We start from the raw sequence: 57671 nt of genomic DNA, 5'->3' as shown, positions 1-57671 counted from the left end.
TCGTCGCCCGACCAGTACCCGCGGTCTCCCACCACCACGAGCCGCTGGCGGGTGCGGGTGAGCACCGACGACCACAGGTGGCCCATCCGGCGGACCCGCCGCTCGGCGATGGCGGGCGCCCCGGAGGCGAGCGTCGGCGTCAGGACGGTGACGTCCGCCGGGTCGTGGTCGTCCGCCAACAGGTCCGGTCCGCCCACCCGTACCTCGTGGCGCAGGACGCGTTTGCGCAGCAGGCGGCGCACCAGGGCCGCCTGGGGGTGGGTCGGCGCGACCACCGCGACCACCCGGCCCCGGGGCAGGTGCTCGTCGAGCTCGTCCACCACCACCGCCACCCGGTAGGCCTCGTCCCGGTTGACGTAGGACGCTCCGGGCGCGGCCTCACAGGCCCCGGCCACGTCGCGCCACTCGAACGCGGGGCCGCCGGAGGGGTCGGGAACGGTGCGCACCGCGAGCCTGCCCCCGTAACAGTGCCGCGACGCGACCCCGGCGAGCTGGGGCGGCGCCCCCTCGTGCTCGTCCAGCCACCGCATGGGCGGCGCAGCCCGGTACAGGGCACGCATCGCCGAACCGCCGCCGTAGCGCAGACCCCGGTCGTCCAACTGGTCGGCGGCCAGGCCCGCCGTGGCCAGCGCACGGCGCTCCTCCTCCGGCTCCAGCGCGCTCACCGGCCCCGGGTGCGCCGGGTCGCCGAACACCACGGCGCGGTTGGCGCGGTAGAGCACCGGCAGCAGTTCGGCCAGCCGGGTGCGCTCGGCACCGACCACGACGACCAGGTCGAACAGGCCCGCCTGCGGTTGCAGCGCCCGGACCTGGTCGGTGCGGCACACCCACGCGGGCAGGGTGTCGAGCAGGGTGCCCAGGCCGGGCCAGCCGCGGCCGCGGTGCCAGTTGAGGCTCTCCAACCGGTTCTCGATGGCGGCGCGGCCCCGCCGCAGCCGGGGCTCGCCGACCGCGCGCAGGCAGGCGGAGCTGGACCTGCGGTGCCGGTCGAGGGCGTCGGCCAGGTCGGCGGTGAGCGCGTTCAGCGGCGCGCAACGGGTCCGCCGAACCACGGCCGAGCGCCACTCGCCCTCCAGGCGGGCGACCGCGCACAGGCGGGCGAGGCTGTCGGGGTCGGTGTCCACACCCAGTTCTCGGCGGACGGCGCCGCGGTGCGCCAGCCCGGCGAGGCCTCCGGCGCCCGCGCGCTCGGCCCGGTGCAGCCAGTACTCGGGGCCGCCCCGCTCCGGCGTGAAGAGGGCGTCGGGGTCCCACCCCTGGGCGACGACCCGGCCGCGCTCCTCCGCCAGGCGGGCGAGCGCGTGGCCGCCGGAGGCCATGGTGTCCATGGCCCGCCACGCCTCGCGGACCGCCGCCCAGTCCGCGGCCAGGTTCGCCCAGTGGACGGTGGGGTCCTCCCCGCCGGGGCCGGAGGGGGCTGCGGGCAGGCTCCGGGAGTGCTCGGCGAGGAGCCGGGTGAGCAGCACGGCCTCGGCCGTGCGCTGGCCGTCCCCGCCGACGCGCACGACGGGGTGTCCGGGGGAGGTGTCCGCGCGCAGGCGCACCGCGGCGACGTCGGCCTCGGTGCGCCCGCACACCAGGACGCGCTGGCCGTTGCTGACGGCGGTGCGCACGAGGGCGTCGACCAGGTCGTGCACACCGCTTCCGGGCGGGGCGGCGGCCACGGTGAGCTGCTCGCGCATGGCCGCGCACAGGACCGCGTACTGGGACTGGCCGAGGGCGGTCGCCGAGATCGGGACGGGAGGCTCGGTGGTGTCCCCGGCCGGGGCGGCGGGACCGTGGCGGGTCCCGGCGCGGGAACCGCGGAAGAGCCGTCCGGACGCCGCGGGGCCGGGGGCCGCGGCCGCCCGTGCGCTCTGCCCGAGCAGGGTCTCCAGCGCGGTCCCGCTGACGTCCTCGGGGACGAGGCCGTCGCGGCCGGAGGGGTCGAGGTCGGCCAGGACGCCCTCGACGCCGACGGGCTCGCACTCGGCGGCCCCGTGGCCTCCCCCGGGCCCGGCACGGAAGAGCACGGCGACGTTGTGGGCGCCGTCGACCCCGGTGCGCGGGACGCCCCGGGTGCCCAGGGGCGCGATGTCGTCCACCCGCTCGATCTCCAGGCCGGAGAGCAGGACGCGGATCCTGGCGGCGAGGTCGGCGACGGCCGCGGGGCGCCGCGGGGGGTCGGGCGCCCCGGAGCGCAGCCGGGTCCGCAGTTCGAACAGGTCCTCGGAATCGGTGAGGCCGAGGCGTTCCAGGAGCGCGGGGTTGACGTCGGGCGGGCCGACCGCGCGGACCAGCGTGTCCCCGGAGCCGGTGCGGGCGTCCGCGGTCTCGTCCGCGACCCGCACGTCGACGGTGAGCAGGGGCAGGGCCACCCGGTCGTCGCCCTCCCCCAGGATCACGAGCGGATAGCCGTAACGCGGGGCCTGACCGAGGTCCTGGGCCGCGCGCAGGACGCGGACGGACTCCGGGTGCAGCGGAAGCGTCTCCCTGACCCCGCTGAACAGCACCTCGGGGCCCGGCGGCAGGCAGGCGCAGCTGTCGGAGCCGAGGTCGCCGACCGGGATGGCGTGGGTGTGCACGGCCTCACGGCGCAGGCAGGCGCGCAGGTAGGCCAGCAGCGAACGCACCTCGGAGCGGTCGATCGGGGGCTTCCAGCGCAGCGAGGCCGTGCCGACGCCCGACCGGTCGCCGAGCGCCGGGGGGAGGGGACCGGCGGTTCCCTGCGGCCCTGCCGGAAGCGCTCCCGGCACGCCCGTGCGCCCGATCTCGTGCTCGTCGTCCCGCAGTGACCTCAACGTCTCCCCCACCCGGATGCGTCATCGGCTGACTACCCGCCGACAGCAAGTCATTGTGGTGGATGGACCGGCCCCGGGCCCGGCGAACACCGGAACCCGTCGCCACTTTCACTCCGGGTGACGGCGTGCGGGAATCGGGAGGAGTACACGGCCCGGCTCCGTTCTCCGTGATCTTGTACCTATAGCGAGGTTCGAGCGCCGACTTCGGCTATAAGTACAAGATCATCGCGGGTCAGAGCCCCGTGCGTCGCACCGGTAACACTTCCGGCCAGACCCCGGCCATGCCCGAACGTGCGCGACACGCGGACATCCGTCCGTCAGGCTCCCGGGGCCCCGGCGGTCCCGTGGACGCGCAGGGCGATCCACAGCTCGGTCCGGTAGTCGGGGTCGTCCAGGTCGCCGGGCAGCAGGTCGCGGATGCGCCGCATGCGGTAGCGGAGCGTGTGCCGGTGGACCCCCAGGGCCTCCGACGCCGTGTCCCACCTCCCCGAGGCCGCGAGATAGGCGCGCAGCGAGGCGAGCAGTTCGGCCGAGGTGCGCTGGCGCAGCAGCGGGGTGAGCAGGTCCCCGGCCATGCGCGCCCCGGCGGGGGTGTCGGCCAGCCCGAGCAGCCCGCCGGGCAGGTCGCCGACGCGGAGCAGGCCCTCCCCCGCGTCGCGTGCGGCGGCCAACGCGCGCCCGGCCTGGGACAGCGCCGCTGACAGTTCCGCGTAGGGGGACGGGTCGCTCACCCCGACCGGCCCCTCCAGGACCTCGCCGAGCACCCCCGCGCCGGTGTCCGCGGGGGCCAGCAGCAGGGCGCGGCCGCCGTGCTCGGTGACCAGGACGCCCTCGGGCGGCTGTGCGGGCCCCACCCCGTCGGCGGCCGCCACGACGACGGGTTCGGCGGGAAGGACCCCGCGCAGCCGCTCCGCCCCCGGGTGGAGCGGGTCCAGAGCCCCGGTGAGCAGTGCCGCGAGCACCCCCTCGCGCACCCGTGCCGTGGCGTTGTGCGCGGTGCGCTCCAGTTCGAGGGAGAGCAGAGACACCGCCGCGTTGACCAGCGTGCGCTCGTCCGGGCCCAGGCGCCCGCCGGTGCCCACGGCGAGGAACCCGCGAACCCGGCGGCTGGTGGCCAGGGGCTGCACGGAGACGTGCTCGCCGCCCGAGGTCAGGGAGACGCTGGCGCGCACGCCCGCCTCGCGCAGCCGGTCCAGCTCCTCGGCGAGCCCGGCGGCGCGGGGGGCAGCCCCGGCGGGGGCGGCGTGCCGGACGGCGCCGTCGGCGGACAGCAGCAGCACCCAGGCGCCGAGTTCGCGGGCAAGCCGGTCCACGATCGCCGACTCCCCGGTGAGGGCGGCGCGGGTGAGGTCGCGCTGGGCGGCGAAGGCCCGGCTCAGCCCCTCGTACTCCTCCTTGGCCAGGAGACGGGACACCTCCTTGCCGATCGCGATGAAGGGGGTCTCCCGGGCCACCTCCAGCAGTGTGAGGCCGAACTCCGCGGCGGCCTCGCGGAGCGGCTCGGGGGTGCGTTCCAGGACCACGCCGACCGCGAAGCCCAGCGCGGTGACGCGGCGCTCGGCCAGGCGGCGCGTGTAGTCGCGCAGGTCGGGGACGCCGGTTGCCCAGCGCACGCCGGTGGTGAGCAGCAGTTCGCCGCCCGCCAGGTAGGGCGTGGGGTCCTCCAGTTCGCTGACCGCGACCCACTCCACCCGCCGGTCCAGGTTCTCCTGGCCGGTGAGCAGGTTCATGCGCAGGCGGGGCGTGCGCATCAGGGCCCCCAGGGTCGGTGGCATCGGCGTCCCCTCCACTTCGCCCGCCGGTCGAGGCGGTCCGGTGCTGTCGGCGGGACCGGACGCGGGCGGGCCGTCCCCTCCCCCCGCTCCAGCGGAACCGCTTCGCGCGAACCCTGACGCGTTGGCGCAAGGATCAGTCCTGATTATCCACGCTGTCCATGGGGGAGAGGTCCCGCGCACCCTAGTGTCATCCCAGGTCGGGGAGCCCACCCCCGGCCCCTCTCCGCTCCCGTCCACCGCAGAAGGAGGCAGCCGCATGGCAGCGACCGAGGTCGCCCAGTCCCGCCGGATCGTCACCGAGATCCCCGGCCCCAAGTCCCGCGCGATCCAGGAGCGCCGCCGTTCGGCCGTCGCCCAGGGCGTGGGCAGCGTCCTGCCCGTCTACGTCGAGCGCGCGGGCGGCGGCATCGTGGAGGACGTCGACGGCAACGCGCTGATCGACTTCGGCTCCGGCATCGCCGTGACCAACGTCGGCAACGCCGACCCGCGCGTGGTGGAGCGCGCCGCCGAACAGCTCGGCCGGTTCACGCACACCTGCTTCATGGTCAACCCGTACGAGGCGTACGTGGACGTGTGCGAGGCGCTGAACAGGATCACGCCGGGCGACCACGAGAAGCGTTCGATCCTGCTCAACTCGGGCGCCGAGGCGGTCGAGAACGCGGTGAAGATCGCCCGCAGCGCGACCGGCCGCCAGGCGGTGGTGGTCTTCGACCACGCCTACCACGGCCGCACCAACCTCACCATGGGGCTGACAGCGAAGAACATGCCCTACAAGCAGGGCTTCGGGCCGTTCGCCGGTGAGATCCACCGGATGCCGATGGCCTACCCCTACCGCTGGCCGACGGGTCCGGACAACTGCGGCCCCGAGGCGGCGGCCATGGTGATCGAGCAGATCAGCAAGCAGATCGGCGCCCAGAACGTGGCGGCCGTGGTGATCGAGCCGATCCAGGGCGAGGGCGGCTTCATCGAGCCCGCCCCCGGCTTCCTGCCCGCGGTGGTGGAGTTCTGCCGCGCCAACGGCATCGTGTTCGTCGCCGACGAGGTGCAGACCGGTTTCGCCCGTACCGGCCACATGTTCGCCAGTGAGCACGAGGGCGTGGTCCCGGACCTGATCACGACCGCCAAGGGCATCGCGGGCGGCCTGCCTCTGGCCGCGGTGACCGGCCGCGCCGAGCTCATGGACGCCGTGCACGGCGGCGGCCTGGGCGGCACCTACGGCGGCAACCCGGCGGCGTGCGCCGCGGCGCTGGCCGCCCTGTCCGCGATCGAGTCCGACGGCCTGGTCGAGCGGGCCCGCGCGATCGGTGAGCTGATGCTGGGCCGCCTGCGCGAGCTGGCCGCCAAGTACGAGATCATCGGTGACGTGCGCGGACGCGGCGCGATGATCGCGATCGAACTGGTCCAGGACACCGACCGCACGCCCGCCCCGGAGGCGCTGGCCAAGGTGCTGTCCTTCTGCCACTCCCGCGGCCTGATCCTGCTGAGCGCGGGCACCTACGGCAACGTGATCCGCATGCTGCCGCCGCTGGTGATCGGCGACGAGCTGCTGCACGAGGGTCTGGACATCCTGGAGGAGGCCTTCGCCCAGCTGTAGTCCCCGTGCGGCGGGCGGCGCGGACGCGCCGCCCGCCGTCAGTGCGTCCAGGCCACGTCCCGCGGCAGCGGGTGGTCCTCGGCGCGCATCTCCTCCAGCAGCGCGAGGAACCCCGCCGCGACCGGCCCCGGTCTGCGGCCCCGGCGCGTGAGCACGCTCAGCCCGCGGTCGACGACCGGGTCGGTCAGGGGCACGCGCACGTGGTCGGCGAAGCTCATCAGCACCCCGACCAGGGCCGGGAGCGCGGTGACGCCGATCCCCGCGTAGATCAGGCCGCCGATGGTCGAGACGTTGCCCGCACGCACGATCCGCTCGGGCACCGCGCCCGCGCGCTCGAAGGCGGCGTCCGCGCCCGCGCGCACGCTGGAGTCGCCGCCGGTGGCCAGGAAGGTCTCCCCCGCCAGGTCGGCCCAGGTCAGCGCGGACCGCTCCGCGAAGGGGTGTCCCACCGGCACGACCGCGAAGTAGCGGTCCCGCAGGAGCGGCCGGGACACCAGTTCCCCGGGCACCCGGCCCTCGGCCACCAGGGCCAGGTCGCACTCCCCCGCCTGGAGCCGCTCCACGGCCGCGCCCGACATCCCGTCGAGGATGTGGACGTCGGCCTCGGGCGTGCGCGACCTCAGCCGGGAGATCACCGAGGGCAGCAGCGCGGCCGCCACCGAGGGCAGCGTCGCGACCGCGACGGTGCCGCGCTCGCCGCGCAGGAAGCGCTCCAGCCCGTTCATCTCCGAGCGGTGCGCCTCCAGAAGGCGTTCGGCCACGGCCAGCAGTTCGGCCCCCTCCGGGGTGCACTCCACCCGGCGCGTGGTCCGCTCCAGGAGGCGGACCCCCAGGGTGCGCTCCAGCCCGAGCACCGTCCTGCTCAACGAGGGCTGCGCGACGCGCAGTTCACGGGAGGCGCGCGTGAAACTCCCGTACCTGGCCACCGCGGCGTAGGCGGACAGCTGCCTCAGGCTCAGATCCATGCCTCCAGAGCATAGATCCAGAGGGAACTGATGTTGGACACGGGGACAGCCCCGCGAAACCATGTCGGCATGTGTCCCCCGTCACTTCCCCCCGTGAGGGTGTCCGAGGAGCGTGCCAGATGCTGACCGCCATGGGTTTCGCCACGATCGCCGTGGTGCTCCTGCTGCTGTTGTCCAACCGGGTGGGCGCGGTGGTCGCGCTCGTCGGCGTCCCCGTGGCGGCCGCCTTCGCACTGGGCTTCGGCCCCGGCGAGGTGGCCTCCTTCGTCGGCGAGGGCATCGGCGGAGTGGCCTCCACCACCGCGATGTTCGTGTTCGCCATCCTCTACTTCGGGGTGATGCGCGACGCGGGGCTGTTCGCGCCGATCATCCGCCGCGTGCTCGGGTTCGCCGGGAACACCCCGGTGACCGTGGCGGTCGCGACGGTGGTGCTCGCGATGGTCGCCCACCTGGACGGCGCGGGCGCCACCACCTTCCTCATCACCATCCCGGCGATGCTCCCGCTCTACGACGCCCTGGGCATGCGCAGGCTGGTCCTGGCCGCGCTGGTCGGGCTCGGCTCGGGGATCATGAACATGGTCCCGTGGGGCGGACCCACCGCCCGGGCCGCCAGCGTCCTCGGCACCCCGGCCAACGAGCTGTGGGCCCCGCTGATCCCGGCCCAGCTGGCGGGCATGGCCGCCTGCGTCGCCGTCGCCTGGTACCTGGGCCACCGCGAGCGCGTACGGCTGGCGGCGGCCGACCCCCGGCCCTCCCCGGTTCCCGCCGGGAGCGGCCGCCCGGGCGGGTCCGCGGGTGAGGGCGGAACCGACCCGCTTCCCGGGGTCGGGGAGGAGCCGGACGCCGACCTGCTGCGCCCGCGCCTGTACTGGGTGAACGCCGCCCTGACCGTCGCCACCGTCCTCGCCCTGGTCCTCGGGCTGCTCTCCCCCGAACTCGTCTTCATGCTGGCCCTGGTCGTGGCGCTCGTCGTCAACTACCCGGGGATGAAGGCCCAGACCGACCGCGTCAACGCCCACGCCTCCGGGGCGATCCTCATGGCCAGCACCCTGCTCGCGGCGGGCGTGTTCCTGGGGGTCATGGAGAACAGCGGCATGATCGAGGCGATGGGGCAGGCCATGACCGGCGCCATGCCCGGCTTCCTCGGTCCCGGCATGGCCGCGATCGTCGGCGTCCTGGGCGTGCCCATGAGCCTGCTCTTCGGCCCCGACGCCTACTACTTCGCCGTCATGCCGGTGCTGACCGCCGTGGGCGAGGGCTTCGGCGTCGCCGCCGCCGACATCGCGCAGGCCTCGATCATCGGCCAGGAGACCGTCGGCTTCCCGATCAGTCCCCTGACCGGTTCCTTCTACCTCCTGGTCGGCCTGGCCGGGGTGCCCATCGGCTCGCACATCCGCTTCCTGCTGCCGTGGGCCTGGCTGGTCAGCCTCGTCGTCCTCGCGGTCGCCCTCGTCAGCGGGGCCGTCCCGCTCTGGGTCGGCTGACCGCACGTCCACACCATCCGAAGGAGTCAGTGTGCCCAGCAGAGCCCGGATCGGGTGCGGCGCCGGTTTCGCCGGCGACCGCCTCCAACCCGCCGTCGACCTCGTGGAGGGAGGGAACCTGGACACCCTGGTGCTGGAGTGCCTGGGAGAGCGCACCGTGTCCCTGGCCTCGCTCCGGGAGGCCAGCGGGTCGGGCCCCGGCTACGACCCGACCCTGCGGCGCCGCCTGGAACTCCTGCTCGAACCGCTGCACCGGCACGGCACCCGGCTGGTCACCAACGCCGGGGCGGCCGCCCCCGTGGCGGCGGCGCGCATGGCCCGTGCCACGGCCCGGGAGCTGGGGCTGCCGACCGTGGTCGCCGCGGTCTCCGGTGACGACGTGCTGGACCTGCTGGACCCGTCGGCGCCCTGCTGGGAGGACGGCCTGCCGCTGGAGGCGCACGGCGAGATCGTCTCCGCCAACGCCTACGTCGGCGCCGACGCCCTGGCGCCCGCGTTGGAGGGCGGGGCCGACGTGGTGATCGCGGGCCGGGCGGCCGACCCCTCGCTGTTCCTCGCGCCCCTGGCCCACCTCCTGGGATGGGACCCCGGCGACGCGGACGCGATGGCCGCCGGGACCCTGGTGGGCCACCTGCTGGAGTGCGCGGGCCAGGTGAGCGGCGGCTACTTCGCCGACCCGGGCCGCAAGGAGGTCCCCGATCTGGCCCGCCTCGGCTACCCCCTGGCCGAGGTGGAGCGGGACGGTTCGGCCGTGGTCACCAAGCTGCCGGGGACCGGCGGCCGGGTGGACCGGCTCACCGTCACCGAGCAGCTCACCTACGAGGTCACCGACCCCCGGGCCTACGTCACGCCGGACTCGGTGCTCGACATGACCGGGGTGCGGCTGGCCGAGAGCGGCCCGGACCGGGTACTGGTCACGGGGGCCCGGGGGCTGCCCCGGCCCGGGCGGCTGAAGGTCAGCGTCGGGTACCGGGCGGGGTTCCGGGGCGAGGGTGAGATCTCCTACGCGGGCCCCGGCGCGCTGGCGCGGGCCCGGCTGGCGGGCGAGGTGGTGCGCGAGCGCCTCGGTGGGAAGGTCTCCCGGTTGCGCGCGGACGTCGTGGGCGTGGACGCGCTGCACGGCTCCGGCGGGGGCGGCGGTGACGAACCCTTCGAGTGCCGGCTGCGGGTGGCCGCCCTCGCCCCCGGCCGCGCGGACGCGGAGGCGGTCGCCGAGGAGGTGGGCGCCCTCTACACGTCGGGGCCCTCCGGAGGGGGCGGGGTCAGGACCTCCGTCCACGAGGTCGTGGGCGTGCTGTCGACCACCGTCGACCGGGAGGCCGTGCGCACCCGGGTCGACTTCTTCGGAGAGGGGGAGCGGTGAGCACCGTGCTCCGCGACGTCGCCCACGCCCGGGCCGGGGACAAGGGCAACCTCAACACGATCGCCGTCATCGCCTACGCACCGGAGTGGTACCCGGTGCTGTGCGCCGAACTGACCCCCGACCGGGTCGCCCTCGCACTGGGCGGGCGCGTGTCGGGACCGGTCACCGTGCACCGGATGGACAACGTGTGCGCGCTGGTCCTGGTGTGCCCGCGCGCGGGCGAGGACACGGTGACCACGTCGCTGTACCTGGACGCCCACGGCAAGAGCCTGGCGTCGGTCCTGCTGGGGATGGAGCTGGAGGGGGTGCCCGAGGCGGACTGACCGGAGACGTCGCCGCTGTGCCGCACGGTTTCTGACCTGTGACGGCGGAGGGGGCGGGGTCTGGTCAGCGCTCGTCGCGGACCGAGTCCAGCGACAGCAGCGCCACGTGCAGGGACAGGCAGGTCTCCACCGAGTCCAGGTCCGCGTCCAGGACGTGGGCGACGCGCCGCAGCCGGTCGTAGAACGCCGGGCGGGACAGGTGCGCCCGCCCGGCCGCGAGCGCCTTGTTGCGGCCCGCGCCCAGGTAGTGGCGGAGCATGTCGGTCAGGTCGCCGCCGTGCCGCGCGTCGTGGTCCAGCAGCGGCCCCAGCTCGCGTTCGACGTAGGTCTGGAGCCGCTCGTCGTCGCGGAACAGGTGGAGTAGGCCGCGCAGGTGCAGGTCGGGCAGACGGTAGAAGGGGCGCTGGTCGCTCTGGCGGATGGCCACGTCACCGACCTGGCGCGCCTCCAGGAAGGAGCGCCGCACCTCACGGACGCCGTCGGCGGAGGAGCCCACGGCCAGCACCGCGGAGGATCCCACGGCGGTGCGGATGCGGTCGGCGAGCATGTGCAGGGTCGGGTCCAGGCGCTGGCGGCCCGGCAGCGCGAGCAGGATGCCCACGCGCAGGTCGTCGAGCGAACCCACCAGTGCGGGCAGGCGCAGCTCCCGGCAGGCGCGCGCGGCGCCCTCGGCGGTGTCGGACAGGCGTGCCTGGGCGGCCAGCCCGGTCCCGCTCTCGCGCAGGCGCAGCACGAGCCCCACCAGTTCGCGGCCGTTGAGCGGCACGCCCACGGCGCGGGCCCGCACCAGGGCCTCCTCCGGGTCGGAGTAGGCCCGGTCGATGATGCCCGCGATGATCGTGCGGTGCGTCTGCCGCTCCAGGCTCTCCTGGTGGCGCTCCAGCAGCCTGCCCAGCGCCAGGGTGGTGGCGGCGCGTTCGATGAGCATGCTCTGGCGCGGTGTGGGGTTGGCCCCGACGACGAGGATCAGCCGCCCCCAGTCCTGGCCGCGCGCCCCGACAGTGGTGACCAGCCAGCCGTTGGCGGGCGTGTGGACGGTGCGCGTCCCCGAACGCGCCGCGCGCGAGCGGCTCTCCCAGGAGGTGAGCAGGGTTCCGGGCTCCTCGCCGTTGAGGTCGCAGGCCAGCACCTGGTGGGTGAGGTTCTCCAGGACCACGGGGCAGCCGGAGAGCTGGGCGACCTCGTGCAGGATGCGCCCGGTGTCGGCGCCCTCCACCGAGAGCTGGGTGAAGACCGAGTGCAGCTTCTCCGACTCGCGCAGCTCCTCCAGCTGTTCGTTGACCACCCGGATGTGCACGGCCTCGGTGATCTCCACGAAGCGGGCCTCGCGGTCGAGCAGGACCACCGGCACGCCCGCCTCGCGCGCGGCGTCGAGGAAGGCGGGCGGGAGCTCGGCGTGGTACTTGCGGCCCAGCTCGACCGCGATCCCGCTGACCCCGGCCGCGGCGAGGTCGTCGATGTAGCGGCGCAGCGCCTCGGGGTCGTCGGGCATGGCGATGCCGGTGCTGAGCACCAGCTCGCCGCCGCGGAGCAGGTGGGCGAGGTCGGTGACCTCGGCGATGTGCACCCAGCGCACGGCCACGTCCAACCGGTCCGGGCACGCCACGACCCGGGGACGGGCCCGCTGGAGGGCGGGCAGCTGGAGGACCTCGGCGAGGGTGGGAAGCACGGCCTCCATCCTAGGAGGCGCGCACGGTACGCAGTGTCAGACGCCCGGCCCCCGGGTTTACACGGTGTACCGCACCACCCTGGCCTGACCTGAGGGGAGGGCACGTGCCGAAGGCCTTACACGTCGTAAGCCCGGCCGCCATGTTGTCAACATGCTGATCCTGGCCAAGTCCGGGGGCCGGGGCGAGACTGGGGGCATGTCGGAACTTCTCTCGCGCCACCGCGCGGTCATGCCCTCCTGGCTCCCCCTGTACTACGAGACCCCGCTGGAGATCACCGGCGGCAAGGGCGCCCGTGTCACGGACGCCGAAGGCAACACCTACCTGGACTTCTTCACCGGCATCGTGACCAACATGCTCGGCTACGACGTGGCCGAGGTGCGCGAGGCCGTCGAGCGCCAGATCGCCAGGGGGGTCGTGCACACCTCCACCCTCTACCTCATCCGCGGCCAGGTCGAACTGGCGGAGAAGATCGCCGGCCTGTCGGGCATCCCGGACGCGAAGGTGTTCTTCACCAACTCCGGCACCGAGGCCAACGAGACCGCCCTGCTGCTGGCCACGTACGCGCGCGGCAGCGACGAGGTGCTGGCGATGCGCGGCAGCTACCACGGGCGCTCGTTCGGCACGGTGGCCGTGACCGGCAACCGGGCGTGGAAGAACTCCTCCCTGTCGCCGCTGAACGTGCACTACCTGCACGGCACCGACCACGCGGCCCCGGCCTTCCGGGGGATGACCGACCGGGAGTACGTCGAGGCGTGCGTGGCCGACCTGCGCGACGTGCTGGACACCACGGCGCCGAACGTGGCGTGCCTGATCGCCGAGCCGGTGCAGGGCGTGGGCGGGTTCGCGATGCCGCCGGACGGCCTGTACGCCGCCTACAAGGAGGTGCTGGACGAGCACGGCATCCTGTTCGTGTCCGACGAGGTGCAGACCGGATGGGGGCGCACCGGCACGAGCTTCTTCGGCATCGGCAACCACGGGGTGGTCCCGGACGCCATGACCTTCGCCAAGGGTCTGGGCAACGGGTTCGCGGTGGGCGGCGTGGTGGCGCGCGGCGACCTGATGGACCGGCTGGGCGCGCTGGGCGTGGCCACGTTCGGCGGCAACCCGGTGTCGATGGCGGCGGCTGGGGCGACCCTGGACTACGTGCTGGAGCACGACCTCCAGGGCAACGCGCGGCGGCAGGGCGCGCTGATCCTGGAGGGGCTCAGCGCGCTGACCTCGCTGCCGAGCGTGCGCGACGTGCGCGGCAAGGGACTGATGTTCGCCGTGGAGATGGTGGACCCCGCCACCGGCGCGCCGTCCTCCCCCCTGGCCGGGAGGGTGCTGGAGGCCACCCGCGAGCGCGGTCTTCTGGTGGGCAAGGGCGGTGTGCACGGCAACGTGCTGCGGATGGCTCCGCCGATGACGCTGTCGCAGGAGGAGGCCGTGGAGGGCCGCGACGTGCTGCTGGACGCGGTGCGCACGGTGGACGCCGGGGCCTGAGGGAGGGCCGACCCGGCCTGGAGGAGGACCGGGGCCCGGGGCCGCCGCGCACGGCCGCGGAGGCGGGCAGCACGACGTTGGCGGCCCCCGGGGACCCCCCGTATCAAGCAAACCGCGCCGGGGCGGCGCGCGCCAGCCCCGACCGCACGCCTGTGGACAAGGAAGAGAGCGGACATGAGCAAGCACGTCACCCACTGGATCGGCGGAGCCGCCCACGAGGGGCCGGCCCGGCGCACGGGGGACATCTACGATCCGGCGTCCGGGCGGGTCACCGGCACGGTCCGCCTCGCCGGACCGCAGGAGGTCGACGCGGCGGTGACGGCCGCGCGGGAGGCCTTCCCGGGGTGGCGCGACACCTCGCTGTCCCGGCGGGTGCAGGTCCTGTTCCGCTTCCGCGAGCTGCTCAACGCCAACGCCGACCGGTTGGCGGAGCTGGTCAGCGCCGAGCACGGCAAGGTCCTCTCCGACGCCCGGGGCGAGGTGGCCCGCGGCCTGGAGGTCGTCGACTTCGCCTGCGGCATCCCGCACCTGCTCAAGGGCGGCTACTCCGAGAACGTGTCCACGGGCGTGGACGCCTACTCGATCCTCCAGCCGCTCGGCGTGGTCGCCGGGATCACGCCGTTCAACTTCCCCGCGATGGTGCCGATGTGGATGTTCCCGGTGGCCGTCGCCTGCGGCAACGCGTTCGTGCTCAAGCCCAGCGAGAAGGACCCCTCCGCGTCGGTGCTGCTGGGTGAGCTGTGGGCCGAGGCGGGGCTGCCCGAGGGCGTCTTCAACGTGGTGCACGGTGACAAGGAGGCGGTGGACGCCCTTCTGGAGCACCCGGACGTGGCGGCGGTCAGCTTCGTGGGCTCCACCCCGATCGCGCGGTACGTCTACCGGACCGCCGCCGAGCACGGCAAGCGCGTGCAGGCCCTGGGCGGGGCCAAGAACCACATGGTGGTGCTGCCCGACGCCGACCTGGACCTGGCCGCGGACGCGGCGGTCTCGGCCGGGTTCGGCTCGGCGGGCGAGCGGTGCATGGCCATCTCCGCGGTGGCCGTGGTGGACTCGGTGGCCGACGAGCTGGTGGAGCGGATCCGCGCGCGGGTGGCGCGCCTGCGCGTGGGCCCCGGCGACGACGAGCGCAGCGAGATGGGGCCGCTGGTCACCAGGGAGCACCGCGACAGGGTGGCCTCCTACCTGGAGTCGGGGGTGCGCGAGGGCGCGACCCTGGCGGTCGACGGCCGCGTGCACCCGGTGTCGGGCGGGGACCCGGACGGGTTCTGGCTGGGCCCGTCGCTGCTGGACCACGTCGGCCCGGAGATGTCGTGCTACCGGGACGAGATCTTCGGCCCGGTGCTGAGCGTGGTGCGCGTGGGCGACTACGACGAGGCCGTCAAGCTCGTCAACGCCAGCCCCTACGGCAACGGCACGGCGGTCTTCACCAACGACGGGGGCGCCGCCCGGCGGTTCCAGAACGAGGTCGAGGTCGGCATGGTGGGGATCAACGTCCCCATCCCGGTGCCGATGGCCTACTACTCCTTCGGCGGCTGGAAGCAGTCCCTGTTCGGCGACTCACACGCGCACGGCACGGAGGGTGTCCACTTCTACACCCGCACCAAGGCGGTCACGGCCCGCTGGACCGACCCGGGCCAGCGGCCCGAAGGGGGCGTCAACCTGGGCTTCCCCACCAACGGTTAACGCCGGTTCCGCGAAAATACCGGACGGATCTGCCTCACTGTCGGTCGACGGTGAACGACACGGAGTATCGTTGTCAGAGCACGCCCCTCACGGGGCGTGGTCGGCGCCGCCAGCCGACGCACGAACCATCCGGGAAGGGCGCGCTCATTTCCCCTCCTCCCCAATGGAAGCGGGCGCGCCGACGGGAGCGCTCCGGGTCCGCCTCTCCTCCTGGACCCGGAGCGCGACCGTCTCCGCACCGCTAGCGCACCGCGAACAGCCGCTCCTCGGCGGCGATCCGGGGCTCCGCGCCGACGAGGTCGGCGCACTCCTCACAACCGAACACCGCACTCCCGTCCGAGAGCTCGCCGAGCACCCGGCGGGGCCGGGGCCACTTGGTGTGGCAGACGACGCAGGCATCCCCCATGCACTGCGCCCAGCTCAGCGAGTCCGGATCGTAGACGTCGACGTCGATCGCGGGCCGCGTGTCTGGTTCGCACATCATGCTCGTTCCGCGCAATGTCCTTGCTCCCCCCGTGGTTTAGGACAGTCTGGCGGGCCGATAGTTACCGGCTCTTTATTGAATCAGAAGCTTTGGGCACCTGGAATGGTTCGGACCGATCTACATCACACCATGCAGGGGAATCATAACCCTAAGTGATGAGACCTGGGAAGACCTTGTCTGGCGGGACAAGCTTTATCTTTTTTGTCCGGTTAGCTACGGGGCGGTAATGATCCGGGACCTCAGTCCTCGGTCCGCACAGAGACCGAAAAACGGCGCAGGGAGAGCGCCGGATTGAGGCCTCTCACCTCCTGGACCCGGGAGGCCGAAACCCCGGCTGAGGCGACCTCGAAGGTCTGCTCCCCCAGCGCCGCGAGCGGGGTCCCCATGGGATCGACCACCATGCTGTTTCCCGCGCCCGTGGGCGCCGCCTGCCCGGAGGCGGCCACGTACACGGTGTTCTCGATGGCGCGCGCCCGGGCCAGGGTCCGCCAGTGCTCCTCCTTCAGCGGGCCTGGCACCCACTGCGCGGCCAGCAGCACCACGTGCGCCCCGGCCTCGGCGATGCGCCGCGTCACCTCGGGAAAACGCAGGTCGTAGCAGGTCTGCAGACCGAACACCACGCCGTCGACGGTGAAGGTCTCGGGCTCCTCGATCGGGCCGGGGCGCAGTACGTCCGACTCCCGGGCCCCGAAGGCGTCGTACAGGTGGATCTTGCGGTAGTGCGCGACCCGATCGCCCTCCGGCGACAGCGCCACCAGCGTGTTGGTGAAGTGGGTGGCCTCCCGGCCGCCCTCGGCCTCGCCGACCCCCAGCACCAGGTGCACGCCCTCCCGCCGGGCGGTGTCGGCCGCCTCTGAGACGAAGGGTCCGTCCAGGGGCTCGGCCGCCGCCACGTAGCGCTGGTCCACCCGGCCCGCGGTGAACATCGTGTACTCGGGGAACAGGACCACCCGGGCCCCGTCCGCCGCCGCGCGGGCGGTCAGCTCCGCCACCGAGCGCTGGTTGCGCGCCTTGTCCTGACCGGGGGCGAACTGGGCGACCGCGACCTGCACCATCGAACCTCTCCTCGTCGGCGTGGGACGCCCGGGGGCGCCGTGCACCGAGTGTACGGCCAGCTCCGCGACCCCGCCCCCGCGGACCGGACCGCGTCCGAGCCGCCCCCTTGCCAAGGCACTGAACAAGCGTTTAATGTATTGAACATGAGTTCAACCGACCGCCCGGACCGGACCGACAGGGAGTCCGACCTCACGGCACGCGCCAGGATCCGAGACGCGGCGATCACGTGCTTCGGCCAGCGCGGGTTCGGCGTGACCGTGCGGGCGATCGCCGAAGAGGCCGGGGTCTCCCCCGGACTGGTGATCCACCACTTCGGCTCCAAGGACAAGCTCCGGCGGGCCTGCGACGACCACGTCACCGCGGCCGTCAACGACGTCAAGACGGACACGGTCACCAGCCACGACGGACAGACCTTCCTCCACCAGCTCACGACGATGGAGCAGTACGCCCCCCTCCTGGCCTACGTCGTCCGCTCCATGCAGGCCGGGGGCCCGCTCGCCGTCTCGCTCTTCGAGCGCATGGTGGCCGACATCGAGGTCTACCTCGCCGCGGGCGAGGCCGAGGGCACCATCCGCCCGAGCCGTGACCCGGCCCGACGCGCCCGCTACCTGGCCGCCAACTCCCTCGGTTCGCTGCTCATGTTCCTCACACTGGAGCGCTTCGAGGGGGAGGTCGACTTCGGCCGGGTCGCGCGCGAGTGGTCGCGGGAGTACATGCTCCCGACCCTGGAGCTGTACACCGAGGGCCTGCTCACCGAGCGCACGTTGCTCGACGCCTACCTCCTGTACGTCAGCGATCCCCCCGAGGAACCCCGCTGACCGTCCCGAACCCCCGTACCCGACCCCCAGCACACACGGAGGGAACCCCGACCATGTCACCGACCGCCATCGAGGTCCGCGGCGTCGACAAGCGCTTCGGCCGTTTCCAGGCCCTGGACAAACTGGACCTGACCGTCCGCACGGGTCAGGTCGCGGGCTTCCTCGGACCCAACGGCTCCGGGAAGTCCACCACCATCCGCATCCTGCTCGGCCTGCTCAGGGCCGACGCCGGGTCGGTCGACCTCCTGGGCGGCGACCCGTGGACGGACGCCGTCACCCTGCACCGCCGCCTGGCCTACGTGCCCGGCGACGTCACCCTGTGGCCCAACCTGACCGGCGGCCAGGCAATCGACCTGCTCGGGCGGCTGCGCGGCGGCCTCGACCCCGCGCGGAGGAGGGACCTGCTGTCCCGCTTCGAACTGGACCCCACCAAGAAGGCGCGCACCTACTCCAAGGGCAACCGGCAGAAGGTCGCCCTGGTCGCCGCGCTGGCCTCCGACGCCGAGCTGCTCATCCTGGACGAGCCCACCTCCGGCCTGGACCCGCTCATGGAGGCCGTGTTCACCGAGTGCGTCCTGGAGGCCAAGGACCGGGGGCGCACCGTGCTGCTCTCCAGCCACATCCTGTCCGAGGTGGAGAAGCTGTGCGACACCGTCACCATCATCCGCAGGGGGCGCGCGGTGGAGTCGGGCACCCTGGACGACCTGCGCCACCTGACCCGCTCCACCGTGCGTGCCACCGTGTCCGGGGACGCCCGGGCCCTGGAGGGGACCGAGGGGGTGCACGACCTGCGCGTGGACGGTGGGACCGTCGCCTTCGACGTCGACAACGTCCACATCGACGCCGCCATGCGCACGCTGACCGGCCTGGGGATCCGCTCCCTGGTGAGCAACCCGCCCTCGCTGGAGGAGCTGTTCATGCGCCACTACGGCGACGAGCCGGCCGCCCGCGACGGCGACGGGAGCGCGGCGGCATGAGCGCGTTCACCGGTACCGGCACCCTCGTCCGGTTCGTCCTGCGCCGCGACCGCGTCCGGCTGACCGTCTGGGTCCTGGCCCTGGCGGGCACCGTCGCCGCGAGCGTCCCCACGCTCGACGACATGTTCTCCACCGACGCCCAGCGCCAGGCCCGGGCGGCGATCATGGACACCCCGACCGGAGTCGTCTTCGGCGGCCCCGGATACGGGCTGGACGACTACCGGCTCGGCCCGATGGTCGTCAACGAGCTGACCATGAGCCTGCTCATCGCGCTGGCGGTCATGAGCGTCCTGCACGTGGTCCGGCACACCCGGGCCGAGGAGGAGGCCGGACGCGCCGAGCTGCTGCGCGCCGGTGTCCTCGGCCGCAGCGCCCAGATGACCGCCGCCCTGCTCACCGTCTCGCTCGTCAACCTGCTCGTCGGCGGGCTGACCACGTCGGTTCTGATCGGCAACGGCCTGGAGACCGCCGACTCGGTGGCCTACGGCCTGGGCCTGACCCTGGCCGGGGTCTCCTTCGGCGCCGTCACCGCCGTGTGCGCGCAGATCGTCGAGCACGGTCGCGGCGCCGCCGGGCTGGCCTTCCTCGCCGTCGGCGCGCTGTTCATGGCCCGGGTCGTGGGCGACATGGCCGAGGACGACGGCGGCTGGCCGTCCTGGCTGTCGCCGTTCGCCTGGGCGCAGCAGACCCGGATGTTCCACGACCTGCGCTGGTGGCCGCTGGCGCTGTACGCGGTCCTGATCGTGGTGCTCTTCGCCCTGGCCTACGCCCTGGCCGGACGGCGCGACCTGGGCGCGGGCCTGGTCGCCGCCCGGCCCGGACCGGCCGACGCGGGCGGGCTGCTCAACGGCACGTTCGCACTGCACCTGCACCAGCAGCGCGGGGCCGTCCTGGCCTGGGCCTGCGCCACCTTCCTCTTCGCCCTGTCGTTCGGTTCGCTGGCGACCGAGGTGGAGGGCCTGCTGGAGGAGAACCCCGACCTGGTGGCCATGCTCGGCGGGACCGCCGCGGACCCCACGGAGGGCTTCCTCGGCGTCATGTCGGGCTACGTGCTGATGGCGGCCTCGGCCTACGCCGCCCTCTCCGTGCTGCGGACGCGGGCGGAGGAGACCTCCGGGCGCGCCGAGCTCACCCTGTCCACGGCCGTGGGCCGGGTGCGCTGGTTCGGCAGCGCCTTGCTGGTCAGCGCGCTGTCCTCGGCCCTGGTCGTGGTCCTGGGCGGCGCCGGCATGGGGCTGAGCGCGTCCGCCGCCCTGTCGGACTCCTCCTGGACGGGGACGATGATCGGGGCGGCCCTGGCCCAGCTGCCGGTGGCCCTGCTCTTCGCCGCCCTGGCCGCACTGCTGGTGGGGGCGGCCCCGAGGCTGGTCCCGCTGGTGTGGGCGTGGCTGGGCTACAGCCTGCTGGCGTCGACGCTGGGTCCCCTCCTGGGCCTGGACCAGTGGCTGCTGGACCTGAGCGCGTTCGAACTCCTGCCCAAGCTGCCGGGGGACGAGTTCGAGGCCGTCCCGGTGCTCCTCGCGCTGGGGGCGGTGCTCGCGGCCAACGCGGTCGCCCTGGCGGGTTTCCGCCGCCGGGACCTGGCCAGCGCCTGACGGGCGCGCTCCGGTGGGCCGTCGGACCGGGGACCGGTCCGACGGCGGCCGGACCCCGGGAGGGGACGGGCCGCGCTCAGGGCAGGAAGGACAGGCCCCAGGCGGGCGCGAACACCACGACCATGAAGCGCGCGGTGCGGGTGACGAGGGTGATCAGGGCGAACAGCACGACGTTCATCCGCACCACCCCGGCCAGGACCGACACCACCATGAACGGCGGAACGCTGGCGAGGGAGCTCACCGCCACCAGGCCCGCGCCCCAGAGCGGCTGTTCCTCGGCCCTGCGCCGCCAGCCCTCGGCCCGTGCGGCCCACCTGCCGGGCGTGGCGCTCCTGCGGCGGATCCACGGCGCGGAGAGCGACCCGCGCCCGGCGTAGTAGTAGGGCAGCTTGCCCAGGGTCTGTCCGACCCCGGCCGCCACCGCCATGGCGACCAGGGCGCCGTCGTCCATCGCGATGACGGCGCCCACCAGGTAGACCTCGATGTTGATGACCGGAACGAGCCCGGAGACGAGGGCGACCACGAAGGCCAGCGCCGTCTCGATCACCCCGTGCTCCCGGGCGCCGTGGGCGGGCCGGTCAGTTCTCGGCCGCCGCGAGCTGCCCGCACGCGCCGTCGATCTCCTGCCCGCGGGTGTCGCGGACGGTCACCGCCACCCCGTGCGACTCCAGCCGCCGCACGAACTCGCGCTCGTCCTCGGGGCGCGAGGCCGTCCACTTGGACCCCGGGGTGGGGTTGAGCGGGATGAGGTTGACGTGCACCAGGTGGCCCTTGAGGAGCTTGCCCAGCAGGTCGGCCCGCCACGCCTGGTCGTTGATGTCCTTGATCAGCGCGTACTCGATGGAGACCCGGCGACCCGTGGTGCCCGCGTAGCGCCAGGCGGCGTCCAGGACCTCGTCGACCTTCCAGCGGGTGTTGATGGGCACCAGCTCGTCGCGCAGCTCGTCGTCGGGGGCGTGCAGGGAGATTGCGAGGCGGACCTGCATCCTCTCGTCGATGAGCTTGTTGATGGCGGGCACCAGGCCGACCGTGGACACGGTGACCCCGCGCTGGGAGATGCCCAGGCCGTTGGGGACGGGGTCGGTGATGCGGCGCACCGACTGGAGCACGCGCTTGTAGTTGGCCATGGGCTCGCCCATGCCCATGAACACGATGTTGCTGATCCGGCCCGGACCCCCGGCGACCTCGCCGGCGGCCAGGTCGCGGGCGCTGGCGACCACCTGGTCGATGATCTCCCCGGTGGAGAGGTTGCGGGTCAGGCCCGCCTGGCCGGTGGCGCAGAACGGGCAGTTCATGCCGCACCCGGCCTGGGAGGAGATGCACAGGGTGACGCGGTCCGGGTAGCGCATGAGCACCGACTCGAACAGCACCCCGTCGAACGCCTTCCACAGGGTCTTGCGGGTCATGCCGTTGTCACAGGTGATGTGGCGCACGGGCGTGAGCAGGGTGGGCAGCAGCGCCTCGCCGAGCCGCTCCCGGGAGGAGGCGGGCAGGTCGGTCATGGCCGAGGTGTCCGACACCAGGGAGCCGAAGTAGTGCTGGGCGAGCTGCTTGGCCCGGAAGGGCTTCTCCCCCAGTTCACGGACGACCTCGGCCCGCTCCTCGGGGCTGAGGTCGGCAAGGTGCCGGGGAGGTTTGGCACGGCGGGGTGCGACAAAGGTGAGCTCGGCGGGCATAGACAGTCCGTAGGAAGTGGAAGTCGGTGGTCTGGCGCCCGGGCGCGGACGGCGGCGGAACGTGTCGTTATACGACCTATACGCCGCCGCGGTGCAGCTCCGCCTGTCAGGGCACTACCGTCGATTCTACGCACTGCGCGGACGGACCTGACGGGTCCGTCCGGCTACGACGACCGGGGATCGGTGTGTGGGAGGGCCGGTGACAGGGATCGACGTCCTGCTCGACGAGATCAGCCCGTACCAGAGCCGACGTGTCGTCGTCGAGTGCGACTCCCACACCACGGCCGCCTACCTGCTGGACGCGCGCGGGCGCATCCGCGTCCCGGTGTGGCTGGCCAACCACGAGATCGCGCCGCGCACGAGCGAGTCCGGCGGGCTGTACGAGGGCCGGGCCCCGCTCATGCCCGAGGCCTACACCAAGCACCCGCAGGGCCGTCCCCGCTTCGACCCCGACCGCCTGCGCGCCGTGTGGTTCGAGGAGGGCGACGGGGTCGCCCTGGTGGACGAGGAGGGGCTGCTGGCCGTCATCCCCGGCTGGGCGGAGGCCGACAGCGGGCTGCCGGGGTACGCGCGCGAGGCGATCGGCCGCAGCGCCTACGCCTGGGAGCTGGACTCGGTGCGCGAACAGCTGTGGCCGCGCGTGGTGCACGCCGAGGCCTACTGGGACTGGCGGCGCGCCTCGGGGGCCTGGCGCAGCGTGCAGCGCACGGTGCTCAGCCACCTCAACCGCAACGTGGGCGAGCCCGGGCACTACTGGGACGTCTCCGACGGCCACCCGCCGCTGCTGCGCGTCTCGGAGCGCCCGCCCACCGCGGACCGCCCGTACACCGTGCTGTCCACGGTCGGGATGTGCGGCCAGCGCATGCCCACCCTGGACCGCTACATGGCCAACACCTCCCAGCACGCCCGGGTGGAGCTGGCCCTGGCCACGACACTGCCGGCGCACCACGCCGCCCGCGTCTTCCGGTGGATCGGCGCCTTCCCCTGGCGGGCGGTGACCTGGTTCGGCACCGGGCACACCGTCAAGTGGCTGGACAACCCCGAGGACCGGGCCATGCGCGGCGGCGCGGGGGCCGTGCTGCTCCTGGAGGACCCCGCCGCCCTGGTCACCCGCCCCGAGCACCGGCCGCCGGACACCGCCGGGCTGTCCTTCCAGGGTGACCCCGTGCGGTGGCTGTGGATCGTGCCGATCACCCGCCCCGAGCACCTGTTCGCCAAGGAGCACGACAGCGCCACCCTGGTGGAGAAGCTGGCCGCGGAGGGCCGCAGCTGGGTGCTCGGCTAGGCAGTGTCGTCTTGGACCTCCGCTTCGCCTCGGCCCGTGCCCGGGTGCCCGAAGCACGGGAACCGGGTCGAAGGAGCGCAGTGGCGCCCACGGCGGGTTCGCCCGTTCCTCACGAACCCGCCTCCGCCGCCTCCAGGACCCCGTGGGCGCCCGAACCACCCCCACAGGCTGAGGCCCTTCAGAGAACGGTCTCCGGGTGAGACCCGGGCGCCCCGCGAAAACCCGTTGACACTCCCGCGGGGAGGGCGGAATCGTCTCTGCCGTTCCGGTTCGGGCGAGCGCGGGAGGGGGCACACGACCGTGGTGCGCACCGGCGGCGGGGAGCCGGGGCTGACGGCCCCCCTGGGGCACCCGGCCTTCCGCGGACTGGCGCTGGGCCGGACCCTGATGGCCCTGGGCAACGGCATGGCGTCGGTGGCGCTGGCCTTCGCCGTGCTGGACGTGACCGGCTCCCTGACGGACGTGGGGCTGGTGGTGGGCGCGCGCTCGGTCGCGAACGTGGCGCTGCTCCTGCTCGGCGGCGTCATCGCCGACCGGCTGCCGCGCGCGCTGGTGCTCCAGGGCGGGTGCGCCCTGGCCGCGGCCTCCCAGGCGCTCCTGGGAACGCTCCTGCTGACGGGCGCCGCCTCCCTGCCTCTGATGATCGCGCTGAGCCTGGTCAACGGCGCCGCCGCGGCGGTGAACCTGCCCGCCTCCGCGGCGCTGACCCCGCAGACCGTGCCCCGGGAGCTGCTGCGCCAGGCCAACGCGGCGATGGGCGTGGGCGTCCAGGGCGGGATGTTCCTGGGGATGTCGGCGGGCGGCGTGGTCGTGGGCCTGCTGGGCGCGGGCTGGGCGATCACGGCGGGCGCGGCGCTGTTCGCCTGCGCCGGGGCGGCCTTCCTGTCCGTGCGGGCCGCCCGGTCGGAGAGGCCCGTGGACACCGGGAACGCGAACGTGCTGCACGACCTGCGGGAGGGGTGGAGCGAGTTCGTGTCCCGGCCCTGGGTCTGGATCATCGTGCTCCAGTTCATGGTCGTCAACGCGGGCTGGTCGGCGGCCACGGCCGTGCTGGGGCCGGGCATCGCCGACGAGACCTTCGGCCGGACCGCGTGGGGCCTGCTCATGGCGGCCAACAGCGTCGGACTGCTGGCGGGCGGCGTGCTGGCGGCCCGATGGCAGCCGCGGCGGGCACTGGTCTACGGCGCGGCCCTGATGACGGCGCACGCCGTGCCCTTCCTGGCCCTGACCGGTCCGTCTCCGCTGCCGGTGCTGTTCGCCGCCATGTTCGTGGCGGGTGTGGCGGTGCAGCAGTTCGACGTGGCCTGGGAGGTCGCGGTCCAGGAGAACGTGCCGCGGGAGAAGCTGTCGCGGGTGTACTCCTACGACGCGCTGGGCTCGTTCGTGGCCATGCCCCTGGGCCAGATCGCGATCGGCCCGTTCGCCGAGCGCTTCGGCCCGGCCCCGGCCCTGGTCCTGGTGGCCTCGCTGACGCTGCTGGCCACCCTGGCCGCGGTCTCCTCGCGCAGTGTGCGCACCCTGACCCGCGCCTAACTGGCGATGCCGCGGCGGTCCCGGGCCTGGGCCAGCACGCGGTGGAGGCGCGCGACGTCCTCGTCGCTGAAGCGCTCCACGAAGCGCAGCAGGGTGGACCCGGTGTCGGGCCCGGTGTTGAGGACCTCGTCCATCATCCGGGCGGTGTACTCGGCGTGTGACTCCCGCGGCCAGTACGTCCAGGCGCGGCCGGTCTTCTCACGGTCCAGCAGGCCCTTGTTGAAGAGGATGTTGGCCACCGTCATGACGGTCGTGTAGGCCACGTCGCGGTCGTAGACCATGCTCTCGCGGACCTGGCGCACGGACAGCGGCTCCTCGGACCGCCACAGCGCGTCCATGATGGCCGCCTCCAGTTCACCCAGACCCCTCATGGCCTCCCCGCCCGTCGCGTCCTCGGTTCTCGAGGATCGTAGACACGAGGGGGCCTCCCGCGTGGGAGAACTCCGGAGAGCACACAGATCCGCACATCCTCGGGACCGGTCACCGGCGTTTCACCAGCGAACTCGCGTCCGGACACGAGGGAAAGAGCGTTCGCGGCCGGGCCCGGGCCCCTCCCGCCCGCTGGGAGGACCGGCGGAGGGAGCCCGGCCGTCCTGCCCGGCCGCTGGCACCCCTCCGACGGAGGCCCGCCCCGGCGGGTTCCCCAAGAAGGACCGTGTTACACGCCACATCCGGCATGGCCGGTCGCGGCCAACATCTTCACATCGCGAAACCCTTACAAAACCCCACAAGTCAGGCACTCAAGCCACGCTGGGCTTTGTTACTCACACGTAGCGCCAACGTTGATGTGAAAGATTGTTACCTATCTCCTAGTTTCCACATCGTCAGCGTTCCCCGTGCGGAGGCCGGTACAAGTAGCCTTGTACCCGACGAGTGCTGGCCAGGCCAGATGCTTCTCCGTATGCGCGGAACAGCTCCCGCGTTCGTTTCTTGAGCCCGCCTTGCCAGCAGCCACCCGTCTTCCTACACATTCACAAGCGAGCTGCGGAAGTGGGCGATCTCCGCCGTGTCGTCTGAGGCGTCTCAACCCCTGACAGATTTCGGTCCCAACGAGTGGTTGGTCGAGGAGCTTTATCAGAAGTACTTGAACGACCCGAACTCCGTTGACAAGGCCTGGTGGAACTTCTTCGCGGACTACAAGCCCGCGGAGACTGCTGGCGCGAAGGGCGGGAGCGGCGCGAAGGCGCAGGGCGAGAAGGCCCCCGCGGCCTCCGCCCCGAAGAAGAAGCCGGCCGCCCCCGCGACCCCGGCCTCCAAGCCAAAGAGCAAGGACGACAAGGAGGGCAAGGACGAGGCCCTCCAGGTCAAGCAGGAGCGGCTGCGCGGCGCACCCGCGCGGACCGCGACCAACATGGAGTCGAGCCTGGGCCTGCCCACCGCCACCAGCGTGCGCGCGGTGCCGGTCAAGCTGCTCTTCGACAACCGCATCGTCATCAACAACCACCTCCGGCGCGGCCGTGGCGGGAAGGTCTCCTTCACCCACCTCATCGGCTACGCGATGGTCAAGGCCCTCAAGTCGCTGCCGGAGATGAACCACTCCTACGCGGAGGTGGACGGCAAGCCCGGCGTCGCCAAGCCCGAGCACGTGAACTTCGGTCTGGCGATCGACCTCCAGAAGCCCGACGGCTCCCGGCAGCTGGTCGTGCCCTCCATCAAGAAGTCCGACGAGATGGACTTCACGGAGTTCTGGAGCGGCTACGAGGACCTGGTCCGCAAGGCCCGCACCAACAAGCTGGGCGTGCCGGACTTCCAGGGCACCACCATCAGCCTCACCAACCCCGGCGGCATCGGCACCGTGCACTCGGTCCCGCGCCTGATGCCGGGTCAGGGCACCATCCTGGGCGTGGGCGCGATGGAGTACCCGGCCGAGTTCCAGGGCGCCTCCTCCGACACCCTGGCCGAGCTGGGCATCAGCAAGGTCATGACGCTGACCTCCACCTACGACCACCGCATCATCCAGGGTGCGCAGTCCGGCGAGTTCCTGCGCCGGATCCACCAGCTGCTGCTGGGCGAGGACGGTTTCTACGACGAGATCTTCAACTCGCTGCGCATCCCCTACGAGCCGGTGCGCTGGGTGCAGGACATCCACGTCAACAAGGCCACCCAGCTCGACAAGACCACCCGGGTCCAAGAGCTGATCCACGCCTACCGCGTGCGCGGCCACCTGATGGCCGACACCAACCCGCTCGACCACGAGCAGCGCAAGCACCCCGACCTGGACGTGCTCGAACACGGCCTCACCCTGTGGGACCTGGACCGCGAGTTCCCCACCGGGGGCTTCGGCGGCAAGCAGGTCATGAAGCTGCGCGACGTGCTGGGCGTGCTGCGCGACACCTACTGCCGCACGGTGGGTATCGAGTACATGCACATCCAGAGCCCGGAGGAGCGGGAGTGGATCCAGGCGCACGTCGAGCGCGAGCACGAGAAGCTCGACCGCGACGAGCAGCTGCACATCCTGCACCGGCTCAACAGCGCCGAGGCCTTCGAGACCTTCCTCCAGACCAAGTACGTGGGTCAGAAGCGCTTCTCCCTGGAGGGCGGCGAGTCGCTGATCCCGCTGCTGGACGGCGTGATCTCCAAGGCCGCCAGGGCCGAGCTGGACGAGGCCGTCATCGGCATGGCCCACCGCGGCCGCCTGAACGTGCTGGCCAACATCTGCGGCAAGTCCTACGGTCAGATCTTCGGTGAGTTCGAGGGCAACCTCGACCCGCGCAGCGCGCACGGTTCGGGCGACGTCAAGTACCACCTGGGCACCGAGGGCACCTTCGAGACCCGCGACGGCGACAAGATCCAGATCACCCTGGCCGCCAACCCGTCCCACCTGGAGACGGTCGACCCGGTCGCCGAGGGCATCGTCCGCGCCAAGCAGGACGTGCTCAACAAGGGCCCGCAGGGCTTCACCGTCCTGCCGATCCTCATCCACGGCGACGCCGCGTTCGCCGGACAGGGCGTGGTCGCCGAGACGCTGAACCTGTCGCAGCTGCGCGGCTACCGGACCGGCGGCACGGTGCACGTCATCGTGAACAACCAGGTGGGCTTCACCACCTCGCCGTCCGACAGCCGCTCCAGCGTCTACGCCACGGACGTGGCGCGGATGGTGCAGGCGCCGATCTTCCACGTCAACGGGGACGACCCCGAGGCCGTGGTCCGGGTCGCGCACCTGGCCTTCGCCTACCGCCAGGCGTTCAACAAGGACGTCGTCATCGACCTGGTCTGCTACCGGCGCCGCGGCCACAACGAGGGCGACAACCCCGCCTTCACCCAGCCGCTGATGTACGACGTCATCGACGCCAAGCGCTCCACCCGCAAGCTGTTCACCGAGTCCCTCATCGGACGCGGCGACATCACGGTGGAGGAGGCGGAGTCGGCGCTGCGCGACTACCAGTCCGAGCTGGAGCGGGCCTTCACCGAGACCCGTGAGGTCGAGAAGAAGCCGATCGAGCCCGGCGCCGTGGTCAAGCCCGAGGTGTTCACCGAGGGCCGCCTGGAGCACTCCGCGGTCGAGACGGCGATCAGCACCGAGACGGTCAAGCGGGTCATCGACACCCAGGTGTCGCTGCCCGAGGGCTTCACGCCGCACCCGCGGCTGGCGCCCCAGCTCTCGCGCCGCGCGACGATGGTCGAGACCGACGCGATCGACTGGGCCACCGGTGAGCTGCTGGCCTTCGGGTCGCTGCTGCTGGACGGCCACCCGGTCCGCCTGGTGGGCCAGGACAGCCGCCGCGGCACCTTCGGCCAGCGCCACGCCACGCTGATGGACCGCGAGACCGGCGAGACCCACACGCCGCTCAAGCAGTTCGACGACGGCATCACCCGGTTCCACGTGCACGACTCCCTGCTGAGCGAGTACGCGGCCCTGGGCTTCGAGTACGGGTACTCGCTGACCCGTCCCGACGCCCTGGTGATGTGGGAGGCGCAGTTCGGCGACTTCGTCAACGGCGCCCAGACCGTCATCGACGAGTACATCAGCGCGGGCGAGCAGAAGTGGGGGCAGCGCTCCAGCGTGACCCTGCTGCTGCCGCACGGCTACGAGGGCCAGGGGCCGGACCACTCCTCCGCCCGGATCGAGCGGTTCCTGCAGCAGTGCGCGCAGGAGAACATGACGGTGGCCTACCCGAGCACCCCGGCGAGCTACTTCCACCTGCTGCGCTGGCAGGCCAAGTCGCCGCTGGAGCGCCCGCTGGTGGTGTTCACGCCCAAGTCGCTGCTGCGTCTGAAGGCCGCCGCCTCAGCCGCCGCGGACTTCACCTCGGGCCACTTCGAGCCGCTGATCAAGGACGACTCGATCGCGCCGGACAAGGTGCGGCGCGTGGTGCTGTGCTCGGGCAAGATCTACTACGACCTGGACGCGGCGCGCCGCAAGAGCGGTGACAAGCACACCGCGATCATCCGGGCGGAGCGGCTCTACCCGCTGCCGATCGAGGAGATCCGCGAGCAGCTCAAGGCCTACCCCAACGCGGGCGAGGTCCTGTGGGTGCAGGAGGAGCCGGCGAACATGGGCCCGTGGCCCTTCGTCGCGCTGGTCTTCTCCGAGCAGCTCGACCGTCCGTTCACCCGGATCTCGCGTCCGGCCTCCTCCGCGCCCGCGGCCGGTTCGGCCAAGCGCCACGAGGCCGAGCAGCGGGCCCTGGTGGACACGGTCTTCCCGCCCGCCGACTAGCGGCCGGGCCTGCGAGCACGTAGAGGGAACAGCGTGTACTACACCGATCGCGGAATCGAGGAGTTGGAGAACCGCCGCGGCGGCGAGGAGGTCAGCTTCGCCTGGCTCGCCGAGCAGCTGCGGGCGTTCACCGACATGAACCCCGAGTTCGAGACTCCGGTCGACCGGCTGGCCACGTGGCTGGCGCGGCTGGACGACGAGGACGACGAGTAGGGACCGCGTGAGGGGCCCGGGTCACACGACCCGGGCCCCTTCGCGTGTCCGGGGTCTGCCCGCGACGGCCTCGGGGTTTCCCCGGAGGTCCCCCTGAAACACCTCGCCGACCCGCGACATATCTTGAGTTCGCCGCAGACGCGACATATCGTGAGAACACAGAGCGAGCGAAAGGGGCCGAGCACGATGGCACGTTGGACCGTCGACAGGCCGATGACCCAGACCCTGGACGGCATCGTCGCGTTGCGGGTCCGGATCATCGGAGGCCACGTCAACATTCTTCCCACCGACGACCCGGTCACCTTCGAGGTCACCGACATCGTCGGCGAACCCCTCCTGGTCACGCAGGAGGCGGGCATCCTCACCATCCACTACGAGGACCTCACCAGCCAGGGACTCCTGGACCGGCTGCGGCCGGTCCAGCTCAACGGCTACAAGAGCATGCAGCACCGCAGGGCCACCGTGAACCTGCGGCTGCCCAAGGACTGCCCGGTCGAGGTCAGCACGGTCAGCGCGCCGATCGTCGCCGCCGGGCTCAGCGCCCGCAGCCAGCTGCGGACCGCGACCGGGGAGATCACCCTGGACGACACCTCGGGCGAGACCGAGATCAACACCGTCTCGGGGAACACCGCCGTGCGCGATCCCCACGGCAGCCTCAAGTTCAACAGCGTCAGCGGCCAGCTGGCGGTGGCGGGCGGACGGCTGTCCGCGCTGAGCGCCAAGACCGTCTCCGGCCAGCTGCTGGCCGACACCGGCGTCGCCCCGGCGGGACGGGTCCGGCTCACCTCGATCTCGGGCGAGATCGCCCTGCGGGTGCCCTCCGAGACCTCGGCGACCGTGGAGCTGCGCACCGCGGCCGCGCCCGCCAAGTCCGACTTCGGGCTGGACCGCCGCAGCGCCCCGGCCAGGACGGTCCTGAGCGGGAGGATCGGCAGCGGTGTCGACCCCGCGTCCATCACCATCAACTCCGCGTCCGGCCGGACGGCGCTGCTGCGGCGCGCGCCCGAGGCCCCGGCCGCGATCCCCGAGGGGGCCTGAATGAGCACCATCTTCGGCCACGGCAGACTACGGCTGTACCTGCTCAAGCTGCTGGACGAGAACCCGCGGCACGGCTACGAGATCATCAGCCTGCTCCGCGACCGCTTCCTCGGCGTGTACTCGCCCTCTCCAGGCACGATCTACCCCCGGCTGGCGCGGCTGGAGGAGGAGGGGCTGGTCACCCACACCGAGGAGGGCGGCCGCAAGGTCTACAGCCTCACCGACAAGGGCCGTGAGGAGCTGCGCGAGCGCGAGAGCGACCTGAACGACCTGGAGCGGGAGATCACCGACTCGGTGCGCGACATCGCCCGCGCGGTCAAGCAGGACGTGCGCGCGACGATCAGCTCGCTGCGCGACGAGCTCAAGTTCGCCTCCGGCGGGACGCGCCGATCCGGGGCCGAGACCCCGGGCGGGTCAGCCGGGACCGCTGGGCCCGCCGGGACCGCCGGGACCGCCGACTCCACCGCCCCGGAGGAGGCCGGTCGCGACGGGGAGGGGACGGACGCGTCCGGGGACTCCGGTGAGCGACGCGAGCAGACCGGACCGGGCTGCGAGGACGGCTCGCGGTGGTCCCGCGAGTGGGAGCGCTTCACACAGGGCTTCGGCGCGTTCGGCGCCGCCTGGGGCGGCAGGCGCGGTTCCGAGAGCCCGTCGCAGGGCCCGGAGTTCGAGCGCGCGCTGCACGACTTCGGCGACCGCGTGCGCGACGTGGTCCGCGAGGCGGGCCACGTCGGGGAGGCCGCCGCCACCGACCTGCGGCGCATCCTGGACGACACGGTCGAGGTCATCCGCCGGGACATGCGGCGCTGGGGCCCGCCCGCCGACCGTGCGGAGGAGTCCGGGGACGGGGCCGACGGGTCCGCTCCCGCCGGGGAGGGGGCCGCCACCGCCCCCGAGGCGGGGAAGGAGGGGCCCGCCGCCCCGGAGCGGCCCGGGCCTTCCGAGGACGGGCCCGCCCCGGAGGACGGGACGCGTCCGAAGCCGTCCGCCGACCCCTGGAGCGAGGCGGTCGACGACCCCGGCGACCGCGGATAGGCGGTACGCCGAGGGGCCCGGAGGGTGGCGCGGGGGCGCGCCCTCCGGGCCCCGTCGTGTCCGGTGTGTCTAGCCGCGGACGACGCCGTCCTCACGGGCCTGGGCGGCGACCGCGGCGGCGACCGCCTTGGCCACCCTCTCGTCGAAGGGGCTGGGGATGATGTAGTCGGCGGACAGGTCGTCGCCGACCAGACCGGCCAGCGCGGTGGCGGCGGCCAGCTTCATGTTCTCGGTGATGTCCGTGGCCCCGGCGTCGAACGCGCCCCGGAACACGCCCGGGAAGGCCAGGACGTTGTTGATCTGGTTCGGGAAGTCGCTGCGCCCGGTGGCGACCACGCTCGCGTGCCTGCGGGCGACGTCCGGGTGCACCTCCGGGTTGGGGTTGGCCATCGCGAAGATGATCGCGTCGTCGGCCATGGTGGCGACCACGGACTCGGGGACCTCGCCCGCGGACAGGCCGATGAACACGTCGGCCCCCTCCAGCGCGCTCTCGATGGACCCGCGCAGCCCCGCCCTGTTGCTGATGGAGGCCAGCTCCTGCTTGACGGGGGTCAGGCCCTCGCGACCGTCGTAGATCATGCCCTTGGAGTCGGCCACGGCGATGTCGCCGATCCCGCCGTCGATGAGCATCTTGGTGACGGCCACGCCCGCGGCGCCCGCGCCGGAGACCACGGCGCGCAGGTCGGCCAGCGTGCGCCCGGTCAGCCGGGCGGCGTTGTGCAGCGCGGCCACGGTGACGATGGCGGTGCCGTGCTGGTCGTCGTGGAAGACCGGGATGTCCAGGCGCTCGCGCAGCTGGCGCTCGATCTCGAAGCAGCGGGGCGCGGAGATGTCCTCCAGGTTGATCCCGCCGAAGGAGGGCGCCATGCGCACGACGGTCTCGACGATCTCGTCGACCCCGGTGCAGCCCAGCGCGATCGGCACGGAGTCGACGTCGGCGAACTGCTTGAACAGCAGCGCCTTGCCCTCCATGACCGGCAGGGAGGCCTCGGCGCCGATGTCGCCCAGACCCAGGACCGCGGTGCCGTCGGTGACGACGGCGACCAGGTTGCTCTTCCAGGTGTAGGTGTCGACGAGCTCGGGGGACTCGGCGATGGCGTCGCAGACGCGGGCGACGCCGGGGGTGTAGGCGAGGGAGAGCCCCTCCTGGTCGCTGACGTCCACGGACGAGGTCACGTGGAGCTTGCCACCGCGGTGCATGGCGAAGGCGGGATCGTCGTCACGACGCGGATTCTGGGAACGGGAAACGGTGGTCACTGCTGAAAACCCCTCAGGTCTTGCGTGTTCCACCCGACCGTCGGCCATGACGGGGGCGGACCTGGCGGTGGTGCGGACCGCGCGCGAAGACGTGACGATTGCTAGGGGGCCCTCCTCGGCGCCGGTCGGCCATGACCGGTGGTGTCGCCGGGGAGAGTCGTTCTTCGCCGGACTCCTATACGAGTTGCTGCGCGGCCGCCTCTCACGGGGATGACCCGTTACGCAATCCTCTCACAACGGTGACCGCAGGAACATCGCGGGTGGGCACCATGGGACGGCACCGGCTCATGAGCTTTAAAAGAAGAATGTCCCGAATGTCGTTCCGGTTCGGGCGGTCGGGTCACGAACCCGCCTCCCGCCAGGCGTTCCGCGCCCCTGAAGGAGACCCCGTGATGGCCCTGCACAAGCCCCTGCCGACGCCGTTCGCCCTCGGCGCCCTGTCCCTCGCCGGCGTCCTGGCGCTGACCGCCTGCGGCGGCGGGGACGGCGGCGGCACGGAGGAGTCGGCCGCCCCCGAGGCGCCCTCCGTCGAGGTCGACGAGGAGCTCGCCGCACTCGTCCCCGCCGACGTCGCCGAGGCCGGGACCGTCACGATCGGTGTCGAGGCCTCCTACCCGCCCGGCGAGTACCTGGACGCCGACGGAGAGACCGTCCTCGGCTTCAACGTGGACCTCGTCAACGCCGCCCTGACCAAGCTCGGCCTGGAGGCGACGTGGGAGCCCACCGCCTTCGACTCCATCATCATCGGCGTGGACACCGGCACCTACGACCTGGGCTCCTCCTCCTTCACGGTCACCGAGGAGCGCATGGAGCAGGTCAACATGGTCAGCTACTTCTCCTCGGGCACCCAGTGGTTCGCCCAGGCGGGCAACCCCCAGGACGTGGACCCCGACAACGCCTGCGGCATGCGGATCGCGGTGCAGTCCAACACCACGCACGACACCGACATCGAGGAGCGCAGCGCGGCCTGCGTCGACGCCGGCGAGGAGGCCATCACCATCCAGAAGTTCGAGAGCCAGCCGCTGGCCACCGAGACGGTCGTCTCCGGCGTCAACGACGCCTCGCTCGCCGACATGCCGACCTCGGCCTACGCGCTGGAGCAGACCGGCGAGGGCGTCCTGGAGTTCATCGGCGAGCAGTACAACGCCGCCCCCTACGGCATCCTCACCAACAAGGAGGACACCGAGCTGGCCGAGGCCGTGGCCGCCGCCTTCAACGCGCTCATCGAGGACGGCACCTACGCCGAGGTCCTGGGCGAGTGGGGCGTGGACGCCGGCGTCATGGAGTCCGCCGAGGTGAACCCCGAAATCGCCGAGTGAGCAGGCCGAACCACACCCACTGAGCGAAAGACCGACCCTTGTCCTCACCGACCGAACCGACGGACGGCCCGGTGTCGAAGACCTCGACACCGGGCCGTCCGGCCGACCACGTCACCGCCGTCCCCGTGCGCTACCCCGAGCGGTGGGTCGCCGCCGGGGTCATCCTCGTCCTCGCGGCCATGTTCGTGCACATGCTGTTCACGAACGACGCCTTCAACTGGCCGTTCATGTTCGACCACATGTTCTCCGAGCCGGTCGTGCGCGGCGTGTGGATCACCCTCAGCGCCACCGTGCTGTCGATGGTCATCGGCGTCGTCCTGGGCATCGTCCTGGCGGTGATGCGGCTGTCGGGCAACCCCGTCCTGGTGTCCGTCTCCTGGCTCTACACCTGGTTCTTCCGGGGTGTGCCCCGCCTGGTGCTGGCGGTGCTCTTCGGCAACATCGCCATCCTGTACCAGACCATCGAGTTCGGCCTGCCCTTCGACAACTACTGGATGCCGTGGCTGGGTCTGGAGGGCGACGCCCGCTTCTTCGAGATCGACACCCGCACCGTGCTGAGCGGCTACACCGCCGGCCTGCTGGCGCTGTCGCTGTCCGAGGGCGCCTACATGGCCGAGATCATCCGCGCGGGCCTGCAGTCGGTCAACAAGGGCCAGACCGAGGCCGCGCAGGCGCTGGGCATGGGCAAGGGCAAGGTCCTGCGCCGGATCACCCTGCCGCAGGCGATGCGGGTGGTCGTGCCGCCCACGGGCAACGAGACCATCGCCATGCTCAAGGACACGGCGCTGCTGGCCTACGTGCCGGTGACCATCGAGCTGTTCTACCAGCTCCAGGCCATCGGATCCCGGACCTACCAGATCTTCCCGATGCTGGTCGCCGCGTGCCTGTGGTACCTGGCCATCACCAGCGTCCTGATGGTGGGCCAGTACTTCCTCGAACGCAGGTTCAACCCCGGCCAGTACGGCAGTATCCGCGACCGCATCGTCGGAGGGGCGCACAGGTGAGCGACAAGACGAAGGACCCCGGCGTCGTGGAGACCGCCGAGGGCGCCACCCTGCCCGCCGACGCGCTCGTCGTGGCGGAGAACGTGCGCAAGAGCTTCGGCCGCCTGGAGGTGCTCAAGGGCATCGACCTCCAGGTCGGGCGCGGCGAGGTCATGTGCGTGATCGGCCCGTCCGGGTCGGGCAAGTCCACGTTCCTGCGCTGCGTCAACCACCTGGAGAAGCTCACCGCCGGACGGCTGTGGGTCAACGGCGAGCTGATGGGCTACCGGCAAAGGCGCGGAAAGCTCTACGAGCTGCGCGACAACGAGATCGCCGCCCAGCGCAGCGACATCGGCATGGTCTTCCAGCGCTTCAACCTGTTCCCGCACCTGAGCGTCCTGGGCAACATCACCGAGGCGCCCGTGCAGGTCAAGCGGATCCCCCGGAGCCAGGCCAACGCCAAGGCCATGGAGCTGCTGGAGCGGGTGGGCCTGCCGGACAAGGCCGACGCCTACCCCGACCAGCTCTCCGGCGGCCAGCAGCAGCGCGTGGCCATCGCCCGCGCGCTGGCCATGGAACCGTCGCTGATGCTGTTCGACGAGCCCACCAGCGCCCTGGACCCGGAGCTGGTCGGCGAGGTCCTGGACGTCATGCGCGACCTGGCCCGGGGCGGGATGACCATGGTGGTCGTCACCCACGAGATGGGGTTCGCCCGCGAGGTCGGCGACTCCCTGGTCTTCATGGACGACGGCCTGGTCGTGGAGTCGGGTACGCCCGCCGAGGTGCTCTCCAACCCGCGCCACGAGCGCACCCGGGCGTTCCTGTCCAAGGTGCTCTGAGCGCCGCGAAGGGGCCGCCGCACCCGCCCCCCGGGCGCGGCGGCCGGTACCGGCCGGGGAAACACCCCCTGATCCCTTGACCGCGCGGCGGCGCGTCGCCAGAGTCGTGGTGTACGCGCCCCGCTCGGGAGAGGCACATGGACGCTCGCACGGACCACACACGCAGGCGCTGGGACCGCATGGCCGCCTACTGCGAGCACAGCGAGCACTTCCAGAGCCCCGCCATGCGCCGCACCCGCGAGATCCTGTGCGCCGGGGCGCGCGGCGAGACGCTGGAGGTGGCGGTCGGAACGGGCCGCAATCTGGCCTACTATCCGCCGCAGGTGCGCCTCACCGCCGTCGACGTCAGTCCGCGGATGCTCGACCGCGCCCGTGAGAGGGCCGAGGAGCTGGGCAGGACCGTGCGCTTCGTGGAGGGCGACGCCCAGGAGCTGGACTTCCCCGACCGGGCCTTCGACACCGTCCTGTGCACGCTGGCGATGTGCTCCGTCCCCGACCAGCTGCGCGCCCTGACGGAGATGTACCGCGTGCTGACGCCGGGCGGCAGGCTCCTGATGGTCGACCACATCGAGTACGCGCGCATGCCCGGACGGCTCGTGGAACGGCGCAGGGAGAACCCGCGCCGTCTGCCCCGGGAGGTCGCGGTCGAGGCCGGGTTCGAGGTCGGCCACCACGACCGGCTGTTCCTGGGACTGGTGGAGCGGGTGGTCGCCCACCGGCCCTGAGCGCTCCCGGAGCACGGGTGCGCCCCGCAGCAGCGCATACCCTGGAGGCGACCGTGTCCCCGCCGCGCGCCCGAGGTGGTCCGATGATCCGTCCCGCACGTCCCGACGACGTTCCCGTCATCCACGCCCTGGTCCGCGAGCTCGCCGAGTACGAGAAGGAACCGGACGCGGTCGTCGCCACCGAGCAGGACCTGCGCACCGCCCTCTTCGGCCCGGACGCGGCGGTGTTCGCGCACGTCGCCCAGGAGGACGGGGAGGGCCCGGTCGTCGGGTTCGCGCTGTGGTTCCGCAACTACTCCACCTGGACCGGCAGGCACGGCGTGTACCTGGAGGACCTGTACGTGCGCCCACAGGCGCGCGGACGGGGCCACGGCCTGGCCCTGCTGCGGACCCTGGCGCGGATCTGCGTCGAACGCGGCTACACCCGGCTGGAGTGGTCGGTGCTGGACTGGAACGAGCCCTCGATACGGTTCTACGAGTCCCTGGGCTCGCGCCCCATGGACGGGTGGACGGTCCGCCGCCTGGACGGCGGCGCGCTGGACGCACTGGGCTCGGAGGGTCCCTGAGACCGGCCGTCCGTCCCGCTTCTCGCCCCGGATCGTGTGGACACGATCCGTTCGCCCTGCGTCAGTGGCAGGGTAAACCAGATACATTGCTCTCAAGCGGCAACACCGCCCCCCGAAGGAGGGACGTGACCGAAGAAACCGCTGTGCCCACGGCCGACGCCATCGGCGTCCGGGACGCTGTCACCGTCAACATGCCCGCGGACAGCGCCTACTTGTCCGTTCTGCGGACGGCGACGGCGGGTCTGGCCGCGCGACTGGACTTCACCCTCGACGAGATCGAGGACCTGAGGATCGGTGTCGACGAGGCCTGCGCCATGCTCCTCTCCCAGGCGCTGCCGGGCACGGAACTGACCACGGAATTCGAACTCACCCCCGACGGGATGCGCATCTCCGTCTCGGTGCTCACCGCGGACGGGCGCCTTCCCGCCCGCGACACCTTCGCCTGGACCGTTCTGTCCGCCCTCGCGGGAGAGGTCGACGCGGGGGTCGGACCGGACGACCGTGTCCACATCGTCCTGTACAAACGCCGCGGAACACTGGAGTCGGCGTGAGCGAGAGGGGGCCCGCTCTGACAGCGAAGACCGAGCACGCGGTGCCCGACAGGGCCCGCGCGAGAGAGTTGTTCGAGCGCCTCGGCGAACTGGAGGCGGACTCCGAGGAACGTCGGCGGATCCGCGACGAGCTGGTGGAGCTCCACCTGCCCTTGGTGGAGTACCTGGCCCGCCGCTTCCGCAACCGCGGCGAGTGGCTGGACGACCTCACCCAGGTGGCCACGATCGGACTGATCAAGTCCATCGACCGGTTCGACCTGGAGCGCGGGGTGGAGTTCTCCACCTACGCCACCCCCACCATCGTCGGTGAGATCAAGCGGCACTTCCGCGACAAGGGCTGGGCGGTGCGGGTCCCCCGTCGCCTCCAGGAGCTGAAGCTCTCGCTCACCAAGGCGGTCAGCGACCTGTCGCAGCGGGAGGGGCGCTCCCCGACCGTCGCCGAGCTCGCGGCGCACCTCCAGATGACCGAGGAGGAGGTGCTGGAGGGCCTGGAGTCCGCCAACGCCTACTCGACGGTGTCGCTGGACGCGCCCGACAGCGGGGACGAGGACGCGCCCGCGGTGGCCGACTCACTGGGCATCGTGGACGAGTCCCTGGAGGGCGTGGAGTACCGGGAGTCGCTCAAGCCGCTCCTGGAACAGCTTCCGCCGCGGGAGAAGCGCATCCTGCTGCTGCGCTTCTTCGGCAACATGACGCAGTCGCAGATCGCCCAGGAGCTGGGGATCTCGCAGATGCACGTGTCCCGTCTGCTGGCCCGCACCCTGGCGCAGCTGCGCCAGGCGCTGACCACCGACGACTGACACGCGAGCGGTCGCCGCGGGCGGCCGCGGCGCTACCTCCCCCGCTCGTCGGGGAAGAGCGCCGCGGTCGTCGGCGGCGAGAGCACCGCCGCGGAGGCGCACACCGCCACGACCGCGAGCACCGCGCCCAACGCGTACTGCTCGCTGGTGAACATGTAGTAGGCCACCACGGCCAGGAAGAGCTGGGTGACGAACACCGGCGTGCGCGCCCAGTCCCGCAGCTGCCAGAGCCCGCGCGCGACGAAGACCAGCAGCGCGCCCGCGCCCAGCCCCAGGGCGGTCAGGGGAATCGCGCTGGTCAGGTCACTGGCCCGGCCGGTGACCGCGGTGAAGAGGCTGTAGACCCCGCTGACCGCGGCGGCCAGCCCGATCAGGGCCTCCAGGGCGGCGGCGATGACGATGGTGACGGGACGCGAAGACACCTGACGAGCCTATACGCGCTCCGTGACTCCCTCCCCTCGGCCCCGGCTTCGCACTCGCGGCGAAACGGAGGCCCCGGCGCCACACCCTAGACTGGCGTGGTGCGCGCCCTTCTCATCATGAACCCCCAGGCCACCACGACCACGTCACACACGCGTGAGGTGATCATGGGCGCCCTGGCGTCGGAGCTGGACGTCACCGTGTCCGAGACCGAGTACCGCGACCACGCGGGCGAACTGGCCCGCGAGGCGGCCGGGAACGGGTACGAGCTGGTGCTGAGCCTGGGCGGTGACGGCACCGTCAACGAGGTGGTCAACGGTCTCCTGACCACCCCCGAGGAGCTCAGACGCCCCCGCTACGCGGTGATCCCCGGCGGCAGCGCCAACGTCTTCATCCGCGCCCTGGGCGTGCCCGGCGACCCGGTGGAGGCCACCGGTCTGGTGCTGGAGGCAATCCGCGAGGGCCGCGAGCGCGAGATCAACCTCGGCCGGATCACCAGCGATCAGGACGACCGCTACTTCACTTTCTGTGCTGGTTTCGGCTGGGACGCCGACGTGGTCCAGCAGGTGGAGAACGAGCGCGCCAACGGCCGCAGGGCCACTCCGGCACTGTACGCGGAAGTGGCGGTAAAGCTGTTCTTCCAGGGGGATATCCGCGATCCGTCACTAAGCGTGGTCAGCCACGGAAGGTCCCTTGTGGGGGCGTATTTCGCGCTCGTCACCAACACCACGCCCTGGACCTACGCGGGGGCGCTGCCGCTTCAGCCGACCCCGTCCTCGCGTTTCGAGCTGGGCCTGGACGCTTTCGCGCTGACGCACTCCTCGCACGCGCTCACGGGGTGGATCCTTTCCCAAATGTTCTTCCCCAAAGGCCTTCCCGCACGTGGGGACGGTTACGTGACGTGGCATGACCAGGACTCTCTCCAGATCACGTCATCCCACCCCAGGGCCTTCCAAATCGACGGTGAATACCTGGGAGACCGCGAACAGGTCAACTTCCACTCTGTACCGAAGGCATTACGAATCGTCTGTTAATTACGTCGAAAGACGCCATTCCGAGCCACTGTGACGCACCCGACACGCCGAACAGGACCTTTGGCCTCGGCAGCTCTTGCATGGGCCGATCGATCCTGTCACGCTCAAGATATCGCCGCGAGTTACAGGCGAGTTAATTGGGGCGCTTCCCACATGGCCGTGGGATGAAACCTTGACGGCCCTCGGCCCGAACACCCCTCCGATGGAACCCATCCATCGGGCGCCCTTCGCCCGTTACGGACGCGCACAAGATCGTGAAAAGCTTCACAAGCCCCCGATCGCCTCACCGTGAGGAGTGGACCGCATGGACTGGCGCCATGACGCAGCCTGCCGTGACGAAGACCCCGAACTCTTCTTCCCCATCGGGAACTTCGGCCCCGCACTGATCCAGATCGAGGAGGCCAAGGCGGTCTGCAACCGCTGCCCGGTCAGCTCGGCCTGTCTGCGCTGGGCCCTGGAGAGCGGCCAGGACGGCGGCGTCTGGGGCGGTACCAGTGAGGACGAGCGCCGCGTGCTCAAGAAGCGCCGCGGCAGCGCGTACCGCACCATGGTCCGCAGCTGAGGCCCTCCGCTCGGAAGGGCCCCGAGGCGTCCCCGCTCGGCGCGGCGGGGACGTGCGCCCGGTGCCGTCGCGGCCGGCGCCCCTCCAGGCCCCCTCGGGGCGGCCCCCGCGCGTGATCCGCGCGAGCCCCCGCCTCAGGGCAGCTCCCCCTCCTCGTGCTCCAGCGACAGGGTGATCGCCACCTCGGTCCCGCCGCTCTCCTTGGGCTTGATCGCCAGGGTCCCACCCAACTCGCCCACGATGAGGGTCCGCACGATCTGGAGGCCCAGGCTCGTGGTGCCCTCCAGGTCGAAGTCCTCGGGCAGGCCCCCGCCGTCGTCGGAGACGGCCAGCTCCAGGCTGCTCGGCCCCGGGCGGCCCGGCTCCGCGTCGAACCGGCGCACCCGCACCTCGATCCGCCCCGGCCCCTGCCCCAGGCCGTGCTCCACGGCGTTCTGCACCAGTTCGGCCAGGACCATCGACAGCGGCGTCGCCACCAGCGCGTTCAACAGGCCGAACCCGCCGATCCGGCGCGGCACCACCGCGGTGCCCGTGGAGGAGACCTCCGCCGCCATCTGGATCACCCGGTCGGCGATGTCGTCGAAGTCCACCACCTCGTCGGGGGTGTGCGAGAGCATCTCGTGCACGATCGCGATGGACCCGACCCGGCCCACCGCCTCGTCCAGCGCCGCCCGCGCCTCGGGCACGTCCAGGCGCCGCGCCTGGAGGCGCAGCAGGGCCGCCACCGTCTGGAGGTTGTTCTTCACCCGGTGGTGGATCTCCCGGATGGTGGCGTCCTTGGTCATCAGCTCGCGCTCGCGGCGGCGCAGCTCGGTGACGTCGCGCACCATCACCAGGGCGCCGATGCGCACCCCGTCGATGACCAGCGGGATGGCGCGCAGCTGCACGGTGACCCCGCGCGCGTCCACCTCGGCCTCCTGCGGCGCCCGGCCGCTCGCCGTGTAGGTCAGCGCCTCGTCGCGCGCCTCCCCCGGGGCCGCCAGCTCCAGTGTGGTGCGGTCCAGGCGCGCACCCACCAGGTCGGCGGTCAGGCCGAGCCTGCGGTAGGCCGACAGCGCGTTGGGGCTGGCGTAGACCACCTCTCCGTTCTGGTCCAGGCGCAGCAGCCCGTCGCCGACCCTGGGCGAGCGCACCATCAGAGGGCCCTGGTCGCTGAACGGGAAGGCGCCCTCGGCGATCATCTGGGCCAGGTCGCCCGCGCTCTGGAGGTAGGTCAGCTCCAGGCGGCTGGGCGTGCGCGCCGAGCTGAGGTTGGTGCTGCGCTGGATGACCCCGATGAGGTTGCCCTGGCGGCGCACCGGAATGGTCTCCTCGCGCACCGGGACGCCGCCCGACCAGTCCGGGTCGCCGTCACGGCAGATGCGCCCCTCCTCCCAGGCGCGGTCGATGAGGGCCCTGCGCCCGATCACGCGCGGCGCCGAGCGGGACGTGACATCGGTCATGTCGTCGCGCAGGACGGTCTCGACCAGGTCGTCCTGGAAGGCGGTGGGTCCGGTGGTGGGACGCATCTGGGCGATGGCCACCCAGCCGTCGTCCTCGCGCAGACGCACCCACAGCACGAGGTCCGCGAAGGACAGGTCCGCCAGGAGCTGCCAGTCCGAGACCAGGGAGTGGAACCACTCCAGATCGGCCTGCTTGAGTGACGTGTGTCGCCAGATGAGATCACTGAGGTGAGGCACTCACAAATCATCCCATGAAGGCGTGCATACTCAAGAGGTACGCACTCGACCAGTGGTCCACACCAATCGGCGGCCGCGACCCCCGCCGTGCCGACCACACCGGGAGGGTTGTGCGGCAAGCGCGGGACTCGGCGAAGGAGACTGATGACTGGTCAGCGCACACTGGACGGCAACCCCCGGGTGCCCAAGTACTACCAGGTGAAGAAGCAGCTCCTGGAACTGATCGAGGCGATGCCCGCGGGCAACCCGGTCCCCCCGGAGCGCGCCCTGGCGACCCAGTTCGGCACCTCGCGGACCACCGTGCGCCAGGCGCTCACCGAGATGGTGGTCGAGGGCCGCCTGCTGCGCATCCAGGGCAAGGGCACCTTCGTGGCCAAGCCGAAGGTGGCACAGGTCCTACAGCTGACCAGCTACACCCAGGAGATGCGCGCGCACGGCCTGCACCCCGCCACGCGGATCCTGGACGTGAGCTACATCAACGCCGACGACCAGCTCGCCGAGCTGCTGGCCATCCGCTCCGGCGGGCGCGTGCTGCGCATCGAGCGGCTGCGGCTGGCCAACGGCGAGCCGATGGCCGTGGAGACGGCCCACCTGGCCGCACGGCGCTTCCCGGGCCTGCGTCGGCAGCTGGACCGCTACGCGTCGCTCTACGAGGCTCTGGCGAGCGCCTACGACGTCTCCCTGGCCGAGGCGGAGGCCTCGATCGAGACCGTCCTGGCCACGCCCAACGAGGCGCGGCTGCTGGGCGTGGACGTGGGCCTGCCGCTGGTACTGCACTGCCAGCACAGCTTCGACGGCGACGGGCATCCGGTGGAGTGGGTGCGCTCGCTCTACCGGGGCGACCGGTACAAGTTCGTCACACGCCTGCGCCCGCCCCGGGACTGACCGGCCGCGGGGTGGTCGGGACACGCCCCTGCCCGGCCACCGCTTCGGCCCGTGCCGGGCCTGTGACGTCCCGCCGGACGGCCCGGGGTCAGAGCCGGGAGAGCACCGTGGCCAGCGCGTCCACCACGCGGGGGTCGTACTCGCTGTCGGTGTCCATGCGCAGGCGCTCCAGGACCGCCGTGCGGCGCTCGGCGTCGCCGTTGTCGCCGACGAGGTCGTCGAAGGCGTTGGCCACCTTGATGATCCGGCTGCCCAGCGGCGGGACGCCCTCGTCGCCGTCCCCGGCGAGGGGCTCGCACTGGCGGCGGACCGTCTCGGCCACGTTGTCCAGGACGCCGGTCTCCCGGATGATCGCCGAACCCAGCTCGGCGATGCGCCGCTGCTCCCTCGGCGAGGCGAGCACGGTGGCACCGCCCGCGATGGGCTCGCGCAGGGACAGCTGGCCGATGTCGTGCATCAGGGCGGCGTACTCCAGCTCCAGCAGCTCGGCCTCGGACAGGCCCAGCTCGCAGGCGACCCCGTGCGCCAGCTGGCTGACCCGGCGCGAGTGCCCGTTCTCCACGTAGCCGCCCACCTCGGTGACCCGCGACAACGCCCGGACCGTCTCCAGATAGGTCCGGCGCACCTCCGCGTGGCGGCGGAAGGCCACCTGCGACACCAGCAGCGGGGCGATGAACACCAGCAGCCCGCCCAGGCCGGTCACCGTGCAGGCCAGCGCGATCAGCACGCCGCTGGAGCCGATCGCGGCGCCGGTGGCGAACTGGGCGCGCAGCTCGTCGCGGACCGCGACGGAGGAGCTGGTGCGCAGGCGCTCGGCCCGCAGCACCGCCGCCAGCAGGGAGTCCACCGCCCAGACGAGCATGACCAGCGCCGCCATCAGCAGCGTGGCCGTCACCGAGGGGCCCGACAGGTGGAGCTGGTCGGCCAGCGGCCGGAAGGCGATCGCGAGCGCCGCCGCGACGAGCACCCTGCGGGCCACGTCCTCCACCCGGGGGCTGCGGCCCACGGCGATGTGCGGCAGCTCGCCCAGCGCCACACCCAGGGCGACCACCGCCACCACCTGCCAGGCGGAGTGGTGCAGCGGCCCGGAACCCAGCGACAGCAGGAACGCGTAGCTGATCGCGCCGGCCGAGGCGACGGGAGCCACCTCCCGGTGGCCCGGCAGGGTGATCCGTGCCAGCTCACCGGCCGCGACGACCAGGCAGAACGCCAGCGCCACGTGCGGTTCCACGACCCCGGTCGAGGCCGTCCACACCAGCGCGGCCAGGGCGCCCGAGCCCACCGCGCCGACCAGCGCCGCGCGCACCGGACGGGAGGTCCGCCAGATCGACCCGCGCGGGCGCTGGTGGTTGAGGGCCCCGCCCTCGGGGCCGCTCAGCACGGGTCCGGACGACCGGGCCCCGTCCGACTGTCTCTGCGTCATCATCGTTCACGCCCGCCCGTCACTGCCTCGGCGGAGGCCGCGGCGTCCGCGGAGGCGGCCTCGTCGGCCGCCGCCCCTGCGGAGGACGGCTCCCCGGCGGCGCGCTCCTCGGATGACGCTTCGGCGGACACCTCCTCCGGTCCACCGGCGCGGCCGGACTCCTCCACGGAGCGCTCGGCCGCCTCCGAGCCGTAGCAGCCGCCAGGCGGCTCGGCGATGTCGGGTGTCTCCCAGCCCTCGCGTTCGACGGCGCGCACGAGCGCCTCGACCATCCTGGGGTCGAACTGGGTTCCGGCGCAGGCGCGCAGCTCGGCGATGGCGTCCTCCACCGACCACGCCCTGCGGTAGGAGCGCGTGGAGGTCAGGCAGTCGAAGACGTCGGCGACGCTGATGACGCGCGCGGACTCGGGGATCTCCATCCCGACCAGGCCCATGGGGTACCCGCGCCCGTCCAGGCGCTCGTGGTGGTGCCGGATCCCGGCCAGCGCCTCGTCCAGGAAGCTGATCTCCCGCACGATCTCGTAGCCGCGCGTGGGGTGCAGCTTGATGGCCGCGTACTCGTCGTCGGTGAGCTTGCCGGTCTTCTGCAACACCTTGGTGGGCACTCCGAGCTTGCCGATGTCGTGCAGCATCCCGGCGTAGCGGATCTTCTGCACCCGGTCAGCGGGCATACCCAGTTCCCGGGCGATCATGGCGGCGCCCTCGGCCACGCGCATGCAGTGGCCCCGGGTGTAGTAGTCCTTGGTCTCCACCGCCTGGCACAGGGTGGCCAGGGTGGCCTCGTGCGCGCGGGCCTCGTCCAGCTGCTGGGCGAAGGTCCAGCGCGCGATGAACAGCGGGAGCAGCACCAGCAGCGGTGCGATGAGGCCGACCCCGCCCCAGACCGCGGCGATGGCCAGGCCGAGCATCTGGTAGCCCATGGAGGACAGCTCCACCCCCACCAGCGGCCGCCAGTCGAACCGGCCCCGCGAACCGCCGGGGCGCACGACGCCCAGGGTCCACATCAGGACGGCCACGAGCGCCGAGTTGACCAGGGAGTGGGTCAGGACGGCGGCGACGTAGGGGAGGACGATGGCCGGGAAGTCCTCCCGGCCGGGTTCTCCCACCGTTCCGCCGAGCAGAAGGTAGACGTGTCCGGCCGCGTAGGCCGCCAGTGCGAACTGTGCTCCGTTGAACGCCCTCTTGACGAGGTTCTGCCTGCGGATGGCGAGGCAGGAGGCGAAACCGACCACCGCCGCCCCGACCGGTCCGACCAGGACGACCGCGGCCAGGGAGACCGCCGAACTCGGCGAGATCCCCGCCTTGACGCCCGTCAGGACCGCCGTACTGATCGACTCCGCGACCACGAAGAGAATCGCGATCAGGACCAGTGTGTGCAGATCCAGGCCCGAGTAGGGACCGATGAGCATGATGGTGACAGCACTGACAACGATGATTCCGACGTAGACACGCGCGCCCCCAGGAAGAGCCCGCACCCCCGTTCACCCCCCGCCGACGACGACCGGACTGTCATGGTTTCACCGGTTCTGTTCTACCACCAGGACCATCCACTGAAGGCGGTTACCACCCAAAGAACACCCATCACCGCGTGGAGCATGCCGACGAACATCGTTGTCCCCTCTCTCCCCCGACGCGCGCGCACCGCTGCTTTTCCCGGGCACGCCGCGTAAATTACCCCATTCGTTGGATATGGCGTCCAGTTTAACGGGCAACGACAGCGCCCTGATTACCCCCAACCCGAACTACCGCCACCACACCCCTTCTCCCTGGCACCGAGTTCCGGAATATGGAATTACGAATTCAATTAGTGGTGCACTTCGATCACCCTGCGTAACCACACCCCTCAACCCGCGGACGCGCGAAGATCCACCGCATGGGCAGTTACATCAGCCCCCATCAACCGAGGCCACCAGGCACGACTACCCCAGGTAACCACACGAAACGGCACCTGGATCCAGGAGAAAAATCATTCCGAGTCGGTCACGACCGGGAACGGTCCGGGCGCGCCGGGCGTGTCGGGAGAGGAGCCGGGAAGACGACCGGGAAGCGCCTGACCAAAAACCCGACAGGCACGGGGAATACGGCACGACATTCCCACAAAGGAGCATAAAAGCCGCACACCACTTCAGAGTGCACTAATAACGGAACAGGGTACAAAATCCAACAAAAAAGTGGCGGAAGCTGGAATTCCAGCTTCCGCCACCAGGTGTGCCAGGTTTGGTTGTATACCGGGCGCGGTCGGGCCCGGTTCCCTCAGGAGGGCGTACCGGGGGTTTCCACGCGCGCCTCCCGGGCCAACTGCTCGGTGCGCGCCCGGGCCAGGCGGCTGAGCACCTTGTCCCTCAGGTCCATGGGCACCGGATCACAGCCGCAGTGCTTGGCCACGAGCTTCTTCACCGCCTCTTCGAGCCCGTACTCGTCGAGGCAGGGCCCGCACCCGTCCAGGTGCTCGCGGACCTGCTCGTAGTTGCCCTCCTCAAGCTCACCGTCGATGTAGGTGTAGAGCTTGTCGAGCACCTCGCTGCACGGGGTGTCGCTGTGTTCGCCGTGGCCGCCGCTCATTGCCGGTCTCCTCGATCCGAGACGTCCTGTCCCCGTCCGCGCGGGGACGTCCCCGAGGCGACCGCGCCGGCCTCGGCCGCCGCCCTCGCCGGCAGGAACCCCCGCTCCACCGCGTACTCCTCCAGCATCGACCTGAGCTGGCGGCGCCCGCGGTGCAGCCGGGACATGACCGTCCCGATGGGCGTCCCCATGATCTCGGCGACCTCCTTGTACGCGAAGCCCTCGACGTCGGCGAGGTACACCGCGATCCGGAAGTCCTCGGGCAGCTCCTGGAGCGCCCGCTTGACGTCGGTGTCGGGGAGGTGTTCGAGCGCCTCGGCCTCAGCGGACTTCAGGCCCGCCGCGGTGTGCGACGCGGCCTGCGCCAGCTGCCAGTCCTCGACGTCCTCGGTCCCCGCCTGCTTCGGTTCGCGCTGCTTCTTGCGGTAGGAGTTGATGAAGGTGTTGGTGAGGATGCGGTAGAGCCATGCCTTGAGGTTCGTTCCCTGTCTGAACTGGTGGAACGAACCGAACGCCTTGGCGAAGGTCTCCTGTACGAGATCCTCCGCGTCGGCGGGGTTACGGGTCATCCGCAGCGCCGCGGAGTAGAGCTGGTCGAGGAAGGGAAGCACGTCCCTCTCGAAGCGCTCTTCCCGTTCCTCGGCTGTCTCCTGCTCCTGGCCCTGTTCCAAGCCCGTCGGCCTCCTCGCGCTGGTCCCGGTTGGGGCGTCCATACCCCAACGATACGGTCCCATGGCGTGGAGCCGCGCATCGGCGCCGCGTGGCGCCGTCGCCGTCTCCTCGCGCTCCAGGCACGTCCCGGCTGTCGGCATGGTCTGTCGGCCCTCCCCGGATACTCGCGTGTGGCGCGCCCGGACGTCTGGGCCTCCGGGCGCGGTGTAGGGGAGAACAACGCTTCGCGCGAGCTGATTCCGCGCCGCACGGGACGAAGGTCCCCTCCTTGGGCGAACTTTGTCGTTTACCTCCGTCACCGAAGGTGAGGCATGGCAGAGTGCGGGTAGGACACACTGGAGAATGGGAGAGGAGTGCACGTGCGACCGTCCCCGTCCCCGGCCTCCGACCGCCCCCGGTCGACGGCGGCCCAGTTCGCCACTCCCGACCGCCTGTCGGACTACTGGCGGTTCTACTGGGCGGTCGCCGAGGCGCAGGTCGCCCGGTGGCTCCCCGACTCCCCCTCCCTGCTCCTCGACCTCTCCGGCGCGGACTACCAGGGCGCCCCGCGCGCCGTGGCCGCCGGACACGACGTGGTCACCCTGCTGCCCTCGGTGGACGTGGCCGTGCGCCGCCCGCTGACCCTGGTGAACGGGCGCGCGATGGTGCCCCGGCCGGCCCGGCGCGGACGGCTGCGCCACGTGGTGGGCGACTCCGCCTTCCTGCGCAGCTTCGCCCCGGACTCCTTCGACGGGGTCATCGCCGACAACCGGGTGCTGTCCAGGCACCTGGCCACCGAGGAGGCCCTGGCGCGGGTCAGCCGGGTGCTGCGCCCGGGGGGCCGCGCCCTGCTGTGCGTGGACTCGGTGGTGCTGGGCATGGCGATGCTTGCCGAGCAGGACCGCTGGCCCGAGCTGAGCCACGCGCCCAACGCGGACGTGCTCCTGGTGCCCTGGCCGGACGGCTCCATCACGCGGTGCTTCACGGCCGAGCAGCTCACCGAGGCGCTCACCGACGCCGGTCTGGAGCTGGAGTGGGTCAAGCCCCGCACGGTGCTGTCCGCCTCCACGGTGGAGATGATGCTGGCGCGCGATCCGAGGTCGATGGGACGCCTGGTGGAGATGGAGCTGCGCGCCACGGAGTCCGACGACTACGTGGGGGTGCACCTGGTGGCGAGCGCACGCAAGCCCGGTTAGGGCGGGGACACCACCGCGCCCCGCCCCTCCCAGCCGCTCCGCGGTCCCTACTCCGCCAGGGGCAGGTAGACCCGCTTACCCTGCTCGGCGAACTCCGCGGACTTGTCGGCCATGCCCTTCTCGATGGCGGCGACCGTCTCCAGTCCGTTCTCCTCGGCGTACCTGCGCACGTCCTGGGTGATCTTCATGGAGCAGAACTTCGGCCCGCACATGGAGCAGAAGTGCGCGGTCTTGGCCGGTTCGGCGGGCAGGGTCTGGTCGTGGAAGGACTGCGCGGTCTCGGGGTCCAGGGCCAGGTGGAACTGGTCCTGCCAGCGGAACTCGAAGCGCGCCTTGGACAGCTCGTCGTCCCACTCCTGCGCCTTCGGGTGGCCCTTGGCCAGGTCGGCGGCGTGCGCGGCGAGCTTGTAGGTGATCACACCGGTCTTGACGTCGTCCCGGTCGGGCAGCCCCAGGTGCTCCTTGGGGGTGACGTAGCACAGCATCGCCGTACCGAGCCAGCCGATCTGGGCGGCGCCGATCGCGGAGGTGATGTGGTCGTAGCCGGGTGCGACGTCGGTGGCCAGGGGGCCGAGCGTGTAGAACGGCGCCTCGCCGCACAGCTCCTCCTCCAGGCGCACGTTCTCCGCGATCTTGTGCATCGGCACGTGCCCGGGTCCCTCGATCATCACCTGCACGTCGTGCGCGCGGGCGATGTGGGTGAGCTCGCCCAGGGTGCGCAGCTCGGCGAACTGGGCCTCGTCGTTGGCGTCGGCGATCGATCCCGGCCGCAGCCCGTCGCCGAGGGAGAAGGTGACGTCGTACTCCCGGAGGATCTCGCACAGCTCCTCGTAGTGGGTGTACAGGAAGCTCTCCTTGTGGTGGGCCAGGCACCAGGCCGCCATGATGGAGCCGCCGCGCGAGACGATGCCCGTGACCCGGCGGGCGGTGAGCGGCACGTAGCGCAGCAGCACGCCCGCGTGGACGGTCATGTAGTCCACGCCCTGCTCGCACTGCTCGATGACGGTGTCGCGGTAGACCTCCCAGCTCAGCGCGGCCGGGTCGCCGTTGACCTTCTCCAGGGCCTGGTAGATGGGCACGGTCCCGATCGGGACGGGCGAGTTGCGCAGGATGCGCTCGCGGGTCTCGTGGATGCGCTTGCCGGTGGACAGGTCCATGACGGTGTCGGCGCCCCAGCGGGTGGCCCACACCATCTTCTCCACCTCCTCGGGGACGGAGGAGGTGACGGCGGAGTTGCCGATGTTGGCGTTGATCTTGACCAGGAAGTTCTTGCCGATGATCATCGGCTCGGACTCGGGGTGGCACCGGTTGGCGGGGATGACCGCCCGGCCCACGGCCACCTCCTTGCGGACGAACTCGGGGTCCACGCCCTCGCGGGCGGCCACGAAACGCATCTCGGGGGTGATGGTCCCGGCCTTGGCGCGGGCCAGCTGGGTGGTCGCGCCGCCGGAGGCGGCGGGCGCGTGGGCCCACTCCCGGCGGATCGGGGCCAGGCCTCGGTGGACGTCGATGTGCGCGGTGTCGTCGGTGTACGGGCCGGAGGTGTCGTACAGGTCGAAGTGGCTGCCGTTGCTGAGTTCCACCCGGCGCTGCGGGACGCGGAGGGTGTGCCCCTCGGGGGTGGCGACCTCCCGGTGGACCTTGCGTGATCCCATGATGGGACCGGTGGTCACCTGGTGGTCCGCGGTGGAACTGACGTCGCGGCCGTCGATAGCCGTCATGGCATGCCTCCCTACGTCGGAATTACCCGAACAGGTTCTGCGGTCGGCGACACCGTTGAGTCGCCCTCTCAGCCCGCCATGGCGCGAGCTCCCGCGTTGCGTATGAAGATGTGGAACGCCTCGGGCGCCCCGGGCACTCCGGGCCGGGGGGTACCCGGTCCGTGTGGCCCCGGACACTGTATCCGCCCGGGGGCCGGGGCTGTCCACCGTCCCGGGGATAGAAAACTGTCCCCCGCACGCCACACACGGCAGCGCGGGCAGCACTGGACGAAGCGTTCGGAGCGGGGGGCGTGCCGCGCCCCCGGGTCAGAAGAGCGTCTCCGGCTCGCCTGCCCCGGTGTCGGAGAGCGGTTCGAGCAGGTCGGGGCGGTTGTTCTTGATGCTGTTGACGTCGGTGGAGACCTCGTCCACGTCGAAGCGGTCGGCCGGGGTGTCCTGGAGCAGGTGGGCCAGTTCGTCTGCCCCGGTCGCCGGGTCCAGCCAGGCCGCCCAGTCCTCGGGGGGCACGACGACGGGCATGCGCTCGTGGATGTGGGCGAGTTCGGGGGCGGCCTCGGTGGTGACGACCGCGCAGCTCCACACCCACGCGGCGGGGTCGTCCTCGGCCACCTCCGGATCGCGCCAGCGCTCGAAGATCCCCGCCAGGGCCAGCGGCCGGTCGTCGGGGTAGTGGATGGAGTAGGGCTTCTTGTCCGCCTTGGCCTTGCGCTTCCTGTGGTGGGGGTCGGTGACGGGCGAGGTGCTGGCCTGCACGGTCCCGTCCCTGCCGATCAGCTGCCACTCGTAGTAGGCGTCGGCGGGCAGCAGGCAGCGGCGGCGCCGGAAGGCCGTGCGGAAGGCGGGCTTGTCGGCGATGGTCTCGCTGCGGGCGTTGATCATCCGGTAGCCGATGTTGCGGTCCTTGGCCCAGGAGGGGACCAGGCCCCAGCGCAGGGTGTGCAGGGAGCGGGGCCCCGGTTCGCCCCGGTCGTCGGCCTGCGGGGGCGGGCCGAGCACGGCGTACACGGGCCTGCCGGGTGAGATGTTGTAGTCCGGGTCCAGCTCCTCCAGCGGCGGCCACGCCCGGGGATCTGTCTCCCCGGGAAGCGCCTGCTCGGGCAGGCCGAAGGCGAGCTGCAACTGGTGCACGTTCCTGGACTGGGCATAACGACCGCACATGGGTGTGATCCTACGGTCGAAACAGCTCGTTCTCTCCCGGAACACCCGTATCCGCCGGTGTTTCCCACCCCTCGGGCACCGGATACGACCCGACCGGCCCGCGGGTCCCGGCCGACCCGCCGACCGCGCCGGACCTCAGGCCTGCGCCGGTGCGGCGGGCTCCCCCTCCGCGCGGTCGGGCCCCCGCTCCGCTCCCCCGTCCGCGTCCCGGCCCCGCCGGGCCCGGACCAGGCCGGCCAGCACGACCAGGCCGCCGAGCGGGGCCAGCGTCCACGGAGCCCACGAGGAGAGGGCGCGCAGCAGCACCGAGCGCACGCGGGCCTGTTCCGCCCGGGCCGCGACCTGCTGCTCGGCCAGGACCAGCTGCGCGTACAGCAGGGGTGCCTCGCCGCCGTCGTTCTGCGGGCGCAGCGTCTCCGAGCGGGTCTCGTGGGCGTTGACCACGATCCCGCTGACCGGCTCCACCCAGAACGTCCGGCTGACCTCCAGCCACCGGGTGGCGGCGACCGTGCCCGAGGCCCCGGGGCGGAACAGGGAGGCGGGCACCGGGCGGGCCGAGTCGGGCACCTGGGTGGACTCGATCCACTGGCTGTACCGGCGCACCGGCACCCCCGCCACCTCCTCCCACTCCTGAAACTCCAGCATCGGCGCCGACCGCACCTCGGCGTCGTAGAAGGGGTACTCGCCCTTCTCGTCCCCGGGCGGCCAGAAGTACACCAGACCCGCCTGCCGGACCGCCCGGTCGCCGTCGACGTGCTCACCGCAGCAGTTGACCGCCCGGCCGGTCTCCCGGTCGACGATGACGCGGCGGCTCCAGTGGTCGATCATCCGGTCGGGCACGGAGGTGTCCACGGACGTCTCCCACGCCGACCAGTCGTCGCCGTGCGCGGAGGCGTCCACCCGGGTGACCCGGCTGACCTCGGCGGACTCCACCCACGACCACGTGGAGGTGTCCAGGTAACCGGCGTCCTCGTCCAGCATGCGGATGTCGAACTCGGCCTCGGCGGGCAGCAGGGCCATCCGCTCGTACACGTAGAGCGGGAGCAGGGCGGCCAGGGTGAGCAGGAAGGCGCCCACGGCCACCAGGAGGGTGCCCCGGGGCAGGGGACTCCCCGGCCCGCGTTCGGGGCCGACCTGGCTGGGGGCGGCCTCCCCGACGCTGAGCGCGCTCATGTCCGGGCCTCCTCGGGGTCGTTCTCCCACCGGTCGTCGTCGCCTCCGGAGGAATCTGCGCCCCGGGAAGCGCCGTCGGTCCCGCCGTTCGCAGGGGCCGCCGGGCTCTCGGCAGCACCGTTGGACCCATTGGCCCTGGCACTGTCAGGCCCGTATCCCTCCTGAGCCGCACGGGCCCCGTCGGCCCTGCCTGCCCCGTCACCGACGACAGCACCGACCTCACCGGTCGCGCCGGGAGACGGAGCGGCCTCGTCCGTCCCGCCGCCACCGGCGCTTTCCACGACCGCTCGGGCGCGGACCGGCGGCGGGTCGACGTCGGCGTCCTCACCGTCGCCCGGCTGGCCCAGGGCCAGCACGAGCCGGGCCAGCGCGGGCAGGCACAGCAGCTGGGACACCCAGCCGCGCAGCGCTCCCCCGAACACCTCGGTCACGTCGTGGAAGGGCATGTACAGCGCCAGGTAGGTACCCGCCCCCATCGCCAGCCCGGCCAGAGCCAGCGACACCACCACCGGCCAGGGCCCCGCCAGGCGGGGCAGCAGGCGCCCGCCCATGGACGGCCGTCCCGGCTTGGCGTGCCGCAGCCTCCGGGGCGCCCGGCGCCCCAGCCACCACATGCACACCAGGATCACGGCGACCAGGGCGGCTCCGACCGCACCGGCCACCCACACCCCGTAGGCCAGGCCCAGCGGCAGCACGACCCGCCGTCCCAGCCACCCGGGCCCGGCGTCGGGCAGGGCGCGGGCGCCCCGCGGTGCCGCGGCCCCGGCCGCCGCTCCCCCGGGCAGCAGGCGCCTGGGCCACAGGGCGGCGACCACCAGCACCGCGGCCAGCGCGGCACCCACGGCCAGGGCCCGGTGGTAGGCGGTGTCGGGCGCGTAGGTCAGGGTGACGGTGCCCGCGCTGCCCGCTGGAAGCACCCACGCCTGCTTCCAGCCCTCCAGCCGGACCGGCTCCAGGGCCGCGTCCGCCCCCTCCAGGCGGGCCTGCCAGCCCTCGTTGAAGTTCTCGTTGACCACCAGCAGGCTGTCCTCGGCGACGTCCACGTCGAAGCGGCGCTCACCCGGGCCCCACGCGTGCACCTCCTCCACATCGGCCATGGCGACCTCGGGGCGGTCCGAGACCGGGTCGGCGGACTCCACCAGCGCCGAGCGCACCTCGTAGCGGTTGCCCGGATCGACCACGATCCGGTTCTCACCCCCGACCAGATCCAGGTCGGTGCAGCTCTCGTAGCGCAGCGGGCGGCCGGTGAGCTGGTCGGCGAGGGTGCCCCGACTGATCCGGGTCTCCACCCGCTGGTCGTTGACGCGCAGGGCGGGGCCCAGGCCGCAGGCGGTGGAGGCGTCGCCCTCGGGCAGCGGCTCCACCGGCTCCACCCCGGGCAGGGTGACGGTGCCGATCTCCAGGGCCTGGCCCTCGGGGCGTTCGAAGGTCACCCGCAGCGACTCCGCGGTGAACTTGGCGAAGTCCACCCGGCCGCTGCCGTCCAGCCACCCCTCGCGCACCGTGCCGCCGCCCTCGACGGTCACCCGGATCGGCCGCAGCACGCTGTCCGCACGGGGGAACTCCACCTCCAGGTACCCGATCTCGGTGGGTGTGCCCAGCTCGATGTCGAGCCAGGGGTTCTTCTCCTCCGGGTCCGGGTACCAGACGGTGCTCTCGTCGTCGTCCAGCGCGCCCCGGCCCATCGCGGCGGGGTGCTGCACGGCGGTGGAGGAGGCGCTCACGTGCGGGTGGGGACCGGCCCGGTTGGCGGCGTTCTCCGCCTCGCGGGGGTCGGTGAGCACGACCTCGCCCGAGACCGTGTGCGGGGCGGAGGCCGACTCCGCCGACAGCTCGAACGTGCGGTCCAGGCGGCGCGCGTCCTCGCCCTGCACCTGGAGACCGGGGTTGCACACCCACACGTGCGAGCCCTCCATGCAGCCGGGCGCGGTACCGGTGGAGCCGGTGAACAGCAGTGTTCCGGTGTCGGCGGGTCCGGGGACCCGCAGCGTGCGGGCCGGTTCCAGGCCGGGCACGGAGATCGAGGCGACGCCCACACGGGTGCCGAACCGGTACTCCGGCTCCCAGGCCAGCTCGTCCACGCGCACGCGCAGCGTGGTGGTCGTGCCGGGCGGGGCCGTCAGCTCCTGGGGCTCCTCGGTCTCGGCGACGGGCACCTGCGCCTCGCCGCCGTCGGTGACGAGGGTGACCCGGGAGGGCGGCGGCTCGCCGGGCAGGTGCTCGAAGGCGACGCTGAGCCCGGTGAGGTCCTGGGGTTCCTCGAACTCGACCTCGATCCACTCCCCCAGGGCGCCGGTGAAGGCGCTGGAGCGCCAGGAGGTGGCGAGGTCGTCGTCGAGGGCGGCGTGCGGGGCGTGCCCCGGGTCGCGGTCGGCGGCGCGCGCCCCCGTCCCGCTCTCGGCGGAGGAGGCGCTCACCGAGGCGATCCCGATGTCCTCGACGTGGGCGACGTGGTCCTCCCACGCCGGGTCGAGGACGTCGGGGGCGGGGACGTCGCGTTCGAGCTCCTGGTCCTCGGTGAGGGTGGCCGTCACGTTGCGGCGCACGTCGGGGTGGACCACCTCGCGGCGGCGGGCGGTGTCGGTGACGATCGTGTCCTGGGCGGCGACCTCCCCGGCTCCGGGATCGTCCCCGAGCAGGATCGGGCGGTCGTCGTCGACCACCCCCTGTTCGGCCAGGTGGAGCACGGACTCGGGCCCGCCGGTGACCCGCAGCACCTCGTCGGCGGGCACGGTGCCGACGGTGGGCGCGGCGTCCTCCACCTCGTATACGCTCAGCGCCTGGTGGGGCTGGTCGAACCACTGGGAGGCGGACTGGTGGTCCAGCGAACCGATGACCGGGCCGAACTCGGCGGCCAGGGCGATGCCCGGCGAGTCGGCCAGGGCCTGGTGGACGCGGGCGGGCCAGCCGCCGTTGTTGCCGGTGCGCTGGAGGTCGTTGCGCACGAGGAGGTGGGTGACGCCCATGCGCGCGAAGGTGTCGGCGAGCCCGGCGGAGCCGCGGCCCGAGGAGACGCGCTGGTCGATCTCGTGGGTGATGCGGGAGACGCCCGCCGAACCCCACGGGATGATCTGGTGGTTGGTCCAGGCCCCCTCGAACAGCGGTTGCAGGGGTTCGTCCATGGGGCGGCCCCACTCGTACTCTCCGCGGGCCGAACCGGGCAGGGCCATGGTCATGCCGCGCTCGTCGGTGCGCGTCTCCAGCCAGTCGGTGGCCTCGTGCCAGTAGTCGGGGATCCGTACGAAGCCGCCCGCCGGCGCGATCCCGACGGTGCCGACGGGTACGAGGGTGACCGCGAAGACGGCGGCGGTGGCGCCCGCGACGGTGCGGCGCACGCGTCCGGGCACGGGCGTGCCCCTGCGGTCGGCCAGGTCCCGGGCCACCACCACGGGCAGGTGGGCCAGGCCCATCACCAGGGGCAGGCGCACGAGCGCGTCGAACTTGTGCACGTTGCGAAACGGGGAGAGCGCGCCGTCGAGCAGGTCGCGCATGGTCCCCGCGAATGGGCCGGTGAGGTCGCCGGTGAAGCCCGCGGCGATGACCGCGGTACCGGTGAGGAGGCTGGCGATGAGGAAGAGCCGCTCAGGGGTGCGCCGGTTGACCAGCCCGGCCAGGCCCAGGCCCGCCACCAGCGCGGTGACCGCAATCAGCCAGGGGGTGGTGGACAGCTCCGCCCCCGAGGGGAGCGCGGTGTTGCCCTGGTCGGGCAGGAAGCCCATCCAGTTGGAGGTACCGCGCAGCGCGTTGAGCAGCGAGGTGACACCGGTGGTGACGGCGGCGTCCTCGGTGTAGGGCATGAACGAGAACACGTACCGCGCCATGAGGAGCAGCGGCGCGACGTACCAGAGCGAGGCCAGGACCAGCGCGGCCGTCCACCAGGCGATCAGGCGCCACTTGCGCGGGCCGTTCGCCCGGGTGAGCAGGTAGAGCCCCGGCACGACCAGGACGGCCAGCTCGGAGGCGGCGTTGGTGCCGCCGCACAGCAGGAAGGCCAGGCCCGACAGCAGGGCCATGCGGGCGGGCGAGCGCCCCTGCCGGGTCCCGAGCACGAGCGGCAGCAGGATCCACGGCATGAGCAGCATGGGCTGCAGCTCGGCGGAGTTGTACGACAGCAGCGTCAGCACGCGGGGGGCCAGCGCGTAGGCGACCCCGGCCAGGATGCGGGTGTTGACGGTGCCGATGCCCAGCGCACCGGCGACCTTGTACACGCCGGTGAACGCGGCGATGAGCAGGACGGCCATCCACAGGCGCTGGATGAGCCAGTCGGGCATGCCGAGCAGGTCGAACAGCAGGTGGAAGGGGCCGTTGGGGAAGAGGTACCCGTAGGCCTGGTTCTGGATCTGGCCGAAGTAGGAGGCGTCCCACAGGTGCAGGGCGCGCTCCATGAACCCCAGGGGGTCGGCCGTCAGGTCGAGCTTGGTGTCGCTGACGATCCTGCCGGGGTCGATGCTGGCGGCCAGCGCTCCCAGGAGCAGGCACACCGTGAGGACCTTCAGCCGGGCCAGGAGGCGGCGGTCGACGCCGCCGGGGTCGGTGGAAGGTGGTGTGCGGGAATCCTCCGGTTCGCGCCTGGCGGTGGATTCCGTCGGTGTCACGTCTTCGCTTTCCTGCCTGCTGCCGTGTTCCGGGCGGCGGGGGTGCCCGGGCCGTCGGGGGTGAGGGGGTCGGGTACGGGGGT

46 protein-coding genes (1 of these 46 running past the window's edge) are annotated in these 57671 nt (G+C 72.2%); 26 read left to right on the top strand and 20 right to left on the bottom strand.

Annotated elements, in window-relative coordinates:
- Positions 1-2780: the 5' portion of a DEAD/DEAH box helicase family protein gene (locus HGB44_RS04020; protein WP_061082130.1), read on the bottom strand. Its footprint begins 340 nt before the window's first position; only the first 2780 of its 3120 coding nucleotides appear in the window; its start codon is at positions 2778-2780; its stop codon lies beyond the left edge, outside the window.
- A gap of 317 nt (positions 2781-3097) precedes the next feature.
- Complete coding sequence (locus HGB44_RS04015; protein WP_061082131.1) at positions 3098-4555, bottom strand: PucR family transcriptional regulator; 1458 nt, start codon at positions 4553-4555, stop codon at positions 3098-3100.
- Between the two features lie 256 nt (positions 4556-4811).
- On the opposite strand from HGB44_RS04015, the gene gabT reads away from it, so the two are divergent.
- Positions 4812-6149, top strand: a complete 1338-nt coding sequence (gene gabT / locus HGB44_RS04010; RefSeq protein ID WP_061082132.1) for a 4-aminobutyrate--2-oxoglutarate transaminase — start codon at positions 4812-4814, stop codon at positions 6147-6149.
- Positions 6150-6187: 38 nt separating this feature from the next.
- Here the strand turns inward: gabT and HGB44_RS04005 are convergent, their stop codons facing one another.
- Positions 6188-7114, bottom strand: coding sequence for a LysR family transcriptional regulator (locus tag HGB44_RS04005; protein WP_061080537.1), 927 nt, complete (start codon positions 7112-7114; stop codon positions 6188-6190).
- Positions 7115-7233: 119 nt separating this feature from the next.
- On the opposite strand from HGB44_RS04005, the gene HGB44_RS04000 reads away from it, so the two are divergent.
- The 3 genes from HGB44_RS04000 to HGB44_RS03990 are packed head-to-tail and all read left to right on the top strand — an operon-like array spanning position 7234 to position 10284.
- Positions 7234-8598 carry a CitMHS family transporter gene (locus tag HGB44_RS04000; RefSeq protein ID WP_061080538.1) on the top strand — a complete coding sequence of 455 codons (1365 nt, stop codon included), beginning with the start codon at positions 7234-7236 and terminating at the stop codon, positions 8596-8598.
- Between the two features lie 31 nt (positions 8599-8629).
- The gene (locus tag HGB44_RS03995; protein ID WP_061080539.1) at positions 8630-9961 is read left to right on the top strand and encodes an acyclic terpene utilization AtuA family protein; all 1332 of its coding nucleotides are present in this window, start codon (positions 8630-8632) and stop codon (positions 9959-9961) included.
- Complete coding sequence (locus tag HGB44_RS03990; RefSeq protein ID WP_061080540.1) at positions 9958-10284, top strand: AtuA-related protein; 327 nt, start codon at positions 9958-9960, stop codon at positions 10282-10284. Before HGB44_RS03995 ends, HGB44_RS03990 begins: the two co-directional genes overlap by 4 nt.
- A gap of 64 nt (positions 10285-10348) precedes the next feature.
- Here the strand turns inward: HGB44_RS03990 and HGB44_RS03985 are convergent, their stop codons facing one another.
- Positions 10349-11953, bottom strand: coding sequence for a PucR family transcriptional regulator (locus tag HGB44_RS03985; RefSeq protein WP_061080580.1), 1605 nt, complete (start codon positions 11951-11953; stop codon positions 10349-10351).
- A 196-nt stretch (positions 11954-12149) separates the two neighbouring features.
- Here HGB44_RS03985 and HGB44_RS03980 point away from each other — a divergent pair, with 196 nt between their 5' ends.
- Positions 12150-13436, top strand: a complete 1287-nt coding sequence (locus HGB44_RS03980; protein WP_061080581.1) for an aspartate aminotransferase family protein — start codon at positions 12150-12152, stop codon at positions 13434-13436.
- Between the two features lie 174 nt (positions 13437-13610).
- Positions 13611-15119, top strand: coding sequence for a CoA-acylating methylmalonate-semialdehyde dehydrogenase (locus HGB44_RS03975; RefSeq protein WP_061080541.1), 1509 nt, complete (start codon positions 13611-13613; stop codon positions 15117-15119).
- A gap of 241 nt (positions 15120-15360) precedes the next feature.
- Here the strand turns inward: HGB44_RS03975 and HGB44_RS03970 are convergent, their stop codons facing one another.
- Together HGB44_RS03970 and HGB44_RS03965 are read right to left on the bottom strand one after the other, a co-directional pair.
- Positions 15361-15603: a hypothetical protein gene (locus HGB44_RS03970; RefSeq protein ID WP_082768359.1), complete on the bottom strand. Its 243-nt coding sequence runs from the start codon at positions 15601-15603 to the stop codon at positions 15361-15363.
- Between the two features lie 239 nt (positions 15604-15842).
- On the bottom strand, positions 15843-16658 hold the full coding sequence (locus HGB44_RS03965) for a carbon-nitrogen hydrolase family protein (RefSeq protein WP_061080542.1): 816 nt from the start codon (positions 16656-16658) through the stop codon (positions 15843-15845).
- Positions 16659-16802: 144 nt separating this feature from the next.
- On the opposite strand from HGB44_RS03965, the gene HGB44_RS03960 reads away from it, so the two are divergent.
- Genes HGB44_RS03960 through HGB44_RS03950 form a run of 3 tightly spaced genes read left to right on the top strand, consistent with a single transcriptional unit; the run spans position 16803 to position 20049 of the window.
- Positions 16803-17477, top strand: a complete 675-nt coding sequence (locus tag HGB44_RS03960) for a TetR/AcrR family transcriptional regulator (protein ID WP_061080543.1) — start codon at positions 16803-16805, stop codon at positions 17475-17477.
- Between the two features lie 53 nt (positions 17478-17530).
- Positions 17531-18454 (top strand): ABC transporter ATP-binding protein, encoded by a 924-nt coding sequence (locus HGB44_RS03955; protein WP_061080544.1) that lies wholly within the window; start codon positions 17531-17533, stop codon positions 18452-18454.
- A complete protein-coding gene (locus tag HGB44_RS03950; protein WP_061080545.1) occupies positions 18451-20049 on the top strand; it encodes an ABC transporter permease in 1599 nt (532 codons plus the stop codon). Before HGB44_RS03955 ends, HGB44_RS03950 begins: the two co-directional genes overlap by 4 nt.
- A 76-nt stretch (positions 20050-20125) precedes the next feature.
- Here the strand turns inward: HGB44_RS03950 and HGB44_RS03945 are convergent, their stop codons facing one another.
- Both HGB44_RS03945 and rlmN read right to left on the bottom strand, forming a co-directional pair.
- Positions 20126-20596, bottom strand: coding sequence for a YqaA family protein (locus tag HGB44_RS03945; protein WP_061080546.1), 471 nt, complete (start codon positions 20594-20596; stop codon positions 20126-20128).
- A gap of 31 nt (positions 20597-20627) precedes the next feature.
- Entirely contained in the window at positions 20628-21725 is a 1098-nt protein-coding gene (gene rlmN, locus HGB44_RS03940) for a 23S rRNA (adenine(2503)-C(2))-methyltransferase RlmN (RefSeq protein ID WP_061080547.1), read from the bottom strand.
- A gap of 199 nt (positions 21726-21924) precedes the next feature.
- Here rlmN and HGB44_RS03935 point away from each other — a divergent pair, with 199 nt between their 5' ends.
- Both HGB44_RS03935 and HGB44_RS03930 read left to right on the top strand, forming a co-directional pair.
- Positions 21925-23010: a suppressor of fused domain protein gene (locus HGB44_RS03935; RefSeq protein ID WP_061080548.1), complete on the top strand. Its 1086-nt coding sequence runs from the start codon at positions 21925-21927 to the stop codon at positions 23008-23010.
- A gap of 300 nt (positions 23011-23310) precedes the next feature.
- Complete coding sequence (locus HGB44_RS03930; RefSeq protein WP_061080549.1) at positions 23311-24543, top strand: MFS transporter; 1233 nt, start codon at positions 23311-23313, stop codon at positions 24541-24543.
- On the opposite strand, the gene HGB44_RS03925 is transcribed toward HGB44_RS03930, so the two are convergent.
- The gene (locus tag HGB44_RS03925) at positions 24540-24914 is read right to left on the bottom strand and encodes a BlaI/MecI/CopY family transcriptional regulator (protein WP_061080550.1); all 375 of its coding nucleotides are present in this window, start codon (positions 24912-24914) and stop codon (positions 24540-24542) included. The genes HGB44_RS03930 and HGB44_RS03925 overlap by 4 nt on opposite strands.
- Before the next feature lie 635 nt (positions 24915-25549).
- On the opposite strand from HGB44_RS03925, the gene HGB44_RS03920 reads away from it, so the two are divergent.
- The 4 genes from HGB44_RS03920 (at position 25550) to HGB44_RS03905 (ending at position 31489) form a co-directional block, all read left to right on the top strand.
- On the top strand, positions 25550-29203 hold the full coding sequence (locus HGB44_RS03920) for a multifunctional oxoglutarate decarboxylase/oxoglutarate dehydrogenase thiamine pyrophosphate-binding subunit/dihydrolipoyllysine-residue succinyltransferase subunit (protein WP_061080551.1): 3654 nt from the start codon (positions 25550-25552) through the stop codon (positions 29201-29203).
- Positions 29204-29236: 33 nt separating this feature from the next.
- On the top strand, positions 29237-29416 hold the full coding sequence (locus HGB44_RS03915; RefSeq protein WP_013154687.1) for a DUF6104 family protein: 180 nt from the start codon (positions 29237-29239) through the stop codon (positions 29414-29416).
- 186 nt (positions 29417-29602) lie between these two features.
- Positions 29603-30454 (top strand): DUF4097 family beta strand repeat-containing protein, encoded by an 852-nt coding sequence (locus HGB44_RS03910; protein ID WP_061080552.1) that lies wholly within the window; start codon positions 29603-29605, stop codon positions 30452-30454.
- Positions 30455-31489, top strand: a complete 1035-nt coding sequence (locus tag HGB44_RS03905; protein ID WP_061080553.1) for a PadR family transcriptional regulator — start codon at positions 30455-30457, stop codon at positions 31487-31489. It begins immediately after the preceding gene.
- Between the two features lie 69 nt (positions 31490-31558).
- On the opposite strand, the gene HGB44_RS03900 is transcribed toward HGB44_RS03905, so the two are convergent.
- Complete coding sequence (locus HGB44_RS03900) at positions 31559-32689, bottom strand: NAD(P)-dependent malic enzyme (protein WP_210751160.1); 1131 nt, start codon at positions 32687-32689, stop codon at positions 31559-31561.
- A gap of 449 nt (positions 32690-33138) precedes the next feature.
- Here HGB44_RS03900 and HGB44_RS03895 point away from each other — a divergent pair, with 449 nt between their 5' ends.
- The 7 genes from HGB44_RS03895 (at position 33139) to HGB44_RS03865 (ending at position 38529) form a co-directional block, all read left to right on the top strand.
- Positions 33139-34065, top strand: a complete 927-nt coding sequence (locus HGB44_RS03895; RefSeq protein WP_061080555.1) for an ABC transporter substrate-binding protein — start codon at positions 33139-33141, stop codon at positions 34063-34065.
- A gap of 38 nt (positions 34066-34103) precedes the next feature.
- Complete coding sequence (locus HGB44_RS03890) at positions 34104-35069, top strand: amino acid ABC transporter permease (RefSeq protein ID WP_041552849.1); 966 nt, start codon at positions 34104-34106, stop codon at positions 35067-35069.
- Positions 35066-35887, top strand: a complete 822-nt coding sequence (locus tag HGB44_RS03885; protein WP_061080556.1) for an amino acid ABC transporter ATP-binding protein — start codon at positions 35066-35068, stop codon at positions 35885-35887. The genes HGB44_RS03890 and HGB44_RS03885 overlap by 4 nt, the downstream gene beginning before the upstream one ends.
- 137 nt (positions 35888-36024) lie before the next feature.
- A complete protein-coding gene (locus HGB44_RS03880) occupies positions 36025-36612 on the top strand; it encodes a class I SAM-dependent methyltransferase (RefSeq protein WP_061080557.1) in 588 nt (195 codons plus the stop codon).
- Positions 36613-36695: 83 nt separating this feature from the next.
- Positions 36696-37178 carry a GNAT family N-acetyltransferase gene (locus HGB44_RS03875; RefSeq protein ID WP_061080558.1) on the top strand — a complete coding sequence of 161 codons (483 nt, stop codon included), beginning with the start codon at positions 36696-36698 and terminating at the stop codon, positions 37176-37178.
- A 125-nt stretch (positions 37179-37303) separates the two neighbouring features.
- The gene (locus tag HGB44_RS03870; protein WP_013154696.1) at positions 37304-37729 is read left to right on the top strand and encodes an ATP-binding protein; all 426 of its coding nucleotides are present in this window, start codon (positions 37304-37306) and stop codon (positions 37727-37729) included.
- Between the two features lie 41 nt (positions 37730-37770).
- A complete protein-coding gene (locus tag HGB44_RS03865) occupies positions 37771-38529 on the top strand; it encodes an RNA polymerase sigma factor SigF (protein WP_061080583.1) in 759 nt (252 codons plus the stop codon).
- 32 nt (positions 38530-38561) lie between these two features.
- On the opposite strand, the gene HGB44_RS03860 is transcribed toward HGB44_RS03865, so the two are convergent.
- Positions 38562-38951, bottom strand: coding sequence for a hypothetical protein (locus tag HGB44_RS03860; protein WP_061080559.1), 390 nt, complete (start codon positions 38949-38951; stop codon positions 38562-38564).
- 99 nt (positions 38952-39050) lie between these two features.
- Here HGB44_RS03860 and HGB44_RS03855 point away from each other — a divergent pair, with 99 nt between their 5' ends.
- Together HGB44_RS03855 and HGB44_RS03850 are read left to right on the top strand one after the other, a co-directional pair.
- Entirely contained in the window at positions 39051-39983 is a 933-nt protein-coding gene (locus HGB44_RS03855) for a diacylglycerol/lipid kinase family protein (RefSeq protein ID WP_061080584.1), read from the top strand.
- A 304-nt stretch (positions 39984-40287) separates the two neighbouring features.
- The gene (locus HGB44_RS03850; protein WP_017567721.1) at positions 40288-40545 is read left to right on the top strand and encodes a WhiB family transcriptional regulator; all 258 of its coding nucleotides are present in this window, start codon (positions 40288-40290) and stop codon (positions 40543-40545) included.
- 134 nt (positions 40546-40679) lie between these two features.
- Here HGB44_RS03850 and HGB44_RS03845 read toward each other — a convergent pair whose 3' ends face one another.
- Complete coding sequence (locus tag HGB44_RS03845) at positions 40680-42224, bottom strand: sensor histidine kinase (RefSeq protein ID WP_061080560.1); 1545 nt, start codon at positions 42222-42224, stop codon at positions 40680-40682.
- A gap of 144 nt (positions 42225-42368) precedes the next feature.
- Between HGB44_RS03845 and HGB44_RS03840 the strand changes: the two genes are divergently transcribed.
- Entirely contained in the window at positions 42369-43109 is a 741-nt protein-coding gene (locus tag HGB44_RS03840; protein ID WP_013154702.1) for a GntR family transcriptional regulator, read from the top strand.
- A gap of 88 nt (positions 43110-43197) precedes the next feature.
- On the opposite strand, the gene HGB44_RS03835 is transcribed toward HGB44_RS03840, so the two are convergent.
- The 4 genes from HGB44_RS03835 to HGB44_RS03820 all read right to left on the bottom strand — a co-directional run bounded on the left by HGB44_RS03835 (position 43198) and on the right by HGB44_RS03820 (position 47807).
- Positions 43198-44532: an HD-GYP domain-containing protein gene (locus HGB44_RS03835; protein WP_082768361.1), complete on the bottom strand. Its 1335-nt coding sequence runs from the start codon at positions 44530-44532 to the stop codon at positions 43198-43200.
- The gene (locus HGB44_RS03830; protein WP_082768362.1) at positions 44532-45941 is read right to left on the bottom strand and encodes an HD-GYP domain-containing protein; all 1410 of its coding nucleotides are present in this window, start codon (positions 45939-45941) and stop codon (positions 44532-44534) included. The genes HGB44_RS03835 and HGB44_RS03830 overlap by 1 nt, the downstream gene beginning before the upstream one ends.
- Before the next feature lie 844 nt (positions 45942-46785).
- Positions 46786-47094, bottom strand: a complete 309-nt coding sequence (gene rsrA, locus HGB44_RS03825; protein ID WP_017567728.1) for a mycothiol system anti-sigma-R factor — start codon at positions 47092-47094, stop codon at positions 46786-46788.
- The gene (locus HGB44_RS03820) at positions 47091-47807 is read right to left on the bottom strand and encodes a sigma-70 family RNA polymerase sigma factor (protein WP_049800385.1); all 717 of its coding nucleotides are present in this window, start codon (positions 47805-47807) and stop codon (positions 47091-47093) included. Before HGB44_RS03820 ends, rsrA begins: the two co-directional genes overlap by 4 nt.
- Positions 47808-48119: 312 nt before the next feature.
- On the opposite strand from HGB44_RS03820, the gene HGB44_RS03815 reads away from it, so the two are divergent.
- Positions 48120-48941 carry a methyltransferase domain-containing protein gene (locus HGB44_RS03815; RefSeq protein ID WP_061080563.1) on the top strand — a complete coding sequence of 274 codons (822 nt, stop codon included), beginning with the start codon at positions 48120-48122 and terminating at the stop codon, positions 48939-48941.
- A gap of 47 nt (positions 48942-48988) precedes the next feature.
- Here HGB44_RS03815 and thiC read toward each other — a convergent pair whose 3' ends face one another.
- From thiC to HGB44_RS03795, 4 genes are all read right to left on the bottom strand, one after another.
- The gene (gene thiC / locus HGB44_RS03810; RefSeq protein WP_061080564.1) at positions 48989-50662 is read right to left on the bottom strand and encodes a phosphomethylpyrimidine synthase ThiC; all 1674 of its coding nucleotides are present in this window, start codon (positions 50660-50662) and stop codon (positions 48989-48991) included.
- Between the two features lie 306 nt (positions 50663-50968).
- Positions 50969-51820 carry an SOS response-associated peptidase gene (locus HGB44_RS03805; protein ID WP_061080565.1) on the bottom strand — a complete coding sequence of 284 codons (852 nt, stop codon included), beginning with the start codon at positions 51818-51820 and terminating at the stop codon, positions 50969-50971.
- A gap of 135 nt (positions 51821-51955) precedes the next feature.
- Positions 51956-52993, bottom strand: a complete 1038-nt coding sequence (locus HGB44_RS03800) for a DUF3068 domain-containing protein (RefSeq protein WP_061080566.1) — start codon at positions 52991-52993, stop codon at positions 51956-51958.
- Entirely contained in the window at positions 52990-57588 is a 4599-nt protein-coding gene (locus HGB44_RS03795) for an alpha-(1->3)-arabinofuranosyltransferase (protein ID WP_061080567.1), read from the bottom strand. The genes HGB44_RS03800 and HGB44_RS03795 overlap by 4 nt, the downstream gene beginning before the upstream one ends.
- Between the last annotated feature and the right edge of the window lie 83 nt (positions 57589-57671).

Source organism: Nocardiopsis alborubida, from assembly GCF_012396365.1.
GTDB lineage: Bacteria > Actinomycetota > Actinomycetes > Streptosporangiales > Streptosporangiaceae > Nocardiopsis > Nocardiopsis alborubida.
This window is presented reverse-complemented; position numbering and strand designations above follow the sequence as displayed.

Excerpts from the sequence above, each read along its gene's own strand:
- HGB44_RS04015 (WP_061082131.1), bottom strand. The coding sequence starts at position 4,555 with ATGCCACCGACCCTGGGGGCCCTGATGCGCACGCCCCGCCTGCGCATG.
- gabT (WP_061082132.1), top strand. The coding sequence starts at position 4,812 with ATGGCAGCGACCGAGGTCGCCCAGTCCCGCCGGATCGTCACCGAGATC.
- HGB44_RS04005 (WP_061080537.1), bottom strand. The coding sequence starts at position 7,114 with ATGGATCTGAGCCTGAGGCAGCTGTCCGCCTACGCCGCGGTGGCCAGG.
- HGB44_RS04000 (WP_061080538.1), top strand. The coding sequence starts at position 7,234 with ATGCTGACCGCCATGGGTTTCGCCACGATCGCCGTGGTGCTCCTGCTG.
- HGB44_RS03980 (WP_061080581.1), top strand. The coding sequence starts at position 12,150 with ATGTCGGAACTTCTCTCGCGCCACCGCGCGGTCATGCCCTCCTGGCTC.
- HGB44_RS03975 (WP_061080541.1), top strand. The coding sequence starts at position 13,611 with ATGAGCAAGCACGTCACCCACTGGATCGGCGGAGCCGCCCACGAGGGG.
- HGB44_RS03970 (WP_082768359.1), bottom strand. The coding sequence starts at position 15,603 with ATGATGTGCGAACCAGACACGCGGCCCGCGATCGACGTCGACGTCTAC.
- HGB44_RS03965 (WP_061080542.1), bottom strand. The coding sequence starts at position 16,658 with ATGGTGCAGGTCGCGGTCGCCCAGTTCGCCCCCGGTCAGGACAAGGCG.
- HGB44_RS03960 (WP_061080543.1), top strand. The coding sequence starts at position 16,803 with ATGAGTTCAACCGACCGCCCGGACCGGACCGACAGGGAGTCCGACCTC.
- HGB44_RS03955 (WP_061080544.1), top strand. The coding sequence starts at position 17,531 with ATGTCACCGACCGCCATCGAGGTCCGCGGCGTCGACAAGCGCTTCGGC.
- HGB44_RS03950 (WP_061080545.1), top strand. The coding sequence starts at position 18,451 with ATGAGCGCGTTCACCGGTACCGGCACCCTCGTCCGGTTCGTCCTGCGC.
- rlmN (WP_061080547.1), bottom strand. The coding sequence starts at position 21,725 with ATGCCCGCCGAGCTCACCTTTGTCGCACCCCGCCGTGCCAAACCTCCC.
- HGB44_RS03925 (WP_061080550.1), bottom strand. The coding sequence starts at position 24,914 with ATGAGGGGTCTGGGTGAACTGGAGGCGGCCATCATGGACGCGCTGTGG.
- HGB44_RS03910 (WP_061080552.1), top strand. The coding sequence starts at position 29,603 with ATGGCACGTTGGACCGTCGACAGGCCGATGACCCAGACCCTGGACGGC.
- HGB44_RS03905 (WP_061080553.1), top strand. The coding sequence starts at position 30,455 with ATGAGCACCATCTTCGGCCACGGCAGACTACGGCTGTACCTGCTCAAG.
- HGB44_RS03900 (WP_210751160.1), bottom strand. The coding sequence starts at position 32,689 with ATGCACCGCGGTGGCAAGCTCCACGTGACCTCGTCCGTGGACGTCAGC.
- HGB44_RS03895 (WP_061080555.1), top strand. The coding sequence starts at position 33,139 with ATGGCCCTGCACAAGCCCCTGCCGACGCCGTTCGCCCTCGGCGCCCTG.
- HGB44_RS03880 (WP_061080557.1), top strand. The coding sequence starts at position 36,025 with ATGGACGCTCGCACGGACCACACACGCAGGCGCTGGGACCGCATGGCC.
- HGB44_RS03875 (WP_061080558.1), top strand. The coding sequence starts at position 36,696 with ATGATCCGTCCCGCACGTCCCGACGACGTTCCCGTCATCCACGCCCTG.
- HGB44_RS03850 (WP_017567721.1), top strand. The coding sequence starts at position 40,288 with ATGGACTGGCGCCATGACGCAGCCTGCCGTGACGAAGACCCCGAACTC.
- HGB44_RS03840 (WP_013154702.1), top strand. The coding sequence starts at position 42,369 with ATGACTGGTCAGCGCACACTGGACGGCAACCCCCGGGTGCCCAAGTAC.
- HGB44_RS03835 (WP_082768361.1), bottom strand. The coding sequence starts at position 44,532 with ATGACGCAGAGACAGTCGGACGGGGCCCGGTCGTCCGGACCCGTGCTG.
- HGB44_RS03830 (WP_082768362.1), bottom strand. The coding sequence starts at position 45,941 with ATGCTCATCGGTCCCTACTCGGGCCTGGATCTGCACACACTGGTCCTG.
- rsrA (WP_017567728.1), bottom strand. The coding sequence starts at position 47,094 with ATGAGCGGCGGCCACGGCGAACACAGCGACACCCCGTGCAGCGAGGTG.
- HGB44_RS03820 (WP_049800385.1), bottom strand. The coding sequence starts at position 47,807 with ATGGACGCCCCAACCGGGACCAGCGCGAGGAGGCCGACGGGCTTGGAA.
- thiC (WP_061080564.1), bottom strand. The coding sequence starts at position 50,662 with ATGACGGCTATCGACGGCCGCGACGTCAGTTCCACCGCGGACCACCAG.
- HGB44_RS03805 (WP_061080565.1), bottom strand. The coding sequence starts at position 51,820 with ATGTGCGGTCGTTATGCCCAGTCCAGGAACGTGCACCAGTTGCAGCTC.
- HGB44_RS03800 (WP_061080566.1), bottom strand. The coding sequence starts at position 52,993 with ATGAGCGCGCTCAGCGTCGGGGAGGCCGCCCCCAGCCAGGTCGGCCCC.